Here is a 57,671-nt window from a genome sequence, read left to right as displayed (position 1 = left end):
TTTAAGCGATAATTACGACTTAACGGTATTAGCCGATTATTACACCAACGGTAGTTACGCCATGCGCTTTGAGTCGGCGTATGCCACCAGATACAAATATAGAGGAAATCTTAATATTCGTTTTGAGAACCTGATCAATAGCGAGCGAGGTTATCCTGACTATAGTAAAGAAAATATTTACAACATTCAGTGGTCTCATTCAAAAGACTCAAAATCGAACCCAAATTCAAGCTTTTCTGCTTCGGTAAATATGGGTAGTAGTAAATACTTTAAGCGATCAATCAACCAGGCCAACGTAGGTTCGAATTTAAATAATACTTTAAATTCATCTATTTCATATAACAGAACCTTTAATACGATACCACAAGCGCGTTTTTCATTAACAGCAACGCATTCGCAAAATACGCAGACAGAGCAAATTCAGATGACTTTACCGACTTTGCAAGCCAGTGTCGACCGTGTGTATCCGTTTGTTGGAAAAGACGGAGTTAAAAAAGGTTTTATCAAGAACATCAACCTGCAATATAACCTGAGCGGTAAAAATAATATTACCACTACAGATTCATTGTTCTTTAAACCGCAAATGTTTAGAGATGCTCAAATAGGAATGCAGCACAGTATCCCTATTAGTACCAATTTTAAAGTATTTAAATATTTTAGCGCAGGAGCCTCTACCAACTACCAGGAAACTTGGGTTACTAAAACTATTGATAAAAATTATGATCCAGATAAGGGCCAGATTGTAAATACAACCGTTAATGGTTTCGATGCTTTTAGAACATATAATTTCAGTACGAATTTAGGAACTACAATTTACGGTACCTTTAATTTTGGAAGCGATAAAAGAATTCAATCCATTCGTCACGTAATGCGTCCAACTGTTACGTATTCCTATACACCTAGTTTTGACCAATATTATAATAATTACACTGTTGATGCTACAGGAAGAATTTCGACTTACTCAAGATTTGACGGTGGTATTTTTGGAGCTCCTGGTAAAAGCAATTCTAACATTGTATCATTTGCTTTAAGCAATACTTTTGAAGCTAAAGTAAGAGACAGAGACAGCACAAAAACAGAACCTAAAAAGATCATGCTGTTAAACAATTTAAACTTCAGCACGAGTTATAATTTTAATGCTGACGGAAAAGAAAGTTTAGCATGGCAACCGGTTCTTGTAAGTGGTGGAACACAACTTTTTGACAATAAAATGAATGTGAATTTTGGTGCTACATTAGATCCGTATGCGATCGATAATGGCGGAGCCAGAATTAATACTTATAATATTGACAATGGCGGGAGTTTGTTTAGAATGACCAGTGCTAACATAACTTTAAACTATTCGTTTTCTAATAAAGGAACCGGAAAAGAAGAGGAAAACAAGCAAAGTGAACGGAACGGAGGTCGTAAAGATGATTTATTTGGAACCAATACTGATTTGAATGACAGCCGAAACAGCCAGTTTGCCAATAAAAAAGATGACGAAGATGATGTGATCACCGAATTCTTTAAAGCAAAAATACCATGGGATATGACAATGGCTTATTCATTGACATATTCGAATGTAAATCGCGAAAATAAGATCACAGGAAACTCTATCATGATATCTGCCAATATGGATATTACCCCAAAATGGAAAGGCGGAGTTTCTACCGGTTATGATTTTGTACAAAAAGGTGTTACTTTTACTCAATTCCGTTTTGAAAGGGATTTATTGAGCTGGAGAATGGCCTTTAACTGGAGTCCGCTGGGTGTAAACTCAAACTGGAACTTCTTTATCGGGATCAAATCCGGAATGCTTAGCGACATTAAGTGGAACAAACGAAGCACTTCTAACCGATAAGTGTCCATTAACTTAAAGCTGAAAACTTTTTAGTGATTATGAAACTGGATTTTTTAAGATTTAAATCTTACTTTGATAATCTCTAATTACATTATAATTCTTCCTTTTAGTATTTAAAAACTTTTATCATGAAAAAAATCATCTTTACTGACAAAGCACCGGCTCCAATTGGCCCCTACAACCAGGCTATATTATCAGACAATACACTTTATGCCTCCGGTCAGATTGCTATAAATCCAGCTACGGGAGATCTTGTTACCGAAAATATAAATGATGAAACAACACAAGTAATGCAAAATATTGCTGCCATTCTTCAGGCTGCAGACATGACTTTTGAAAACGTAGTTAAAGCAACAATCTTTATTATGGATATGAATAACTTTGCTGCTATAAACGCTATTTACGGGTCTTATTTTGATGAAAAAACGGCGCCTGCCCGCGAAACAGTTCAGGTCGCTTGTTTGCCAAAAAATGTAAACGTAGAGATTTCTATAATCGCCGTACAATAGCATTTAAAAATAATTGTGCCGTTGCCTCCCTTGTAGCCAGCGGCACATTATACACGTCACATATCCTGACCAGCATCTTAATATCTACTTTATGAGCATTGGTCACTAATGATCGGTAAACATAAAGACGACATTAATTTTACCCGCAGCTACTTTAGATGCGATTTGAGCATCGCCTCCCATTAAGCACGCAAGCATCTTTTTTACTTTAAATCCTGATTTCTCAGCATTTCTTTCTAATATCCCTGTTGCAATAAGTTGTACTTTATCATGCTCAAGCGCAATTCTGTTTTTAATTAAAAACTGAATCATGTCTGCTTTTTTATTATCATGAGCAATAATTGCAATTGAAGTTTGTTTTTTCAAGATTAGTAATACATATAGATCAAATTTACGTTAAAAAAAGGAGTAAAATTACTACAAATACGTGAATTTCAAATTTTTAAGCATACAGCAAAAAACATTAGCAATTATTTTAATATCATCAATTTTAAGGCAATAAAAAACCGTTTCAGTAAATGAAACGGTTTTGAGAATATATTTAATGATGTGAAATTCTATAATTGCAATGCCACAGCATTTAACAACAGCTGAGCAGAAGCTTCATTTGTTGCCAAAGGTACATTGTGTACATCACAAACACGAATAAGCATATTAATATCGACCTCATGAGCATGGCTCGCTAAGGGATCTTTAAAAAAGAAAACCATTTGCGTTTTACCTTCAGCTACACGCGCAGCAATTTGCGCATCGCCTCCCATTGGTCCTGAAAGCATTCTTTTTACCTTAAAACCTGCATTTACAGCCTTGCTTCCGGTAGTTCCTGTTGCGATCAGTTTAATATTTTCCTGAAGAAGAAGTGTTTTGTTTTTATTTAAAAACTGAACCATATCTGCCTTCTTACCATCGTGAGCTATTATAGCAATTTCCATACTTCTTTTTTAATTATTGATTAGCAACGTGATAAGCAATCAATCCGTCAATAGGCCTTCTTAAAACATTACCTAACTGAAGTTCGTACTTATCAAAAGTCTCTTGTAATTCATCTTTTAGATAAAAAGCAATAGAACCTACAAAATGAACCGGAACTTCTTTGCAGTTATCAAATTGTTTGATGTAATTTTTCACGAAAGATTTCATCCCTTTAAAGATGATTTTTCTGCAAAACTCAGTGTCTTTATGCTTGATTAAAAACTTAGCAAAAGTCGCTAAATAAGCATTTGGATTGGGTTCTTTGTATAATTTATTTTTGATAAAATCTGGATCTAAATCATATTCTTTTTCAAATTCTACTGCCAGTTCTTTAGGCATTTTATTGAAATAATATTTTCTGATTAATTCTTTTCCAAAAACATTTCCGCTACAATCATCCATGACAATATATCCTAACGATTGTACTTTTTGATGCAATACTTTTCCATCAAAATAACTGCAGTTAGAACCTGTTCCCAAGATACTCACAATTGCTTCTTCTCCTTTTGGAGTAGTTGCATAAACTGCTGCGTAGGTATCTTCATGAACCTCTACAATAGCATTTACAAAATATTCCTGGAATATTTGCGAAAGCGCTGTTTTCATTCTCTCAGTTCCACAACCTGCTCCGTAAAAGAACAAATGTGTAGCATTTTTTTTATTTTGTAAAATATCAAAACGGTCATTTAATCTTTCGATAATTTCAGGACCTTCAAGAATTTCAGGATTTAACCCTAAGGTTTGTGTGGTGAATAATACTTTTCCATTATCATCAATTGCAATCCAATCGGCTTTAGTAGATCCACTATCAACTATTAATTTCATTTTATTTAGTTTTTGGATTAGTTTTTCTTTAACTAAATAAAAAGTGTATTTTTTACATTAATTAAAGACCTAACAGAATACGAAAATCCCGTTATTTTTAGGTAACGGGATTTTGAGTATAAATATAGTATTATTTTAAACCTGCGATGTGCACAGACAAATCAATTAATTTGCTTGAATATCCGTACTCGTTATCGTACCAAGATACTAATTTGAAGAAAGTTGAATTTAAACCAATTCCTGCAGTAGCATCAACGATTGAAGTTCTTTTGTCAGAAATAAAATCCTGAGAAACAACTGCATCTTCAGTATATCCTAAAATACCTTTTAATTCATTTTCTGAAGCTTTCTTTAAGACAGCCATAATTTCTTCGTAAGAAGTTTCTTTAGCTACTTTTACAGTTAAATCTACTACAGAAACGTCAGCAGTAGGAACACGGAAAGACATTCCAGTTAATTTTCCATTCAAAGCAGGAATTACTTTTCCAACAGCCTTAGCAGCTCCTGTTGAAGATGGGATGATGTTGATACTTGCAGCACGTCCACCTCTCCAGTCTTTTCTTGAAGGACCATCAGCAGTCATTTGAGTTGAAGTTGTAGCGTGAACAGTTGTCATTAAACCTTCTACAATTTCGAAATTATCGTGAATAACTTTAGCTAAAGGAGCTAAACAGTTTGTAGTACAAGAAGCATTAGAAACTACTAAATCAGTAGCTTTTGCAGTCTCGTGATTTACTCCCATTACAAACATTGGAGCATCTGCAGACGGAGCAGAAATAATTACTTTTTTAGCACCACCTTTAATGTGCTCGTTTGCAGTTTCAATAGTAGTGAAGATACCAGTACATTCAGCAACTACGTCAACATCAACTTCGTTCCATTTTAAGTCAGCTGGATTTCTTTCAGCAGTAATACGGATATTTCTTCCGTTTACGTAAAGTTTTCCCTCTTTTACCTCTACAGTTCCGTTGAAACGACCGTGAACTGAATCATATTTTAATAAATAAGCTAAGTGATCAACATCTAATAAATCGTTGATTGCTACAACCTCTACATTATCTCTATTGAAAGTTTCTCTAAAAACGATTCTTCCGATACGTCCGAATCCGTTTATTCCTAATTTTACTTTTGACATTTTACTTAATTTTTGCTTTTGTTTTTATTACACTAATTTAAAGTCTAATTTCCTCACAATAAACTTCTTTCCTTTTTAAACTTTTATTTTATGTTGACATGATATCAGATACTCTCAACAATTCTCTATCAATTTCAGATTTACCCTTAATTGCTTGTTCAAGAGGTGTCAGAGCAACTTTATCTGCCTGAAGACCTACCATGTAATTTGATTTACCTTCGATTAGGGATTCTACTGCTTTTACACCTAAACGGCTTGCCAAAACACGGTCGAAACAAGATGGTGAACCGCCACGCTGCATATGTCCTAAAACAGATACTCTTACATCATACTCAGGCAAATTAGCTTCGACGTAATCTTTTAATTCAAATACGTTTTTACCAATTTTATCTCCTTCAGCAATAACTACTATACTTGATGATTTTCCTGAAGCTTTACTTTTTTGAAGAGAGTCTAGTAGCCTGTCTAAACCTAAATCTTCTTCAGGAATAAGAATTTCTTCGGCACCAGCGCCAATTCCTGCATTAAGAGCAATGTGACCTGCATCTCTACCCATAACCTCTACAAAAAACAGACGGTTATGAGAACTTGCCGTATCTCTAATTTTATCAATACAATCTACAACCGTATTTAAGGCAGTATCATAACCTAAGGTATGGCTTGTACCAAAAATATCATTATCAATTGTACCTGGAATCCCCATTACAGGAAAACCATATTCTGAATTAAAAATTAATCCTCCGGTAAAACTTCCGTCACCTCCTATTACAACAAGAGCATCAACTCCTGCTTTCAATAGATTTTCGTGGGCTTTTTTTCTACCTTCCGGTGTTCTAAACTCAACTGAACGAGCTGATTTCAGGATCGTTCCGCCTTTGTTTACAATATTATTTACACTACGAGGTCCCATTTCTTTGAAATCTCCTTCGATCATTCCCTGATACCCTCTATAAATTCCTATGCATTCTATATTATGATAAGCACATGTTCGAACAACTGATCGTATTGCAGCATTCATTCCTGGTGAGTCTCCTCCCGAAGTAAGAACACCAACTTTTTTTATTGTTTTTGGCATTATTTAAGTATTAAAGTGTAAAATTAGCAAACATTCAGCACTTTTCAGGTGATGTTTATCATTAATTAATAAAATCTGTTAAATTCAAACGTTTTCGTTAATAAGTTTTTCGATAGTAAAAATTTCATTTAAAATAATAAAACGTGCTTATTTTAATTAAATCTTTAAAATTAACAATACATAAATGAAGTGTTATAAAAATTCGTCATCATTTTATATTTGTAAGAAAATAAATCAGCCCCTAATTTAGCACAAAAAAAACCATTCAACGAAGCGAATGGTTTCTTTTAAGATTATTTTTAACAATTAATTAAAAATCGTTGTCAGGAATGAGTCCTTCATTATTATTTTTAGGTTGTGGCTGTTTCTCTTCTTCCTTTTTATCGGACTTCTTTTTGTCTTTTTCGGCATCTTTTTTATTGGAGAATTTTACAAAATCCGGATTCAGATACGAATCCTGCAAATCATCAGACGAGCTTTTGATGGCTCTTTCTAATTTATGATTCTTAAATAATTTATTGACCAGCTCGCTAAAAGTATCAAAATCGACTTCATATGAAATACCAACTCCTTGCGTATATCCAATTCCCTGTCCTATATAATTGATATCATTCTCTTTATTGAATAAACGAAGATTCATCGATCCGTCGTCATTTACCCTGTATAATATTTCGATATCTCCTACAATGGCCGACTCGTTTACACCGCCAATAGGAACTCCTAATTTTCCGTTTATGGTTATTCTTTCGTTTACCTGGGAGGTTATATTGGCTACAAACTGACCATCGGCTTCCTGACCTATTCGTTTATCTGCCGATATAAAATTCAAATCGATATTGATCTTATCATTGTCTGATTTAATAATTCCGCCTAATAAACTTGCTGCGGTTTCAGCAAAGGTTCCTGATAAATCACTTTGATTGAATCCGTCCGGACTCATAAACGAACCTGTCGAAAGTAAATACAAAGCCTGGGTCTGACGAACGTCTTTATCATCTAACTTATACTGTATCTCGGATTTCAGAACATTACTCACCGATGGAAACTGAATATCAAAATTAGGTTCTGGACTCGTTAAATCCCCTCTTAAACCAATGACAACTTCTACCGGGACTTTTTTATTGAAAGAAGAATTATCCAGTAATACGGCAGGGTTAGCAGATGTTTTATAAACCGCTTCAAGATTCAGCTGGGCTTTCATAGGGTTTCCTTCCCAGATAATAGAACCACCTTTTTTAACGGCGAATTTTTTATCTATTAAACCTCCGTACTTAAAATTATAGGTTCCTTCGTATGCCTGGAAATCTCCCCACATATTAAATTTACCCAGTGTATTGATCTTAAATAATAAAGATCCGTATCCTTTTCCTTTCATACCGTGCCCGGAATTTCTATCCAGAATTACTTCAACCTCGGCATCGGGCGTAATATCAAAATCAAATTCTAATTCGAGTCCATTGTAATTTCTTGTTTTCTCGACAATACCATTGGCTAGGTTGTATTTTTCCTTCGGCGTTACAAAATGTATCCAGCTGCTTTCCCCAACACTTTGCGCGTTGTTAATAGGGATTTTCACTTCAGTTCCTTTCTCGGACTTAGCATCAACCTTTATAAATAGATTTTCTGTTGGACCTTTGATACTTGCAGTACCATTTATAAAAGCCGTACCAAAATAAGCGGCATCTTCACTATCTTTTGTATCAAGGGCCAGTAATCGTTTTGAGGTTATAGTCAGATCCAGTTTCCAGTCGCCAAAATTATGATGTTCGATACTTCCGTTCAGCAATCCTTTGGTGCCGTACTTGGTATCTGTTAGCTGATTGTTTCTGAATAAGAATTTTTCATCTGTTAAATCGATAACCGTTCGGTCGCTCAATTCATAATCGGTATTAAGGTACGGAACTGTCATTCCGGCTTTTTCCACATAAAGCCTTCCGTTTATCTCCGGTTTTTTAAGATTACCAACAACTGCCGCATTTCCGGAAACAGATCCTCTTACATTTGATAAAACATCTCCTCCTACTGTACCTAAAGTAGCCAGATTAAATCCTTCGAGTTTTAAATTCAGATCCAGAAAAGTCTCTTTGTTTTCGATTGCAAAAGTTCCGTTGGCCCTAAACGATTCTGTAAATCCATTTTGAATAGAGGAATTGATCGTAAACTTCTTGAAACTTTCGTCTCCCGAAATATCGAATTTTAAAGTCCCTAAATCAACCTTATTCAAATTAAGATGATCTATAGAAATGGCCGCCGTGGGCTGATAGACATTCTTATTCTGCTTATAATTGATGTTACCATTCAAATTACCATTAAATACAAATTTAGAATTTAATGGCGTAATTTTATTGATATCCACGTCTTCAAAATTCAGGACAAGATCCTTATAATCGTTTCCTTTGATGACTCCGTTTAAATCAATTTTCTGATTTTCGTGCGATAAAATAATATTATCAATGGTAAAGTTTTTAAAAAACTGATCAAATACAATCTGATTGTCCTCTCCGTCATTTTCATTTAAATACCATAAATAGTCTTTAAACTTCATCTCGGATTTCTTGATCCCTACTATGTTATTTTTGTTCTTATCGATCGTGTGATATAAATCCAGATTGAAATAATCTTCTCCTTTTGATCCCCCTTTAAACTCAGATCGAACAAACAGAGTATCTTTTGCAGTAACATTGATTAAATTAAAATCACGTATTTTATAATAAGGCGTTTTGATACTATCTAGCTCTACATAAGCATTATAAAGTGCATTTTTATTATCGATATTAATACGGATATTATCGAATGTATTTTTTGCCGCAGTAATTTTCTGAGACTTAAACCTAAATTTGAATTCTTGTAAATCAGAATCTATTTTACCACGCACCACAGTGCTTGAATCTATATTAATTTCCGGATACAGCATTTCGACTACTTTATCATACACATGAAAGTTGAACCGCAAAAACTGACCTTTTTTTACTTTATAAGGTTTGTAATTGGTATACAGGCTACCTACCGAATTCATAACCAGTTTATCTAATTGACCAAACTGAAATTTACCAACGATCTCCCCTTTTACTACATCATCTGAACTGATGGTTATGGTACGCAATTTATCAGCATCGAAATTGGAACTAACCGTTACTTCATCAAAAGTATAAGTTGCTTTAGGATTTTGATAAACAGCATCTCTAAGTGAAACGGTTCCCTGAAGGTTTTCTATTGAATTTCCGGTTACTTCAACTACGGCATCTCCGCGGAAATTAGAAATAGAATCGTTTATGAATTTTAGTTTTCGAAGATCGGCGTTCTCTACATTAATATGAAAATCATATTTACTCTCGCGCTTGCTTAAATCTACCAATCCATCAAATGTTAAACTCAAATTTGGATCATTTACAGATAATTCTCCTTTATAATAAGGCAATTTGAAATTACCATTTACAACGATATTATTATAGGTATACTTATTATAATCTAATTTGGATATGTCTCCTTTTACAATAGTGTTCAGGTATTTCTCTGTAAAACCAACTCCGTCAACATCTAGATTTAAAGTTGTTTTGCCAATATCTTTTCTGTTCAGTAAAGCACCCACATTAAAATTATCCAAAATAATATTTCCAGAATAAGATGCTTTATCAATAAAATCGATATTATTCATATGCAAATCTGCCTGACCATTACCCAGATCAGTAATCATTTTAAAGTCGGCTTCTAATGCTGTTGTCGAAACTTTTGCTTTACCAACAATATTGAATTTCCCAACTCTTTTAAGTTCTTTAGGAAGCTTTTTACCCAAAATGCCCGGCAGTATCACCACTAAATTATCATAACTTGAAACCAGCTTGTCGAATTTACCATCCATGGCAAACTTTTGAGCTTTGGTACCCAAAAGGTTTTTAAAATTAATGGTTCCGTTAATTTTAGAACCATTGGTATCACTTAGATTAAGATGTCTTAAATTAAGATCATTTAAAGTTCCTTTGATCTTGGTTTTAATTTTAAAATGCTGATTTTTACCCAATCCGTCAAAAAAATAACGAATATCATTTGAAGCAATCGAGGCGGAATCTAATGCGACATCGAATTTTACTTTATCTGTAAAATGCAGAAAATCTTCTACTTTATAATTTAAAGTAGCTTGCCCGTAAATCCAGGTTCTTTTGGTTTTTATAGCCAGGTTCTCAACCTTAATCTGCTTTTTTGTATAACTGAATTTACCTGCAAAGTTCGATACATATAAACCACGATGATCTAAAAAAGAAAAACGATGAATGTTAGTATTTACATCAGGACCGTATAATTTAAAATCACTGATATAGGCGTTTAGTTTTTTAAAATCAAGAAATACGGGTGTCGTTTTATTTTCATCCACAACAGAAAAAGCACCTTTTGAGATATACGCATTTCTTGCTGTCAGCAAAAAGTGTTTACTCGATTTAGTTCTTTCGGGACTTGTTTCAAACAATTTAATAAACTTGTTAATATTGTTTTCGTCCTCGTTTTTATAGGTTTTTAGATTAAAAATCAATCCTGTTAAGCGCAGATCGCCAAAAATTAAATCACCATCTAACAATCTTTTGATACTTAAAATATCAGTTGTGATAATATCTGAATAGATTAAAGTTTTCTTATGATGGTCACGAATCAAGACATTTTTGAGTTTTACTCCTCCAAAAATATTGATAGCAACTCTGTCTACCGTAATATCGGTTTTAAAATCTTTGTTTAGAGATTCTGTAACGTATTTGGCTATTTTTGTCTGAACGATAGGTAAAGCCAAGGTGATAGCAAGTACTAACAAAAGTAAAATTAACCCAATTAGGGTTCGTGATATTATTTTCTTTACTTTTTTGATAGCTGCTTTTATTTTAGTTTTCTTTTAAATTTATTTTGAACAGACAAAGTACGACTGTTTTTGATAAAAATTCTTTAATTTTGGCTTCTCCTTATAATAAAAGAAAATCAAATATTTGATTTGTCAAATATAATTCAAAATTCGTGCCTTTATATGCAAAATTCAGAGGTTTTTATTCTTGCCATCGAAAGTTCATGCGATGATACTGCTGCCGCGGTTTTACATAACGACAAAGTACTCTCAAATGTTGTGGCCAATCAGTTAATTCACAATCAATATGGTGGTGTTGTTCCCGAATTGGCTTCCAGAGCACATCAGCAAAATATTGTTCCGGTAATTGATGCAGCGCTTCGCAAAGCAAATGTACAAAAAGATCAACTAACTGCCATTGCCTTTACACAAGGTCCGGGATTAATGGGCTCTTTGCTTGTAGGGAGTTCTTTTAGCAAATCGTTGTCATTGGCCTTAAAGATTCCGTTGATTGCTGTAAATCATATGCATGCGCATATTTTAGCCCATTTTATAGATGAAGAAGGCTATGATAAACCTGAATTTCCGTTTTTGGCTTTAACTATTAGTGGAGGCCATACTCAGATCGTGAAAGTAAATGGCTTTTTTGACATGGAAATCATCGGAGAAACCACTGATGATGCGGTTGGTGAAGCTTTTGACAAGAGTGCCAAAATTCTTGGACTTCCCTACCCTGGCGGACCTTTGATTGATAAATATGCCAAAGAAGGAAACCCAAAAGCATTTGCTTTTACCAAACCCAAAGTTCCGGGATTAGATTTTAGTTTCTCCGGATTAAAAACGGCGATTTTATATTTTATCCAGAAGGAAAAACTTAAAAACCCCAATTTCATCGAAGAAAACCTGAATGATATTTGTGCCTCTATACAATATACGATCATCGAAATTTTGATGGATAAATTGAAATTGGCGGTAAAAGAAACCGGAATTACACAAATTGCCATTGGCGGAGGAGTTTCGGCAAATTCAGGCATTAGAACCAGATTAAAAGAAAGTGAAGGAAAATACGGTTGGAAAACCTTTGTTCCTAAATTTGAATATACTACCGATAACGCTGCAATGATAGGAATTGTAGGATATCAAAAATATTTATCAAGTCGTTTCGAAACTTCAGCAGTAGTTTCAAAAGCGCGAATTCAATTTTAATTATGCAATTATTTTACAATCCGGATATTGACAAAACCACTGAAAGTTTTTCTTTTGATAAGGAAGAAAGCCGACATATAATAAAGGTTTTACGCAAGAAAGATTCCGATATTTTACACGTTACAAATGGTGCAGGTTTATTGTTTGAAACCGAAATTACATTGGCTTCTGACAATAAATGTATCGTTCAGGTACTTTCTATAAAAAAAACCGAAGAACCTCAATTCCGTTTGCATCTTGCCGTTGCCCCAACCAAAATGAACGATCGTTTTGAATGGTTTCTGGAAAAAGCAACCGAAATTGGGATTCAGGAAATTACGCCTATTATTTGTGATCGCTCTGAACGTAAAGTGATTAATTTAGAGCGTTTTGAAAAGATTATTTTATCAGCGATGAAACAATCTAACGAAACGTATTTGCCTAAATTGAATGAAGCGATTTCGTTTAAGGAATTCATAAAACAAAAAAATGAAGGTTTGCAATTAATCGCGCATTGCGAGCAAACTGATAAAAAATCATTAAAAGATATTTTAAAACCAAATGAAAGCGTTACGATGCTTATTGGTCCTGAAGGTGATTTTTCTGAAAAAGAAATTGCATTGGCTTTAGAAAATGATTATCAACCGGTTACTTTAGGAAATACGCGTTTAAGAACGGAAACAGCTGCTATTGTAGCGTGTCATAGTGTTGTTTTTTTTAATGAAACACCTGATTAAAGTCTCTGTCGTCATCAATAACAATGGTTTTGTCAATTTCAATAGAACTGTGCTCGACAAGGATTAAACACAATCTTGTCATTTCGATGAAGCAGAAATCTCCCCAAGAAACTCCGCCAACAATTGTCAATTTTTGTCGATTTTTGTCGATTTTACAACGGAGATTTCTGCTTCATCGAAATGACAAAAATGCTGCAAATTACTCGATAATTTATAATTATATGAAAAGAATACTTTACTTCTTATTATTGGTTTCTATTTCTTCGTTTTCGCAGGAAATTGCTCTGCTAAAATACAGCGGTGGTGGCGATTGGTACGGAAATCCAACGTCATTACCTAACTTAATTAAGTTTTGTAATGCTAATATTAATACGAGAATAAAAGCGAAACCTTCAACTGTAGAACCTGGTAATCCTGACTTGCTTTCGTACCCTTTTGTACATATGACGGGTCACGGAAATGTAGTTTTTAGCGATGCTGATGTTAGTAATTTAAGAAAATATCTAAATGGTGGCGGTTTTCTTCATATTGATGACAATTACGGAATGGATCAATACATTCGAAAAGAAATAAAAAAAATATTCCCAAATAATAATTTAATCGAAATTCCGGCGAATCATCCTATATTTCAAAAACCATATCCTTTCCCGAACGGATTACCAAAAATTCATGAGCATGACGGAACCCGCGCGCAGGCTTTTGGAATTTTCGTAGAAAATAAATTAGTATTACTATATACGTACCAATGTGATTTGGGCGACGGCTGGGAAGATGCCGAAGTGCATAATGACCCAATCGCTGTTAGAGAAAAGGCTTTAAAAATGGGTGCCAACATTATCAATTATATTTTTACCAACTAAAATTTAACTAGTGCAGCTTACTCACCAAGAAAATCAATTTGAAAGAAAAACATTTCCGATAACATTAGTTTGTGATCATATTTACTTTCAGCAAAATATAGGTTCTCTTTTTAGAATCAGCGAAGCTTTTGGGGTCGAGAATATTATCTTTTTAGGAAAAGATATTCCGCTAACACCCAGAAAAATCAATAAAACTTCCCGAAGCACGCATCTTCATGTGCCACATACTATAATTGAAGGGAGCACAGAACTTGTTGACTTTTTACTTCAAAACAACTTTGAAATTATTGCTTTGGAAATTGCCAGCAATAGTAAACCTCTAAAAGAAATTGTGGTTCCTGATAATAAAAAAATTGCTCTTTTGCTAGGAAGTGAAATTGACGGAATCTCAGATGAACTTTTAAAAATTTCGAACCAAATTGTGCACATCAATATGTTCGGAAAAAACTCCAGTATGAATGTTGTGCAGGCTGCCAGTATTGCTTTGTACGAGATCACTACTCTCTAATTTTTCGCCTCAAATAGTGTTAAATTTGAATCGATTTGAAAATAGTCTTAAAAAAAACTATCTAAAATCTCGATTAAAGGTAAATAAATGCGTTAAAACGCATTTTAAAAAACAATAAGTAAGAAAAAACACATTAAAAATAATTTTAATATTTTTGTAAGAACTAGATTATACAAGGGTTTATAAATTTCTCATAAATAAATCATTATAAAAGTTTGGCTACAAAATGATTTTGTTATAAAATTGCGGAACAAACAACCAAATGTAATTTTTTATAACAAAAACCCAAGTTATTATGAAAAAAGTTCTTATTTCCGCGGTAACAGCCCTATTGCTGTTTTCATGTCAAAATGACCAATCAGAATCAACAGATTCAGAAGCAACAACTGCATCGACGCGCCGCGCATGTGCATCACAACAAGTTTTAGATGATCAACTGAGAGCTGATCCTAGTTTAGCCATCAGAATGAATGAAATTGAGGCTTTTACCAACAAGGCTCTAATTACTGGAAAACTTGTCAATGGAAAAATTCAGATTCCCGTTGTAGTTAATGTTTTATACAGAACAGCTGCACAAAACATTTCTGATGCACAAATTCAAAGTCAGATTGATGTCCTTAACAAAGATTTCAATGCATTAAATTCAGATTACAATAGTGTACCTACCCTATTTGCAGGCGTAAAAGCGAATGTAGGAATTTCATTTGTTCTAGATCAGATCATTAGAAAATCCACTACAAAGACTTCATGGGGAACAAATGATGCCATGAAAAAAGTAGCTCAAGGTGGTTTAGCACCTACCTCGCCAACAACAAAACTTAATTTATGGTCATGTGCCATTGGTGGCGGAATATTAGGTTATGCGCAATTTCCCGGAGGAGCAGCTGCTACAGACGGTGTTGTAATTGACTCTAAATACTTTGGTTTATCTGGTGCTGCAAATGCTCCTTTTAATTTAGGACGAACTGGTACTCACGAAGTGGGTCACTGGATGAATTTACGCCATATTTGGGGAGACGCTAATTGCGGAAGTGATTTAGTATCTGATACTCCTACTCATAACGAAGAAAATTATGGTGTACCTGCATATCCTCATTATAGTACTTGTTCAGGAACTCCTGTAGAAATGACGATGAACTATATGGATTATGTTGATGATAATGCAATGTATATGTTCTCTACCGGACAAAAAAACAGAATGGCTGCTATATTTGTTACAGGCGGACCTAGAGCTGCATTTGGAATCTAAAAAAACAGAATAAAATAAGCAAATGAAAAGCGGGATGAAATCATCTCGCTTTTTTTTGTTTATCCCTTAATTTTAAAAGCTTTTTCCTATATTTATAATCTAAAATCAAAACATGATAACATCAAAAATTATATCTAACGGAATCTTAAGAGCTTTAGCCACTATATTAATTATTACTGTTGCTTTATATTTTCTCTACACGATACAAACTGTAATTGTTTACTTGTGCATTTCTTTACTATTGTGTTTAATTGCAAATCCGTTAATACAATTTTTAAAAAATAAATTAAAGTTTGGCAATTCACTGGCCGCCACGATAGCATTAGTCCTGTTTATTTTGGCAATCGTTGGTTTTATCTTTTTATTTGTGCCCTTGATTATTTCTCAGGCCAATAATCTTTCTTTACTCGATACGCAAAGTCTGCAGCGACAGTTTATGGAAACAGAACGAAGTATCGAAGCGTATTTTAATATTCAACATGTTGATTTAAATAAGGTTTTAAAAGATTCTAAAATCACTTCACTTATTGATTTTAGCTATTTTACCGTTTTTCTAAATTCAATATTGGGATTTTTAGCCGATATGGGAATGGGATTGGTTTCTGTTTTCTTTATTACTTTTTTCTTTCTTAAGGATCAGGATTCATTCAAAGAAACTGCGCGTAAAATTCTACCGGATAATAATGAAGATAAAATCATTAACTCTATTACAAAAATCAACCACTTTTTGACCCGATATTTTATTGGATTATTATTGCAATTAACCGTTGTATTTATTTTGTATTTAATTGTTTTAATGATTTTTGGAAATAAAAATGCTTTTGTAATTGCTTTTTTATGTGCTATTCTGAATATCATTCCTTATATAGGTCCGATAATAGGAACCACACTGGCCGGAATATTAACGATGATTAGTATGATTGGCAGCGACTTTCAGAGCGAAATTTTACCCAAAACAATATATGTAATTATAGGATTTTTATTGGTTCAGGCGATTGATAATAATATTAGCCAGCCTATAATTTCGTCAAAAAGTGTAAATTCGCACCCGCTGGAAATATTCCTGATTACTATAATTAGCGGAATTACTTTTGGGATTGTCGGGATGATTATTGCCATTCCGGTTTTTACAATGGTAAAGGTAATTTTAAAAGAATTTTTTCCTGATAACAAAATCGTATCTGTATTAACCGAAAGAATTTAGCATTGAACACTTCTATTTTAGACAAAAATATTCAGGAATTTATAACTCAAAATAGTGGTGCCCCGACTATAAAATTAGCGCTTCAAAAAAATCCGTTTCCTGAAATCGACTGGATATTGGTTTTAAATCAGATTGAAGCAAAATCTAAGGCAAAAGACAAATTACCCACTTGGTTTTCAACGGAAAATATCATTTACCCAAGTAAGGTTTCTGTTGAACAAACCTCATCTGAAAAAACAGCTGCTTATAAAGCTTCACTAATCTCAGGCGAAAGTTTGATAGATCTTACGGGAGGTTTTGGCGTAGATGATTATTACTTTGCTAAAAAATTCAAGAGCATTACCCATTGCGAAATCAACGAAGATTTATCGGGAATTGTACAGCATAATTTCGAACAATTAAAAGTTGACAATTGTACCTTTTATGCCAATGATTCTACAAATGCACTAAACGAACTGAATCAAAAATGGGACTGGATTTATATTGATCCTTCCCGCAGAAGTGATGCAAAAGGCAAGGTTTTTATGCTAAAGGATTGTTTACCCAATGTGCCTGAATTATTGGATTTTTATTTTGAAAAAAGTGATTCTATTTTAATAAAAACCGCTCCCTTACTGGATATTTCAGCAGGCTTATCTGAATTAAAATTCGTTAAAAACATTCATATTATTGCACTTGAAAATGAAGTAAAAGAATTGCTTTTTGAAATTCACAATCATTACAAAGGCGAAATTCGCATAAAAACAGCCAACATTCTAAAGGATAAAACGGAGACTTTTGAGTTTGTTCTGGGCGATCATACTGTTTTTCCTTCGTATCATTTGCCTCAAAAATATCTTTATGAAGCCAATTCGGCTATAATGAAATCCGGTGGTTTTGATGAAGTAAGTGCTTTTTTCGACATCAATAAACTGCATAAACACTCACATTTATACACATCAGAGAGTTTAATCGATTTTCCGGGACGAACTTTTACAATCGAAAAAGTGATTGGGTATGGTAAAAACGAAATGAAAGCGGAGCTTGCCAATAAGCAGGCCAATATTACCACACGAAATTTTCCAGACACGGTAGAAAACATTCGAAAAAAGTGGAAAATAAAAAGTGGAGGAAATTTGTATTGTTTTTTTACAACTGATAAAAATGATAACAAAATAGTTTTAATTTGCAGAAAAATAACTAAAAAATGAAACAACTAATTACTCTAACCTTTTTTTTATTAACGCTTACCGCATTCGCTCAAAAACCATGTGAATATAGCACAAATGTAAACGACTCTATTGGTAGCTATAAAGTAACCAATGATTACCTGATGAGCGAAAAATATTTTGGCGGAACATTTGATTATATTTTCTTTGCCTTAGCGCAAACAGATGGTTTACCTACATTAAACTTGCAATATATTCAGAAAAGCAAGGATTTTATAAAAGCAAATTGCTTTGATAAGAATTCGAAAATCTTTTTGCAATTAGAAAACGGAAAAATTGTAACCTTAATTCATATCGACAGAGAGAATTGTGGTACACTTATTCATGATGATAAAGGTTTTGACAATCGTATTAATACCGGTATTTTCATGTTTATGAAAGATAATTATGAGGAATTAAAAAAATCTCCTATCTCTATAATGCGTATTAAATACCTCACGGTAACGGAAGATTATATCGTAAAGAGAGAATTAACATCGGAACTGAATGGTAAGGTTTACAAACCCAATACCTATTTTATGGAGAATATGAGATGTGTTGAATAATTAATCGCATTTCCAGGTTTGGTCAGCAACTTTATCTTTTAAACCGGTTTTTAAATTATAATGCCACCATTCTGAATCGAACGAATTGAAGCCGTTTTTGATCATTATACTTTTAAGATATTTTCTATTTGCGATTACGGGATCGGGTAGTTTTTTATAATTATGACTGGCCTGAATTCCGAAAAAATCAAATTTAGTTCCCATTTCAAGTTCAATACCATCGGCATTTACTAACGAAATATCTACGGCTCCTCCTCTATTATGGATGGAGCCTTTTTTTGGATCTGCAACATACTGGGGATTGGATACTATTTCCCACATTTTTTTTTGTATCGATAAGGGCCTGTAGCAGTCGTATATTTTTATTTTGCATCCATTCTTCATAAATTCTTTATTGGCGGCTATAAGGGCCTGAACGGTCTTGTAACGCAACAAACATTCGGCACAATCATATACTTTTGCTTTTAGAAAATTATCCTCGGTCGCATACTTCATATCGTAAACAAAATCCTTACTATAGTCTTTTAAATTCACAAAAGTTGTATCGGTAATTTCCTGTTGTTGTGGTTCTGAATACGATTCGTTTTGGGCTTTTACCGCAGGCACAAACAAAATGATACTGAAGAAGAATAAAAAACGAAATTTTGAAGAAGTATTTATTTTCATAGTAAAGAGGTATTGTATCCTGTAAATATAGAAATAAAAGTGTTGTGCAGAAAATGTTGTTTTGTACGATACTTTATTAATCTTTATAGTTTAAACTATGATCTTTAATTATTTTCTGGCTTTTGAGCTTAATCGCTTTGGGTAATTGTTTCCAATTTTCATCATATTCAATTTTATAAACATCATCTTCATTTCCCGAAGGATAATAAGCTGTTGCTTTTGACTTTACCAGGCTCTGGTTCGCTGATTTTTCAGGAATTGTATAAATAATTTGCTTGAAGGGTTTTGCATCCAGTCCATCGCTGTCTCCCATATAGGACAAATAAAATTCAGGTTTACCGTCTTTATCCTCATCGCTAATAGTACATTTTTGATAATCAAATTCAGGCCAATAGACTACATTTCCAAAATCCTGAAATTTAGCTTTTTCGATTAATCCTCCGTGATCTTGTAATAGTACAAAAGCATATAAATTATCTTCGCTAAAAATTATAGTATCCATAGGTTTGCCCTTCATATCGCTATGTTTCCACGATTCTTCTTCATGAACCCATTTTTTAGTTTTAAAATTATAAACTTCACCAACAGCTCCATCTTTGTAATCGATCATACGGCTGAGTTTGTTGATTTTCTTTTTAAAAACAAATTCAAAATGACCATACTGACTTTCGCAATGAATAATCATCGTTGTTTTACCATATAATTTACTCTCGTAATTAAACTCAGCATCCGCAACGGCTTTGCTGTATTTTAGGGAGTCTTTAGGATAATAGCGTTGTATTGTCAAAGGTTTTATCTGGGCTGTAATTGAATTTACAAAGACTAAAAAAAGCAGTAGAAAAAGGTAATTTGGTCTTAATTTCATTTTTTTAATTTTTAATGTAAAGCAGTACTAATGTAATAATCAAGTATCACTCATAATTTTACTGGACTTTTTTTACTACATTTCCTTCCTTGTCAGTTACATTTGGCTTATGGATTTCACGCCATCTTTTTACAAAGAAATCAATGTTTGCCATGTCTTTTTTTACCAAATCCCTTAATTTATTCAGCTGTTTTTCAAAGCTGCTTTGGGTTTTATATGTTCCTATTTTATACTCGGGTAAAAAAAGCATATAAAATAAAGGCGGACCTTTATAATCATCGCTTCTTAATTGCATAGTAGTTGAATCATTAGGCGGCATCTTAAAATTTATTCCGTCACACTCTTTCAAATCTGAAATTGAATTTATCTTTTCATTAAGTTCGAAAATATTCAAGTCTATTTTTATCCGTTTCTCCCCTCTAAAAACAGTCAAAGTAATAATATGCAAGTGATTCTCATTTGTAACCTTGCATAATTCATAGGAGTATCCGTGAATATTAGAATCGTATTCGCCAAACCAAGATGTTTTGAACGGAGATCTGATATATCCGTTTTTTTCAAGTTCGGGAATACCATACTCTTTGAGAATAGTATTTCGTGCTGTGAGAAGTTCTTTGTCTGATATTTTAAAGTTATCTTTCATTTTCTCTAGAAATCAAAACGATTAGAAAATTACATTGTTGAATAGTGATTGTTTAATTCTTTTCTGTAGGTCCAAAAACCAAAATTACTTTTGTATTATATCCCAGTTTTCAAGTATGTAAGTATTACAAATACCTTTTTTTACTTCTGCTGCAAAATAATAGTTTTTGAATTTGCCATTATCTTTAATATTTTCCATTATTGGCTTAAAACCATTTATAACATTAGTTTTTCCTTTAAACTTATAAAATACAGATCTATTTTTAGAATAAGTAGAAATACCTGTTATTTCACATTTCTCTGAAATTAAAGCATTTTCTTTCGAATTGTAAATAGTATAATAATTAAATGGAATTAAAATTACTCCGGAAACAAAATAAGCAATTACTGCTATTTTAAGCCCATTTATTACTACGAACAAAGGCTTATCGTCTTTTTCAGTCTTACTGTACTCTTTTTGCATTTCTCGATATTGTAAAATAGCAACAATAACCAGTACAATTGCAAAAGCAGTAAATAATAGCCAATATGGATAATTTATAATAACATCTTTTGACTTGATAAAGAAAAAATAAACCAATAAAAATCCTAGTAACTTAATCCAATCGACAGTAGTTAGTTTATTATTTTCTTTCACTTTTTTACTTTTTAAATGCATCTTCATATATTCTGAAAATTATCAAATCATATCCTTATCTAAAAAGATACTTATACTGTAGACAATCTTTCCTTAAATATCTATCTTTATTTGACTCAAAGTTGCTATAACAATATTTATCACATTTAAAGTCAAACTTAGCAATACCAATTAATTCATTATTTTTATAAAAAAGCAAAACATCTTGATAACAATTTAAACATTTATAATCAGGATAATATCTCCCAGGATTTTGATCTGTAAAAAAGTTATCTATCTTCTCAGAGAACTCATTGTTAATTTCACTTTTTATAAATCCAAATTCAGATAAGTCTTTATAATGAATTTTACTGTTTTTTTCTACAAAGTCAGAATAATAAACATCAAATCTATTTATTCCATCTGGTGGCCCAGCAATTCTATAATAATCACTATGATAATACTCTACTTTGTCATAAAAAGAGTTTGTTTTTTTATCCTTAGTACAACTAAAGAAGATAATACTTATCAGTACAGCAAAAATTTTTCTTTTTAATAATAAATTATTTTCCATCAATTGCAACTTTTACGTCTTTACTATTTGGTTTCCAATTCCATGGAAATGATTTAATAATTTTACCATTTTGATAAACATCCCATGATCCTTTATTTTAAGTACCATTTGATGCAGTCCCATGTACTCTCCTTTTTCATTATATAGTACATTTCCTGTTGCTCCCACAGTAACTAATCCTGTATTTTTATTTTCCCCAGAAAGTGTTTTTGCTATTGAATTCTCTCCATAAGCACTTCTACAACCATGAAGTATTAATATGTGATCTTTTTTAGATAAAAAATCGCTTTTTACATTGTTATTTGCTAGCCAATTTTTTAAATCTTGGCTGTTACTAATAGCAAAATGCCTCTTTTCTTTTTCATAATAAATGGATAAAGTAAGAGTATGCTCCAATACTTGGGTATTTCTCAGCCATTTTATCAACATTTAGTCACAACGGAGTCTTCATATCGAAATACCTAGCCCCATAATAACTCAAATTAGTCTCTCTATCTAATTCCTTCCCATTAAACAAATAAGGGCTGGAAAAAGAACTGGAATGCTCCTCAAACAAAACTTCTCCAAAAGCAATGTACTTTACATGCTATGAAATATTTTCGTTTCGGATTATAAATCAGAAAAAATGATAAACTTTTTTTTTACATATTTCCCATTAATCTTTTAAAATAAGATATTTGACCCAAAATTATGGGACTTAAAAATATGCATATAGAAGTTATCCAAAACATTACTCCCTGTGGAGGCAGTGGAACATTTTTGCCCCAAATAACTATTGACAGAACAGATAACAAAATATAAACCAGTAAATTAAAAAGAGAAAATAATAGTGGCTTGTATAACTTTAAGTTTTTAACGTACGTAAAAAACAGAAAATATAGTATCATAAAAGTCAAACCATAAAATAATACCCGCCATAAATTCCACAATGCTACTGCAGCTAGACAGCCTTGATAATCATAATTAGACGAATCAAACATAAGAAATAAATAACTACCAATAAGCTCAGTTAAGAAAAGGCTTAAATATAGTATTAAGAAATATGCTAACTTATTCATTATGTTCTTTTTTAATTAATTCTTGCCCTAGTTTTACTTTATCATCATAACTTTTAAAATTAAATGACTTACCTCCATTGAAACTCTCTCTCATAACATCATTCACAGCACCTGGACCAATCGTTTTGACTACTGTCCCAGTAAACAGTTCATTAATGTTAGTTATTATTGGATTAAGATCATTCCGTCTATAACTGTTGATGTAGTCTTGAACTTTCGACTGTTCAAATTCTACCATTTTATTATCTAAATCTATTCCTGTCAAGCCTGCAAATGATTGTTTCCCCCCTTTTGCATCAGTAAACTCCTGCGGTATCTAAAAAAAAAACTTGCTTTCCCGAAATAAAATTATCAGTCAATAATTTCAGTTTCTTAATTGGAATTTTCTTGTATTTATAGACTCTTCTAAAAACATTGCCTCTTTAGAAAAATATATTATTCAGTTCAAAAAAAAGATGCCTTCGTCAATTGAAAAACATGTTTTTCCTATTTTTTAATTACCCCATATTCCTGCACAATATAAGTATTCAAAATAGATTTTTTGTATTCAACTCTTAATAAAAAGTTAGCCATAATTTTTTTCTCTCTAAAGGGTTAGAATTTTGAAACCCTACACTATAAACTTTATCATCAAAATAAAAGAGCAATCTATCTGATCGACCTGAAATATAATTTGATATTTTACATTTTTTTACCAAAATTTCGTTCTGACTTTTATATATTATATATTCATTTATTGGAATTTTTAAAATTAATGCCATATAAATAGAAAAAAAAGAGACCGTTATTATAACAAAAAAATAATCCAAAATACTTTTTTTTATTTTGATTTTATCCCTAATCTCTAATACAAATAATATAATAAAGGATATAGAAAACAATACCCAAAATATATATTTAGGAGAGTTTAATATTAATTGATTCTCTCTTAGATATAAAACTATACCTATTAGCAGTAAAAAATAAATCCATTTACTCTTTAAAATTTTATTGATCATTTGCTTTTTGTTTTCCTCTTCTAATTTGATTTGCTTCTTTTGAAATAACTCCTTTTGCAACAGCATCTTTTCCCTTTTGCTGTAAAAGATTGTTTGTGTTTTTTAATGCTTTATTTCACTGTTGTTGTACCTTTTTAAAATTAGTCTCCCTATCCAATTCCTTCCCATTAAACAAATAAGGCGAACTAAACGAACTCGAATGTTCCTCAAACAATAGCTCTCCAAAGGCAATGTATTCCACATGCTGCGAAATAGATCCGTGTCGAGATGGAATATACGAAGTACTTCCCAAATGATCAGGATGAAAATAAAAAATATCATTCTCCGGGAGACCAATTCCTGTAAATCCTTCTCCGGGTTTAACTGTTGTAGGTTCTATAGGTGGACCAAATTGTACCGGTGGTCCGGGAACATCGCCTGGCGCGTTAAAAATAGGATTTCTTGGCCAGCCTTCCGGTGGTTCTTGATTTTCTTCTACAGGTTTTATTACTGCTGTTGGATATGGATCTCCTAAACTCGGGTGTTCCATAAATTCCTTGTTGTGTTGGGAGCATTCTACAAAAAAATGCAGTTGCAATTTGGATTTTAGAATTCTTAAAACATAAAAAACCTCGCCAATTTTGCGAGGTTTAATTTTTCTATTCTTTGTCGATTCTCGTTGCGCCACACGAAAGGATTCGTGCGGGAGCGGGGGGCAGCTTTTTATAAGAACTCTTTGCAGAGCAGTGAACCATTATTTTGACCATTCTTCAGGTGTTCCTTCATTATCAATACATTCAGGGTGTGTAGTTTTATAGACTATACCTCTTTTATCTGTCCAAATTTTAATGACATGTGGATTTAATCCATTCCCTGACTTTTTCACTATATATCTACAATTAGGTTTTAATTTTATTTTAGATTTATATAAAATACCTCCTTTAGTACAACGATATTCTTTAGGTATATTATTGAATGAAAAATCAGAAGGAATTAACTCAGTATCACCTTGCCATACGAATAAGAACCCTCCTTCATAAGGAAAACCATCTGCTTTAATCGAATCGTTATCCACCTCTAATGAATTAATTGGTAAATTATTACAACTAACTACTTTTTGAATTTTTGTATCAAAATAAATTTTGTGTTTTTGACATGAAGTCAGTATAAAAAATATGATAATTATATATTTTGTATTATTCATCTTTACTTTTTTGTTTTTGATAATTATTCCACCATTGATCTAATCTTTCAATAATATCTTTTTGTGTATTGTTTTTATTATTGAATAACTTAGATAATTTATTTTTTCCGTAATTGTTATTTATGAATTCGTTAAAATTTGTAAATTCTATAGACCCTTTCTCTGCTGCATTTTCTTTATGAGCATATGTGCTATCATGTGAATCATTTAAATGAAGCCAATTATTTATATATTCTCCCAAGGAACCTGCTAAATGACTTATATTACCCCCTGCTTCGTCTATTTGTGGTATATGACCAACTTCATGTGCCATTAAGCCTAAAAATCCATCCATCCATTTGGTATTTGTATTGTATATGCTTCCTTTGGGAGCTTCATTCCAAAATATATTTATGGTAGCATTATTAGAACTTGGTCCTTCTGTTAGTGCTCCTCCTCCGACTGGAGTATGTTGAAAATTCAATTTAGTATTACTAATATTTTTTTCACTAACATTACTCACTAAACTTAATAAATGAGCTGTTCCTTCTGTAAATTTATATCCATATTGATGTTTAATAGGTAGACCTGATCGTGTATAAATAGTTTTAAAGTTTGCTTTCAACAAAACACTAGAGTTGGCTTGTTTTCCATTTGGATCTATATATTTAATTGGATTTTGGTAGCAATAACTGTAGGGACTTAAGTTTCCACTATAATAAATTCCTCCATTATGTTGACCATCAAAATAAAATTCGTTTTCAAATATTGGATTATAAAGAGCTAATGGATCGACATTTAACCAAAGCGAAGTCTTCATATCTAAATACCTCGCCCCATAATAACTCAAATTAGTTTCCCTATCCAACTCTTTCCTATTAAACAAATAAGGACTAGAAAAACTAGAACTATGCTCCTCAAACAAAACTTCCCCAAAAGCAATATATTCTACATGCTGTGAAATAGAACCGTTTTTGGTGGTAATATACGAAGTACTTCCCAAATGATCAGGATGAAAGTAAAAAATATCATTCTCCAGCAAACCAATTCCTGTAAATCCTTCTCCGGGCTTAACTGTTGTAGGTTCAACAGGCGGCCCAAATTGTACTGGTGGTCCCGGTACATCACCTGGGCCATTGAAAATAGGGTTTCTGGGCCAGCCTTCCGGTGGTTCCTGATTTTCTTCAACAGGTTTTATTACTGCTGTTGGATATGGATCTCCAGTAAATTCAGGTGTAGCGTAAATACCCTGTTGTGTTGGAGGTCCCGGAGGTACCCCTAAACTTTTTACATAGTTATGTAATGCTTTTTGCTGTTCGGCTGTTAACTTGGTGTAGTTTATGCCTCCGGCTGTAATACCTAGAGGCTGAGTGCAATACTTTTATTTCGTATTCTCATTTTTAAACATAAAAAAACTTCGCATTTCTGCAAAGTTAAATTTTTCTATTCTTTGTCGATTTTCTTTGACGGTTCGAAGTCGGGAGACTTCGAACAGCGGGCTATACTACCAACATTTATAATTTGACCCTTTGTGAAGAATCCATTTACTTTTAATATTCGAGTATTTATAAATAATTTTAGTATTTGTAATCGTTAACGGTTTTAAATCATTTACATTTCTATCAACGTTAACTTTACAATAATTTTTTATTTCACCTATAAACTCTATTTGATCAGTACTAGACATGCTACAAGTAAATCTATTAGGAATATATTCTAAACATTCATCATTTCTATAATATCCTACCTTAATTCCATAATCACAATCTTTACTTGTATCCATTACTAATTTTAAAGTCTTATTTTTTAATGCGTAAATCTGATAGAATTCGTATTCTCTAGATTCTTTGTATCCTCCAATCATTAATTCTTTATTACATCGAAATAATCTATTGAACTCAAATGGCACAAGAAAACTAGTGTTTAATTTCCTGTTATATATGATAGAATATTTTTTATTCAAACTAGTTGGAGAATCATATGAAAGACTTATTTCATAAACAACAACCGAGTAAATATCATTTTTTATTTCTTTGATTGACAATTTCTGTGCACTTTTTAAATAATTTTTTAAAAACCATTCTTTTAAAAACTGTTTCTTATTTTTAACTTTATTTAAGTCAATATTTAATTTTTCAATATTCTCAATATTTGCAATTAAATTTTTCTGACTATTAGGCATGTAATTAATATGTGATTCACTCCATAAATTACTTGTCAAGAAAAAAAACACTACTATAGCTATATCTCTAATTTTCATTTGATTGAATTATATATTTTAAAAACTGTATCTTTATAATCTGGCTCTTTTGCACCTGGTCCATACTTTTGAATGGCATAATCCCATCCTTGGAAATTTTTAGTCTTACCGTCACTTGACATAAATGCTTTATAATATAACCATTTAGATCCCCACTGTGTACTTAAAGAAGCACCACTTCCATTTTTCACATCCTCTTTTGTCATTCCCATTTTTCCCTTATCTCCATAATCTCCCATATTAAACATACTAAATATATCACTGGCTTTTGTAGATTCAGAAGTTCCCTGCCCTAACCTAGACTCTTTATAAGACAGTGCTTTAACTAAATTAACATCTAACGGCGTAGCTTCTTTGCCAACAGTATAATTTCCAACAGATAGACTTCCTTCTTTAATCCCTTCATTTATGATAAACGTTGCTGCTGCTATTTCATAATCGTATTTATTATATTTATCATCTGATGGGTCAGTATTTTTATCTAGAGAATATGTTATCTTTCCTGGCATTGGAGCCTCTACAAAAGTCCCCAGTGGAGTGTTTAATGTATTAGAAGGTGCCCCAAATAGAGAAGGCTCGGGTTTATTTGTCGTAGCTACATATGTTTTAAAAACCGTCTTAGATTTAACACGAGAAATTTCCTGACCTTGCTGATTAAAGAAAACAATATCCAATGGCCTTTTACCATCAGGATCAATAAATCGTATCGGATTATTAAAACTAAAAACATACGCACCATAATTTGGCATCTTATCTGCCATTGGATCTACATTTAACCACACACTCGTCTTCATATCCAAATATCTTGCTCCATAATAGCTCAAATTCGTTTCACGATCTAATTCTTTCCCATTAAACAAATAAGGCGAAGAAAAAGATGATGAATGCTCCTCAAACAAAACCTCCCCAAAAGCGATATATTCTACATGCTGTGATATAGAACCATTTTTGGTTGTAATATACGAAGTACTTCCCAAATGATCAGGATGAAAGTAAAAAATATCATTCTCCGGCAAACCAATTCCTGTAAACCCTTCTCCTGGTTTCACCGTTGTAGGTTCTATAGGCGGCCCAAATTGTACTGGTGGTCCAGGCACATCTCCTGGTCCATTGAAAATTGGGTTTCTTGGCCAGCCTTCCGGTGGTTCCTGATTTTCTTCCACAGGTTTTATTACTGCTGTTGGATACGGATCTCCGGTAAATTCAGGTGTGGCGTAAATACCCTGTTGTGTTGGAGGTCCTGGAGGCACTCCTAAACTTCTTACATAGGTATCTAGTGCTTTTTGTTGTTCTGCTGTTAGTTTGGTATAATTTACGCCTCCGGCTGTAATACCTAAAGGCTGAGCAAAAGTTCCGTTTCCTAACTTACTTACAATACGTCCTGCACCTTCAAAATAATGTTTAGTAAATTTACCCTTGCTAATTACGAAATAAGGAGAAACATATCCTGTATAATCATCGGTATGCACAATTGTTGCTGCCGTTTCTCCGTTAATGGCTACGTTTTGTGAATCTCCTGAGCTTTTTATTACTCGTTCCCCTGACGCATCATAAGTAAATTGGTGAATTCTTCCGTTATCGTTAATCCCTGATAAACGGTTTTCTTCATCCCAGGTCATTTTTCTAAAACTTTTTTCTTCCGTATAACTCGTTGGGTTTCCGTTACCATCGTACACATATTGCCTTGGCTCTGATTTTCCTGACTCAGCAATTTTATTTGGCGCGTTCGGATGCAGTTCGTTATCGTAGTTGTAATCTAAAACATAGCCTTTTTGTTCATTGTTTACCGTATGTACTAAATCCTTTTTTGTGATGTTGTGCATCTTGTTATAACTCATATTCAGCTCATAACTTGCCTTGGTAAACTCACCCTGATAGGTTGCTTTTGCCGATTTTAACCTGTAAAAATCATCGTATTGGTACTCATGGTTTGAAGTTCCGCCCAAAGTATTGTTTACTACAGGAGCGGTATTTTTAATACCTAGGACATTCCCCATCAAATCATAACTATACGAATTGTTCATGACTTGTCTTGTACCGCTTTTTACCTGTAATTGCTGTAACCTTCGCATTACATCATCGTAAGTATAGTTGGTCTCGGTATCATTACCGTACTTTAAGTATTTACGTTGCTCGAACTCATCATAACTTAATTGTTTGATGTAATCGTAGGTATGACTTTCTTTTTTACCCTGCATGCTTTGCAGGTTTCCTGCACGGTTATACGTATACTCCACCACTTCGCCGTCAGGATAGGTCATTTTCTGGATACGGTTCCAGGTATCGTATTCGTATTGCGAAATATAAGTCTGCACATCCGTAGGTGTAATACGGAGTGTACGAATTTCCTTTTCGACTTCGCCTAATTTACCGTAGAAAAATTCCTGTCCACCACTGGCATCCTGTACAAACCATAATCTTCCTCTGCGCGATGCTGTTCCATCGGCCTTACCATAATTGTATTGTACATTATTTTGCGGGTTTTTAGGATACTTAATCGTTTCTAAACGGTTGTAATTGTATATATATTCTATTGCTCCACCATTTGGAACGGTATTTTTTATATCCTGCGTAATACGAGAAGTTAAATTACCCGCTAAATCATACTGCATAGTGGTCGTTCCTGCATCAGGATGCGTAAATTCAATACGTCTTCCTAACCAGTCGTAACTGCTTTTTGTAATATGATCCATGGCATCGGTTACTTTTATGGTTTCACCCAATGCATTGGTTTCAAATTTGGTCAGCAAATCATTTTGCATACTGGCCAAATTCTGGCCTTTAGCATCAGTATAGGTTTCACTTGTTTTATTTAGAGCATCTGTTTGTGTGGTGTGCAATACCGGAACTCCATCATAATTATCTAAAACAAAAGCAACCGTATTAGTGCTTCCGTCCGGCAATTCTACTTTTACAGCACGTCCTACTTCATCATATTCTGTTTTGGTTGGAGCAACGCTTGATACTGCTGTACTAAAATTGTTATCTACGGTAGTTGTCGTCGTTGGGTAATAACTGGTTATTGGTCTGCCTAATCCGTCGTAAATAATTTGTCCGGAAACAATCTGTGCTTCCTGATCTGCACTGCCAGCCGCTGTAAATAAACTAGCTGTTTTCTTCACCTGCAAGGCTCTGCCTAATCCATCAGTATAGGTATAAGTTTCAATATCCTTATCCAGTTCCGGATCGTAATTTTTGGTTTTCGCATACGGAACTTTGGCTTCAGGAAAGTATTCGTACGCTATGGTGTATGGTTTGCCTGAGGCAATTTCGTAAGGTGCTCTTATCGTCGCCATACGCCCTTTTGCATCTAATGTATATGTGTTACTCTGATCGTTACGGTCTGTCGTTTTTACAGGTATTCCAAAACGATAATCGTATTCCATCTTGTTCTGGTATCCAAAAGCATCTTTGATTTCGGTCATGAACTGATGATTGTCTTCATCATAAGTATAATCCAATGTCATACGCTGCCCTTTATGATTCGTCGGACCTGTTATTTTTTGCAGGTTTCCGTAAGTATCGTAAGCAATATCTGTAAGTGCAATTTTATCAGCGGCACTATAATTTTTTATTTGGGTAACTTCGGCTGTTTTGGTGTCGATTGTGGTCGCTCTTTTACGACGTAAACCTTCAGTAGTAACTACTTCGAGTTGTTTTGGTATTCCACCATAATAAGGCGTTGTACTCTCATAATAACTTATTTTTGCCGTTACTTTATCACTTGCCGTTCCGTTGCCTAAATCTTCATATTGTGTGATATTTCCGTTGGCATCATAAGTATTAAAAGTATTAGTTTCCAGATAATCACTTCCTCCTTCGTATACTTTTTGATTGGCATGAATCATTCCCACAAAAATACGTTTATCATCACATGATGGTAAATTTAGTTCCGATACTGGTACACTAGCCTGCGTCGTAACATCTGTAAAACTGTATTCGTTTTCAGCTTCCTGACGCATTTTATTGTTTTTATCTAATGTATAACTACGTTTTAAAAGATTTTTACGGAAATAATCCTGATTGTAAAATTCCTGAACTGTCGTTGAAAAAACTGAGTCATCCGCTGCATCAATTTGTTCCTGAATTATTTTTCCAAAACCATAAAAATCTCTTTCACGACGATCGTAGTATCCGTCTTCGTACCTGAATTTTGCAATAGAATGATCGATACCATCGCCTATATATCCGTCAAAAACATCTATGGATTGTAACACCCATTTGGCTGATGGATTTTCGTAACTTGATTTGGTTAATTCATAATCTACCACATAACTATTTCCAGCACCATTGGTAACGCTTTTAAGTTTGTTGGTTCTTTTAATGTTGGAAAGACGCACTACCAGATGGTCTTCATCATCAGAAAGTACATAATCCAGATTTCCATCACCATCCATATCATTAAAAGTAGCTTCGGTACGAGAGGTACTAAAGCCTGTAGAACCTCCAAGACTAGGGGTAATTCTAATCAGGAAAATAGGAATATCATAACTAAAACCAGTACTAAGTCCATAATTAGTACTGTTATTTTCGTTCATTCTCGAAAATTTAGGATACTCAATAGGTGTCATAAAACTATCTCCCATATTTAAAGCAACCATCATTTTACTGCCAATGTATTCCACTTTATCAAGCAGCCCGTCTGAATTAACATCAAGCATTAAAGTCTTAGAATTGTCGGTTCCTTTTCCGAAATTGAATCCACCTGTAAATGAACCCGATTTGTAAGACATTCCACTAGAAGGACTTATCGCCCAATTTTCAGAATAACCCGTCGCAAGTCCATCCAGATTCCATTTTTCTTCTGTTAAAAATCCATAACCTGAATTTAAAGCTACTTCACCGGTTTTCTTAACTCTGTCAGCAAGTCCATCTCCATTAATATCAATATGCATGTATTGCGATTCATCTTCATTGGTTCCCATATTACCGGATATGGACATAGTGGCCGAAATATCTATTGATTCCTTTACAGATCTTAGCTCATTTACCATTGAACAGTTACTATCTGAAACGGCTACCAATTTCTGCACCGTTTTTGTAAAACCATGCGAATAACTTCCATCAGAACTAATTCCATCTGATTTGCTTTCTCCGTGACTGTAATTGTAAATTTCAGTTTTTTGACTACTTATTCCTCCTATCGGAGAAGTAAACTGTACTTCCTTTCCACGGATATAATCAGGAAAACGGTCACCGTTTAAATCGGCCATAGTCTGGGTAACATAACTTTTTCCTTCTCCTTTACTTCCTCCCGGGCCAAGCGGTCCTACTTTTAGTCCGGCTGAATAACTGGTACTTTCGTTCTCGCTTAAGATTTCCAGTGCCATAGTTCCTCCACCGTCGAGACTTGGCAGACTTGCATCAAAATAAGAGGCAATATCATCTTCACCAAGACGCGAAGTTCCCATAAATCTGCTGTCGATAAAAGTGGTTTCTTCCAGTCCCACCGTATTATTTTTAGCATACATACTCTGCATGGCTATAAAATATACCTTGGCAATATCATAACCCTGCTGCTCTGTTTCTGACTGGTTATCAGGATCTAAGTTTGGTTCTGCGTTGTAAGTATCAGATGTTTTTAATTGCGACACTGCTATAACATCAGAAGCAAAAGCTCCTGTATTATTAATAACAAATCCACCCCATTCTCTGTGCCCTAATCCTAACTGTAATTCTTCAGCAAAAAATGGCGAATAAACAGCATATTTATTTGTATCTGCAGACCAGGTTGCTGCCAAATCACCCAATACATTCAGATATACAGGCATTTGAAAAAGAGAAATACAATATTGAGTTATGGCATTACTTTCCAACTCTGGAACGCTAATTTCCAAATCAATTGGTAATCCGTTTATAACTTTTGAAAAATCTGTTACCGGCTCTAAAACAGTCAGATCTTCCTGTAAAACGGCATTAACCATTTTATAATGTTTTCTGGCTACTAATTGGTTATTTTGCTTTGCAGTAATGGTTACATTGCCATTTAATTTTGTTTTAAGAGGATTAAATCCCGGAATTAGATTAAGATCAGTAGCTGCTAAATTAATGGACAAAATTCCATCAATAGTCGAACTTTTTTTCTCAATAAGATAATTTCCCAGTCGTTTTTTATAACGCTGTAAATACACATCTATTTTCTTATTCTCAGATACAGCCGGTGCCACAGCAGGCATATTTATCGAAGGATTAAAAGTAATGGTGTTCCAATTTACATTTGTCTTGCTGTCTAAAACAAAACGAATCTGCGAAGTTGCATTATTATTTAATACTCCAATACTGCTCATATCAAAACTAACGGCTTGATTTGCCTTAAACTGCTTTTCATAGAGTACCGTTTCAACTGCTCCTGCATCCAGATTTTTTCTAAATATTCGAAGCGTAACATGATCTGAGGTAATGGGTTTTACAAAAGTTCCTGCAAAAGAAATTGTACCGGCTGAAACTAATAAGCCCGAATTTGTGCTGCTTAAAAAGTCTTTTTCGGCATCATAATTTTTCAGTGAGTATAAGTTGGCATCTACAGCATCATCAGCTATGGGCAATAAACTGCCCGTATCATCATTTACTGTTATATATGAAATTTTTGGACTCCATAATACCTGATCAAAACTTCCATCCATAACAGAACTTACCCTGAAAAATAGCTTTTCTCCTTTTGTTACGGTAATTACATCCTCTTTGGTTTTACTATTATAATCGTCTGCGGCAATGGCTTGTTTCCATACTAAACTATTTCCTTGCTGGAAAAACAATTGCACACCATCTGCTTTATCTTTTCCGTCATTGGTTAAATATTCTGTTCTTTCTTTTGACAGATCTTTTTGTAATTCATAGGTATGGGATACTTTAATCTGCCCGGTTACAGGTGCTTCCCACATACGAACCACATCATGCAACGGGTTTTTGACCTGCATTTCTTCAAAAGTCATTGCCGGAGCCGGAAAACTCAAAGTAAGTTCTCCATCTCCTGAAACCGGCGAAGGTGTTCCTGTACTGCCTGGTTTAAAAGTTGGAACTCCATTAACTAAACGGTTGTAATAAACCTGCCCGTTATTGGCAAAGTCAACTAGTCCGTCACCGTTAAAGTCCATAAAATAACTTTTTGTTTTGCTGTTGGTATATTGTTTATCAAAACCAACACTAGCACTAACTTTTGAATATCCTATAACTAAATCTACTCCCCAATTGAAAGTTTTACTGGATGAGTTTCCTATATTATTTAATGATATTTCCTGAATTTCTCCAAAACCATTCGTTCCCTGATTAGAAAGATTTTTTCGATAATACACATTATCTCCTTTTCTAAATACTTTGTCCGGAAGCTGATCGCCATCTAAATCTTCCAGGGTTACAATAGTTTCAGAGGATCCCCAACTATTTCCACCATGCGCCCCTACAGTATTTTGCTTAAAATTTCCAGAATCGGCAGATAACCCAACTCCAATTCGATAATTTATTCCCGCCGATTTACCATTCGAACTATTTCCCAGCGTATGTTTTCCTGATACATCAACATTCGGTAAAATGTTATTTTTTAAATGATCATCAGGCACACTCCAATTCTGCTCGGGCCCAAACGGAATATATTTCCCTGAAGCATCACGAACATCATCAAAATAATCCAGCGTATTGGTGTAAAATAATTTTGATTCAGAATCATATTCAGAAATTGATTCAAGCAATGTTTTCTTAAAAGCGCCCTCTTTGTATTTCAGCTCATAACTGCGAATCATATCGTCTTTGTAGCGTACTTCTATTTTGCGTAATAATTGATTGTTCAGCTGTTTGAAACCTAATCTTGCCGAAACCTCTACATCTGCACGGTTAGCTTCTCCTAAATCAGCATTTTTTACAAAAGTAACGCTGTAGTTTCCTTTTTGGGAATCAAAACCGGTATAATAAACTTTTTTAAGATATAGTTCTCCGTCTTTTTTATCGTATTCGTATTCAACTGTATTTCCTTTTAGATCGACCTGAAGACATAGCGCCCAATGCCCAATATTTCCGGACCCATCCTGCAAAATGGCATCGGTTGAAAGTCCTGATGCGTTTCCTCCATAGTAACTGGCCACTCCGCTTTTGTCCTTTACGACCCAATAATAATTTTTAGGAGAGGATCCTTTACGAATAATTTGCTGGAATGCGCCTTCACGTCTTGGATAAAACTGTTTGTCGGTTGTTCTTCCTACCCATTCAGCTCTGTGCGAATTGGGGATTAATTGTTCTCCTGCAATTGCATAAGTTTCAGTTTCTTTTGATGCATCGTATCGTGGTGCTCCCCAACGGGTTTCGATACTTACTGCAGGTGCTGAAATATCCCAGCCCATACCTGCCCAGCTATGACCGCCATCACTATCATATTGCAGGTTAAAAGAAGGCTGCATACCGCCTCTTCCGTTTGGAATCACGATCGAAAATCCAGTGCTTGCTGTTCCTCTTCCGTTGGCCGAAGGCGGCGCAATAGACTGAATCCCTACGAGTGGACTCGCCGCTTTTAAATCTTTGATGCTTGTTGGGGTATAACCTGAAGTTTCTGGAGATTCGGGCATTTTTATAATTCCGGCAATAAAATCGGTAAAATGAGTGGTTTTCGCCTTTATAATTCCTTGTTTGATATCCAGTGAATCTTTGGTTACTTCCTGCCACAATCTTTTATTTTCATCAAAATAAAATACGTTGATGTCTTTCTCTGTATAACCTTCCGGGATTGTTTTTTTATCGTAAGGTAATGACAAGGTTACGGCTTTCTCGAAAATGGTTCCGTGTGGCAATAACCTGAAACCTGCATTGGTTCCCGTAACATTTACCATAGCAGAATTTAGCGGGGCAATGTCTATTTTTCGAAGTCCCCTTACTGATACTTTTACATTACTTTTTAAAGCTCCAACAGGAAAAACTGCCGAAAACGCTTTGTAATCTAATGTATTTACTGTTTCAAAGTTGATGGTTTTAGCAATACGTTCTTTAGCATTTTCCAGCGGTCTGTAACCCGTAACTTTCAAAAATTGACTGAACTCTAATTTCTCATTTACGATAACGCCGGTTGTCGTTTCTTTGGTTACCAAAATTGATTTTCCTGTAGTTGCCGCGTCTAAAACCAATTCGAATTCCGGCTGATTGACATCAATCGAAATTCCGCCAATAGTCATTCTTCTGATTTGAGAAGGAAAATTAGTTCCTTTGATATAGAGTTTGTTATCTGATTTTAATAAAGTAAAGTCAGTCGGAGCCAGAGCAGTTTTATAAACAATACGAACATTTTTTATTCTATAAGAATTTGAAATTCCTTCAGGGGCTGTAAACAATACAACGTTGTCACCTTCACGCAATGATTTTTCTGAAAGCAACTCCGATTGTTTGCTCCAGTGGTTATTTTGCGATACAAATTGTCCTCCAATACTGGGTTGGTTGTTTAAACTTCTCGAAATAGAAGCTGCCTGATTGTATCCGTACAATTCATATTGCAGATACACATTTTCTCCGTTAGAAGGCAAAGCATCCACTTTAAGATGAAAGACATTATCGTAGGCATCATCAATATCAGATTCATCCCTGATCCCGATAATTCCCTCAGCAATATCTGCACTAAATGATTTTGTATCTTTAGTTTCGTTTTTAAGAATTGCGATCGAATCTGCTTTTGCTTTTTCAATAACCAATTCGTTCTCAGCATTACCTTGAGTAAATAAAGAGGCTATTTTGTAGGGGCCAAAATTGGCGGCAAACAAAAAAGAACCTATTAAAAATACCAGTATTATAATTTTATTTTTCATAAAGTAGGGTAATCAATTATGGGGCAATCTGTCTATTTTTTCCAAGTCTAATTCGTATTATCTTTTGATGAGATACGTTTGAATTACTTCACAATCACTTTGAAAGTTTTGGTTCCGAAATCTGAACTTACGCTTATTAAATACATTCCTGAAGCACTTTTTATAACATCTTGATACAAATAAGTTTCGATTTGGCTGAATTGTTTTTGTTTTAAAAGTGAACCGCTTGGCGTATAAATACTAATGTTGGCATTTGTCTTTTTTGGGAATTGCATTGCAAGAGAAAAATGACCGTCTGTAGTTGGGTTGGGGTACAAAATAAGTACGCTTGCATCTGTTATTTCTTTTCCATCTGTAGCAACGGCAATTTTGGTAGCCGTTTTACATTCCTGATCGTTTATCAATCTAAGTTCATATTCTCCGGGCTGATCGATGAGTATTTTTGGATTATCGTCTATAAAATCTCCTTCGTAAAACCATTGGTATTGATAATTACCCGCAGGAAGATCTTTGCTTGCATCTAGCGTTATGGCCTTACCGTCTTTTAATAAATAATCTGATTTCAGGTTTGGGAATGTTCCCTCTTTATCGGCAACAAAAACAGTTTCTGAGTACAAATTTCCTTTTGCATCCCTTACAATATAATCATAAGTTCCTGATGAAAGCTGCACGCCTGTTGCGCTTTTTGCGGCCTGATTCCATTGTTTTACCGCAACTTCACTGCCTTCTTTTTTTACCGTAACGGTAAATGGCGCTTCACCGCCTTCTATAGAATAATTTAATTGTCCTGATCCTAAAACACCACAGGTTGCCTCTGTAATCCAGACACGGCTGAACATTTCAGGGGCGACTTTCAGGGTAAATTTGGCTTTGCCAGATTTTTGTTTGTCCCAGTTAAAATCATTCAACACCAGTTTTTCCTGACTCGAAGTACTGGCCAATCGAATGTATTCTGAATCTTTCTCGTCATAAGTTCCTTTGCCGGAATAGTCTACTAGCAACCAGAAGTAAGTATCTTTGGGCAAAGTGCCTTTTATGAATTTTGGATTCAGTGTCCAGTCAAGACTTAAATCAGTTGGGTTGGTAAAATCCAGCTGCCATTCTTTGGCGATTCCAATTGGTTCTCCTTGTTCTTGTTTTTTTACCAGAAGATTTTTTCCGTTATCACTCCAAAAAGCAAAATAATTATCCGGAATGGTATTCGATTTACTTTTAAGTCCAATAGTCAGGAGTCCTTCATCGACCATATTACTGCTTTTTGGTTGCAATAATCCGCTGGCATTATCACGACCCACTGCAGTAATTGAATTTTCAAATCCTTTATGTTGATTGATATCCCAAATGGTTTGCCCTTTACTATTGAGATAATTTTTGATATCAAACTGCGAGAGTGAAATACCATATTTCACCGCAAGATAACTTGCTACTTTTTGAGTTTCCATACCTGACAAAACCCTGTTATAGACTAAAATCTCGCTGATATTTCCTTTGAATTCTTCGGGTGGTAATTTTTCAAATCTTGACTTTTGACCAATAGTAAGCAACGATAACTTTGCAACACTATCCGTTACATTTTGCTGAAAGAAATGAATATTGGCTTTGTTGGGTTTAATTTTCTCCTGATAGGTTTGATAGGAGTATTTTTTTAAATCGACCAAACGTTTATTGGTCGCTACAGAAAGTGTTTTTTTAGTATCGTTTATCGTCCATAAAAATTGTTCTTTCAAACTGTCTTTTACTTTGTAGACCATAAACAGGGTTTGTTTTCTTTTGCTTTCTATTCCCAGAGGTAAAATCAGTGAATCTTGTGTGCTGTCAAAAACAATACTGGGATTAAAATTAAAAACTGCTCCATTATGTTTTCGGCCTGATATTTTGGCTTCCTTCTTTGTCAGACTTTCCCAATAATACGCCTCACCATTATTTTGGGATTTAATCCAAAATTGTGGTTCTTCAACTAATCCGGGTACTGCTTTTTGCTGAGAAAAAATTAAATTACTCGTCAATAAGGTTACAAAAGCGGATATTAAAAAAATCTTTCTGTACATAATTTTATGTTTTTAAAATGATGAGCGACTATTTAGAAATTGGCTAAATCATCAAAATCAAAAGAGTAACCAATAATGAGCGACATACTATTGATCTTGTTTTTATTCTCGCTGTAACGATGTCCGTTTTCCTCGGTAGTCAAAGCATCTGTAAGTCCTAAAGTGTAACGCGCTCCTACAGAAAGTCTCGAATTGAACTCATATCCGGCAGAAAGCATACCGTAGAAATAGTTTTTCCCAGTTAGAGATTCTTTCAAAACTTTTTGCACATTGGCATCCGGCTCAAAATAAGTACCTGAATCAGCAAATATTTCCTGGGCATTCGAACTGTATTTTATATTATCGCTGGCAATATTAAATCCTACGTAAGGTCCCGCACCAATATAAAATCCTTCAACAGGATAATATTTAAATTGTGCACCGACATTCAGATAACTGTATCCAAATGTCATTTTATATTTTAATCCTTTGATATCTTCATATTTCAAATCGGTACTCTGTCCTGAATACGACAATTCGGTCTGGATACTCACTTTAGCATACGGATATTTCCAGTTGATCATAATACCTGCAGTACCGCCAAACTTACCTTCTTCTTTTAGAGTATATCCTTCGTAAATTCCTTTTGGTACAATTACATCTGGAAGATTAGACATGGTAGAATAAATTCCTCCTGCAAAAAGACCATAAGTTATCTCTCTGTCACCTTGTGCAAACAGCGATTTTGTGCTTACTAATAAAAGAAGCAAAATAATTTTTTTCATGTTTTTTATTGAAATTACCATTGATGAAAACTATAACCTAAAGAGAAGCAAATGACACTGCTTTTATTTTGATTTTCGATAAACTGAAAGGAGGAAGAATTACTTTTTACGACATCTTTTACGCCTAAATAGTAACGTAAATCGAAGTGGATACTCTGATGCAATTCATACCCCAGGGCAAAACACAAGGAGAAATCATCTGTACCGTCAAGACCATCTTTATAAAATTGTCTGGTCGCAACATCGTACATTCCTCCGGCTTCGTTGGATTTGTAAGTAAGATTATTAGAAGATAAACTGATGCCATAAAATGCACCAAAACCTAAATTTAGCCCTTCGTAAGGATATACCTTGTACAAAGCACCAATTTGCAGATAAGAATAGTGAAGTCCTAACTCAAACTCTTTTCCTGTAGCATCGTGATAATTGACCGTTTCTCCCGATTGTCTGAATAAAATTTCAGGCTGGATTGCCACACGGGTATCATAAAGTTTGCAATTTAAAAAAAAGCCGCCTTCAAGTCCGTATCCGCCTTTACTTTCCATCACACTATTGTCGAAAGTATTGTCACGGCCTTTAATACTTTCCGGCAGATTGCTAATTTGAGAGAATAGCCCGCCAAGCTTGAGCCCATAAGTGATATTGGTCTCGTTTTGTCCGTAAAGTGCAACGTTAAAAAAACAACCCAATATTAATACGTGTAATATTACTTTCATTCGCGAAAATTTTTGCGAATATATGTATTAATTCTGAATTAAAATTGCCTGAAATATCGACGAAAAACAAAATTGTCCGATGAATTACTCATTTCTTAAAAATAAGCGGAATAAGCCGTACAATTATTACAATTAAGGGTTACTTATTACAAAGCTGATTATTTTTTCACAACTGTTTATCAAAAACTCACAAAAAAGAAGAAAAGAGGTCTTAAAAATCAACAATATAAGATAAATCCAAAATCAAATATCAGATCTCACCGGTCATCATAATATTTTCCTTTGTGCCTTTGCTTTTAAGCATTCGAAAGTGCGAGCGAACGGCATGATAAAAGGGATATGAGGTATAAGGAAGATTATACTCCCTGGCATAACGTTTTATAATTGGTGTAATATAAGGGTAATAAGTATGTCCAACGCCAGGGAATAGATGATGTGCAACATGATGTGTAAAACCTCCGTACAAAAAATTGGCTAATTTACTATTGGTACTAAAATCTTTTGTTACAATCATTTGATGCATTGCCCAGGTAGCCGAAAGATTTCCTTCATGATCAGTAACAGGAAAATGAGCATCTTCATCTACATGTGTCGAAACAAGAGCTACAACTCCCAACATGCTTCCGCACAAATGCATGGCCAACCAGGCTGCTAAAATAATATGCCACGGCTGATTTAGGACGAATATTGGAATAAAGAGCAAATAAGCAAGGTTGATGATTTTCGCTGCAAACAACCTCAGCACTTCTCTTTGAGGAATTTTATCTACTACTTTTTTTACGTAATTATCCTTATTTCCAAAGAAGTCTTTAAAATCCCTTACATAAATCCAGTTCAAACTATAAAAAGGATAAATAAGCCACATATAAATATGCTGGTACTTGTGATAATGAAACAACGGACTACTGGGAAAAATCCTGATGATATCACTTTGTTTAATATCAATATCCCAATCGGGAACATTAGGATAAGCATGATGAAGATTAATGTGGCGGCGTGTCCAGAGCCAATGATTACCGCCAAATAATTCCAGTACATACATAAACCATTCGTTATGCTTTGATTTCTTAAACAATGCCCCATGTGCCGCATCATGAAATGCATTGATAAAAAGCACAATCATGGTAATCCCGCACAAAATATAAAAAAGAAATAATAAAGAAATACTGTTTCCAAACAGCAAAATACAGGAATAAAATAGGAAAAAGAGAACTAAAAGTCCTATTGACTTAACGATATTTAATAGGTACAAGGATGAATTTTGTAAAATAGTTTCGTTCACTTCTGTGCGCATCTTTTTAAAAAAATCATCAGTACCCGCTTTGACATAAACCGGGCGTTTTAATTTTTCCATAACAGGTATTGCTAGAAATTGTCATATCAAATTTAATAAAAAAAGTTAAACCCTACAATTTCAGTATTTTATAAATATACAAACCTACTTTCTTAAAATTCTTTATAAGAAAATAAATAAGGTTCAATAAGTTCTTTAATAAATTATTTAACTTTACTCTTTCCTCGGAATTAAGATCTTCTCAAGATCTTATGCATCTTTCCTTAACACTGCAATACCGCAAAATTTTAACCCTTGTTGAGAATGAAAAAAAGAGAAAAACTAGAAATTATTAGAAAATACTATCCTGATGCATTGACTACCATTGATTTTATGAACAAAATCATTGATTATGTAGAAGAAAAACTAGATCTGGAACCTGCGCAAATCATGTTTGCAGACAGTATTTGCAGTGATGATGTAAATAGTATTCAATATCCTGTACGAACAAATGAATTTCTGGGCCCTTTTAAAATGGGAGGTTTAGACGGATTTCCTTTTACGGGATTAACTGGAATGCAGGCATTTGCGAGTCATGTTCCTGATGACGGAGCCGTTTTTATCTATTACGGACCACATATTGGTATTTCGAAAGAAGGAATTATTGGTGAGATTAATCGCTTTGGACAAAATAAACCTTCGGGTTGTTGTGGTGCAGCCAATGGTGCTTTGCATAAACTAATCAATAATACTATCAAACCAGGCCATATTACAGAAATAGATTATCAGATGAATAGTATTGAACAAATCCTGTTCAAACAGAAAGAAAGAATCCTAAAAGCCGAAATACCGCTTTATGAAGCCACAGAAATAATCTACGATTCGATCGATAAACGCATTGAGGAATTAGTTGCTGCTACTACATACAATTGCAAATACGTTATTCTAGTTGGTGGCATTTTAATCAATAGTGATACCGATATAGGTTCTTTTTCTTCTACCAAAAAATTTGAAGTCATTGATTTAAAAACAGGTCGTAGAGAAAATGTAATAGCGACTATCAATGAGTAAAATAGCAATTTGATAATTCAATGAAAAATTCGATACTAGTAATCTGTTTGGTAATATTCTGCTTCTTTTTTCAGACCAATTGTACTGCCCAGAAGTCAAAAAAATCAAAATTCAAAGTTTTGGTTTTATACGAAAATGGCGGACATCATCTGGCTTTTACCAAGGCTGCAAAGCCCTGGCTAAACAAACTCGCTGTCGATAGCAGTTGTACTATTGATTATGTCGAAAGTACTAAAACAATAAACGAAGCTCTTCTAAAAAAATATCAGGTTTTTATAAAACTGGATTATCCTCCTTATACCTGGAGCAAAGAATCTATGAAAGCTTTTGAGAAATATATGAATAATGGCAAAGGCGGCTGGGTAGGATTACATCATGCTACTTTATTGGGCGAATTCGACGGATACCCAATCTGGCAATGGTTTTCTGATTTTATGGGCGGTATAAAGTTTTTAGATTATATTCCCACTTTCGCCAGAGCCAAAGTAAACATTGAAGATTCATTGCATCCTATAACAAAAGGAGTTCCTTCAAACTTTTTTGTGAATACCGAAGAATGGTATACGTATAATAAAAGCCCTCGGTCAAATGTACAGGTCATAGGCTCAGTAGATGAATCTACTTATGAGCCTGATTCAAAAATAAAAATGGGCGATCATCCCGTAATTTGGACAAACAACCATTTTAAATCCCGTAATGTTTACATCTTTATGGGGCATTCGCCTGAATTGTTTCAAAATGAAGCTTACACTACCCTTTTAAGAAATTCTATATTTTGGGCAGCAAATAAAAATTGATGTGAATTTAGAAAATACCCATATTTTCAGGTTTGATCGTAAATCCTATACGCACCATGCTTTTGTGTTCCTGATAATCGATCAAACTTTCTGTATACCCCACAAACCATTGTAGCGTGAGATAATAATTCTCGCTTTTGTATGGCCTCCAGTTTACTTGTGTCTGTAAGGATCCGTAATTAATAAGACCGCTTCCTTTCCTGAAAAGAATGTCCGCGCTCCATCGTCCGGGTTGTATCTGATACGTGGCACTCGCTTCGCCATAACCTACATATTTGGTAAGTCCGGGATTATCCTCTTTATCCACAAGCGGAATCCATCCTCTTAAACCAACAATCCATCGTGGAGAAATCTGAGATTTTAAAGAAAAAGCAAGCATGTTCCAGGTTCTTGAGTAAATAGAATCCCTTCCATTTGATTCATGTTCGAATGAGACGCTTCCATACGTAAGCCTTCCTCCTTTTAGATAAAACGGACGAACAATCGCTACACCGGGATTAAAATTAATTTCTGAGAATGGTTTTGAACTTGCATAAATATCCCAAAACGCCTTTTGGGTATACATTAAATAGGGAAAAAATCCACCCCACAAAGGCTTTGAATTCAATCGTAATTTAAAACTTACCTGATATTTTACATCAGCAGTATTTCTTGTAATATCGGTATTGACAGGCACTCCCGTTAAAAAATAATTGTCTTTGTGAACAGAAAAACTGGGCTCTTTTAAAAGCGAATCTGCTGCCCGGAAATTTTTTTTCTCTTCTACAATCTGAGAAATTTGCGAGTTTGATTTAATTGAAAATAAAACAAAAAAAATCAGTAGGTATTTGAAATGCATTATAAATAGTAATTGTAATTATTTTTAAAATAAATGTACTTGAATTTAAGGCATCACATTAACTCAATAAAAATAAGGTTAACTCAATAACTTTAAGCCAATTTTTTTTTAAAACAATAATAGATTTTTACAAAAGCTGCTCATCATCCATAAAAAAGAAACATAGTCACTTATTACAGAATCATCTGCATGTGTTTTATATGTATCTTCTAATGTTTAATACTCCAATTTTTTTCAGCCAAAAGTAAAACCAGTTAAATCTTAATGAGCCAAAAACAGGCTTTTTCCTAATTATTTTAGTACCTTGTAGTACCTAAGTTTCTTTTGCACTCGTAAAAGTGTGCATTTTTATTTCCACAAAATGTAATCCATAAGACCTGTTTTATGAAAAAAATCCCTCTATTATTGATCCTTACATTCCTTTTTATTTCATGTGAAAACAAAAAAGAACTTGAACTGCAAGAAAGAGAACAAGCTTTGAATGTAAGAGAAGAAAAAATAGCCGAAAAGGAATCAGACTATCAATCCCTGCTCCAGTTTCGCGACAGTATTTACGCTTTAAAAGATACCGTAAAAGACATTACCTTCTCTATAAAAGAATGGCCGGAAAACATTCAGGGAATCTGGAACAGTAAAATGTTGTGTCGTGAATCTAACTGTAGTAAATATGTAATTGGAGATCAGCGCAACGAAACCTGGCAATTTTTATCAGATTCAACCGGAATTTATACGAATGTTTTAAACAACAAAAAGCTCATTCGTGTGTTTCAGGCAAAATATATTGAGGATAAAATATTGCTTGAATTTAAAACCGACACTATCTCTAAAAATGGTGTAAAAATGAATGTAGTTCTTGATGATATCAAAAACAATGTTATAAAAGGTACTCAGACCATAACAGGACAGGATAATTGTACAGCAAGATTTTCTGTTGAACTTACTCTTCCTCAAAAAAAATAAAATATGTTACTAAGTATACAACACGTAAGCCTCCCCATAGAAGATCCGCTGTTAAAATTCCTGATTGAGCTTGTCATAATATTATGTATTCCGCTTTTGCTCAATAAAATAAAAGTACCGCATCTTTTAGGTCTTATTATAGCCGGAGCTGTCATAGGCCCAAACGGATTTAATGTGCTTGCCAGGGACAGCAGCGTTGTGGTAACGGGTACAACCGGACTTCTTTATATCATGTTTTTAGCAGGACTTGAAATTGACATGGGTGATTTTAAAAAGAACAAATGGAAGAGTATCACCTTTTCGATTTATACTTTTATAGTGCCTTTTGTACTGGGACTTATTGGCGGTTACTATGTCTTGCATTTTTCAGTTTTAACTACCGTACTTTTTGCCAGCCTTTTTTCGTCGCATACTCTTATTGTATATCCAATGATAAGCAAACTTGGCATCGCCAAAAAACTGGCTGTAAACATAACTGTTGGCGGAACAATGATTACCGATGTATTGTCACTGGTCGTTTTAGCCGTCGTCGTAGGTATGTCGCAGGGAGAAGTAGGAACTTCATTCTGGGTAAAATTATCCGTTTCTATGCTGGTATTTGCTTTGATTGTTTTACTTGTGTTTCCTATTATAGCGCGCTGGTTTTTTAAGAATGTCGAGGATAAAATTTCGCAGTATATATTTGTCATTGTCATGATATACCTTGCTGCTTTACTGGCCGAATTAGCCGGAATTGAAGCCATCATTGGAGCTTTCTTTGCCGGACTTGCCCTTAACCGACTTATACCGCATACCTCATCGCTTATGAACCGTGTAGAATTTGTTGGAAACGCGATTTTCATTCCCTTCTTTCTTATAAGTGTTGGTATGCTTATCGATTTTAACGCTTTTATTCAGAGTTGGGAAACGCTGGGTGTAGCTTCAGTAATGCTGATAGCTTCTATTGGGGGGAAATATGCAGCCGCTATTTTGACCAAAAAAACATTCAGCCTTACCAATGACGAGGGTACGCTTATTTTCGGGATGAGCGCCGCCTCTGCAGCTGCAACACTGGCTTCTGTAATGGTAGGATACAATATTATTTTGTTCGAAAATGAAGCAGGAGAACCTGTCCGACTTTTGAATGAACACGTGCTAAACGGAAGTATTTTACTTATCCTGGTTTCCTGTACAATTTCATCATTTGTTTCGATGGCAAGTGCACAAAGAATTGCAGATTCAGATAAAGAAGAAACGGTTGCAGGAACAAGTCATGAAAATGAAAAAATCCTTTTGGCATTAAACCATGAAAATACCGTTGAAAAAATAGTAAATCTTGGTTTGCTCATCAAAACACAAACCAATAAAGACAGCCTGTTTGCCGTAAATATTATCAATGAAGATAAAAGTGAATCTTCGTCTAAAAATGCAGAAAAATTGCTTGGCGAAGCTGTAAATATGGCTGCCGGAGCAGATGTAAAACTAAATCCTATTACCCGATATGATAATGATGTCGTATTAGGGATAAGCAATGTTGCCAAGGAACAAAATATTACAGATCTCATCATTGGACTGGAGGAAGAAAAAGGCTTTTCATCTTCATTCACCTATAATCTTTATAACGGTTACCTGCGCAACAAGGAAATAAATGTTATTATATATCATGCCGTTCAACCCGTTGCTACTATAAAAAAATACGCTGTACTAATTCCTGCAAATGCAGAACGTGAGCCCGGTTTTTTTCATTCCTTGTTAAGGGTTTGGAATATAGGTAAAAACTCAGGGGCCAAAATGAGTTTTTATGCCAATGATAAAACAACCGAAATTTTAAAGAGTATTATTAAAAAAGCCAATATTGAAGCCATTTTTAATACTGTAACAACATGGCAGGAAGCCCAGGAAGCTGCCTGTACTTTAGAACAGGACGAAGGTTTGATTATACTAATGGCAGACAGAGGAATGCATTCCTATATTCCGCAAATGCAAAATGTCCCGGAAATTTTAAATAAAAACCTCAACAACAATAATTATATTCTAATTTATCCTTTTTCGAAAATGGACAAAACGGTTACCGAAAAAAGAGCCGTAAGCAATCTGGATGATTTTGCTGATATTGGAAAAATCATTGGACGAATTTTTAAATAAATTAAATATAAATAAATAAACCTGTTGGGTGTCACGCATAAAAAAATAAATTAAACACATAGAAACATAGATTTTATATTTTTGAAAAGATTATTGAAAGAAACTTGTTTCTAACACATATTCCCGATAGCTATCGGGATGTGTTAATGCAAGTAAAACGTCTTTCTTAAGTTCAGTAATTCTATGTTTCTATGTGTTAAAAATAATTTCACCCAATGGGTCAATAAATATTCAAATACAAACAATCAATTCAATTTAAAATGCAGGAAATTAACACAACAGGCAATGGAATTCAACTTTACAGAAATTCAAAGAAAACAAAAAAACTATTATTCACCTCTTTGGGAGTCTGTCTTATTCTGCTTCTTGTTATAATCTATAGTGCCGGAATATTTGATAACGAGCTCAAAATAAAACCACTTGTATTTTCAGGGGCAGCATTTTTAATCATGTTTATTCTTTTATTAAAAAGTGTACTGAGCTTAAAAGACAAAAGCCCTTTAATTGAACTCAATAAACACAACTTTTATGGCAAAACTACGCCTATGTCAAAATCATTTGGCATTGTAAACTGGGAAGATGTAGCCGATATTCAATCAGAAAAAAACGGAGGAGATACTTTGGTTGTGGTTACTATCAATAATCCTGAAAAATACAAAGGAAGACTTTCTAAAATGCTTTGGAATATGGCTCTTAACAAAGAAACGAATCAATTAACATTAATGTATTCTGCTTCTGAAATTGATGTTGATTCTAATGAGCTTTTTAATCTGTTTCATAAATCATGGAAAGAAATTGCTCTTGTAAGCAGATAAACGTTCCAGATATATAACAAAAACCAGCTTTTTTTATACAAGTATTTAAAATAGCGAACTAACGAATAATAATATTGCACTATTGTTTAAATTTGCAAAATTATTATTCGTTTTAGTTTCCCTAAATAAAATATCTCAATAACAAAATCCAGTCAATATCACACAACTTAAAAAAGCTGTTTGGTATTAGAAATATATCTAATGAACATAAAAAGGTCCGAGCTTAAAAAAAATCTTCAAAAAACAGAAGATAAAAATTTATCATTTCGTGTTTTTGATTTAGAAAAGGAACATTTAAAAAGCTATCAGCAACCGCACAAAAATGATCACTTTTTTATTATCGTTGTAGCAAAAGGAAAAGTTGAAATACAGATCGAAGACAAAATTCATTTTCTCAAAACAGGGAAAATTTCTATTATCTTTCCGGAACAAATTTGCTTTTTATCTAATTTTAGCGATGACTTAACCGGTAAAATAATTTTATTTGAAGAAGTACTATTTTGTTCCGATATATTAAAAAACGAGTTAAGTCCTTATAACGTAAATCTTTCTGCCAATCTTAATTGTACAGCACTTCCCAATCAGGAATTCGAAGAAGCAATTGCCCTTGTAAAAAACATTCAGAATATTTACAATAAACCAAGCCTTGTCAAAAAAGAACAAGCCCGCTTTTACATCAAAGTGTTTTTATTGGGACTTATAGAATCTGTACATGGTCAACATCCTGTATTACATCAAAAAACAAATCAGCATATTTATATTGGTTTTAAAAAATTATTAAATCAACAATATAAAAGTGAACGCACAGTGCAATACTACGCGTCACAACTTTCTATTAGTCCTAAAAAACTCAATGAAATAACCAAAAAGCATTGTGGTGAAACTGCAATAAATGCGATTCATAATAGGATCCTGACAGAAATCAAACGTCAATTATTGTTTTCTGATCTCTCACACAAAGAAATTGCTTTTGAGCTGGGATTTAGTTCTCCGTCAGCACTTAATAAATTTGTACGGGCAAAACTCAAAGAAACACCTACCGAACTTCAGCAGGAATTGGCGCAAATTTATACCGCATAGTCTTGTTTGTATAACATACTGCCCTGCCCTCGCATTTAACTTTGCATCAATAATTAAATACTATTTAAAGATGAGCAAACTATTTGTTGCAGGAGAAGTTTTCCATGGTCCCGGAAGTCTTGAAGAATTAAAAAATATAAAAGGTAAAAAAGCTTTTATCGTAACTGGCGGAAGTTCGATGAAAAAAAGCGGAACGCTGGATAAAGCTTTGGCATTTTTGAACGAAGCAGGAATAGCAACTTTTGTATTTGATGGTGTCGAAGAAGATCCGTCATCAGCAACCAGTTTTAAAGGTGCGGAAGCTATGCGTGAGTTTCAGCCGGACTGGATCGTAGGTATTGGTGGATGTTCTGCAATTGATGCTGCTAAAACAATGTGGATTTTTTACGAACACCCAAATATCGAATTTGATTCACTTATTAAACCGTTTAGCGTACCGGTACTTAGAAACAAAGCCAGATTTATAGCCATTCCGTCTACTAGCGGAACAGGAACTGAAACAACAGGTTTGGCGGTAATCACAGATCGTGAAAAAGGAGTAAAATATCCAATTGTTTCATATGAATTAACTCCGGATATTGCCATAATCGATGGAGAAATTTGTGCCTCGATGCCAGCTCATGTAACATCAAATACAGGTTTAGATGCGTTAACACATTGTGTTGAAGCCTATGTTTCTAATATTGATGATAATTTTGCTGATGTTTTAGCAAAAGGCGGATTAGAAATTGTTTTTGATAATCTGGAAGAAGCTGTAAAAAATCCTTCAAATATTACTGCACGTCAAAATATGCACGATGCTTCATTTATGGGAGGTTTAGCTTTTAATAATGCATGGTTAGGAATTGTTCACTCGTTGTCTCATCAGGTAGGTGCTTTATATGGTATTCCGCACGGATGTGCAAATGCGATCTTCTTACCTAACGTTATTCGATATAATAATTCGGCTACTACTAAATTTCCATCACTGGCAAAAGTAATTGGACTTGAAACTGCTGAAGAACTGGCACAGTCTATTGAAGGATTAAGAAAAAGAGTCAACAATATTTCTTCTCTAAAAGAATTTGGAATTTCAAAAGAAGACTGGGACAAAAATCTGGATTACATTGCCAATAATGCATTAATTGATCCATGTACCGGTTTTAATCCAAGAGTAACAAACCTGGAAGATTTGAAAGACATTTATAATGCTTGCTACGAAGGTGTTGTTTATCCTAATGATGCGGTAGTTACAAACTAGTTTTAACAAAAACAAAAAGCCACTCGATTTGAGTGGCTTTTTAACTAACTAACTTAATCTCTGCAAACTTTTTAATGTTATTGCAATATTGTAATTACTAAAGTTCAGACTTTAAATTTATCTTCCCTTTCTGAAGTCCTTTACCTGTTACTTCCAATTGTATTGCTCCAGCAGTTTTGACTGCTTTAACCAAAACGACGAGTTTTCCGCTGAAAAGCTTCATTTTATTTTCATGAAATATTTCTAATGATGTGGCATCGCCATTACAAGCAGCTCTGTAAGTTGCAGCGCCAGTTACTTTAAAGTTTAGTTCATTGATTGCTGTAGGACACGGAATTCCGTTTTTATCCACAACCGAAACCGTTACAAAAGAAATATCTTCTCCGTCAGCCTTAATAGTTTCGCGATCTGCTTCGAGAACAATTTTATAGGCATCTGTGGCTGTTTTAACCTCGCTTTCGGCAGCTATTTTACCATTCGAATCAAATGCTACCACTTTTACCGTTCCAGGTTCGTATTTCACATCATTCCACATTAAACGATAGCGGTTTTGCGGAGTTGAATTGTTTTTTTTCTGAACGCCCATGCTTTTTCCATTTACAAAAAGCTCTGCGCTGTCATAGTTTGTGTAAACAAAAACAGGAGTAATCTCGCCTTCTCTTCCTTTCCAGTTCCAATGTGGCAATATATGAAGCGTTTTATCCTGCTTATTCCATCTGCTTCTGTACAAATAAAAACGGTCTTTAGGAAGTCCTGCTAAATCTGAAATACCGAAATAAGAACTTCTTGATGGCCATTTTTCATCATAAGGCGTTGGCTCTCCTAAATAATCAAAACCTGTCCAGACAAATTCGCCTATAACCCAAGGTTTATCATCCTGCAATACAAAATCTTCATCAGGAACATTCGACCAGCTGCAAGCTTCAAGATCATAAGATGAAGATTGAAGATCATTGTATTGCTTCTCTTTTTGCTGCACAACAGGAAATTTATAAATTCCTCTTGAACTCACTGTTGAAGCTGTTTCTGAACCCAAAATAAATCCTTGCGGAAATGATTTGTACGCTTCTTCATAAAGATGCACTCTGTAATTCAAACCAGGTACATCTAATAAAGCCCCAAAACCGGATTCCATAGTTTGTTTTACCTGATCCATTCCCACCGTTACCGGGCGCGTAGGATCTTCTCTATGAAAAACATCCTGTAAAAACTTAGCTCTTTTTAAACCTTCGGCTCCATATTGATCCGGAACTTCATTTCCTGAACTCCACATTACAATACAAGGATGATTTCGTGTGGCTCTTACCAGATTTACAATATCTTTCTCTGCATATTCTTCAAAAAAACGATGATATCCGTTTTTTACCTTTGGCTTTGCCCATTCATCAAAACTTTCAGCCAGAAACATAAATCCCATTTCGTCAGCCAATTCAAGCTGTTCAAAAGACGGCATATTATGAGAACTTCTAATGGCGTTACAGCCCATATCTTTCAGAATCGTAAGCTGTCTTCTAAGCGCCGCTTTATTTACTGCAACACCAAGAGGTCCAAGGTCATGATGAAGACAAACCCCTTTAAATTTTGTTACTTTTCCGTTAAGACTAAAGCCAATATGCGGTTCGTATTTAATCGATCTGATACCAAATTTTATACTTTGTTCGTCTTTTAAAGTTCCGTCAGCTGCGTATAATTTAGTAATCGCGGTATACAAATAGGGCGTTTCAGGGCTCCATAAATGAGGTTTGGCAACAGCAATACTTTGATGAAATTTTCCGTCTTTCATTTCTGTCTCTTTCTGTGTCACTACTACATTATTATCTGCATCTTTTATTTGCGTTAGCATTGACAGATTATCGCCATTAACTTCTGCTTTAAGATCCACAACAGCGGTATTTTCATTGATGTCAGGAGTGGTAATAAAAGTTCCCCATTGCGTAAAACTTTCCTGCTCTTTTACCACGATACTCACTTTTCTGTATAAACCGGCTCCGGGATACCATCTTGACGAAAATGGTTCATTGGTCAATTTTACTGCCAGCAGGTTTTCTGCTCCCGGAATAAGATCTTTGCTAATGTCAATATAAAAATAGCTATAACCGTAACCCCATTCTCCTACCTTTTTTCCGTTTAAATAAACCTGAGGTTCACTCATAGCGCCTTCGAAAATAAGAAGTGCTTTTTTTCCTTTTTTAAATTCCGGAATAGAAAATGTATTACGATACCAGCCTGTACCAATATGCGGCAATGCTCCGGTACGGCCCGTTTTTTCGGTAGGCACTTTTTCTCCATTTTGCTCAATTGCCGAAACTTGTTTGTCCCATTCTTTATCAAAAGGTCCATAAATCGCCCAATCGTGCGGAATGCTGACTTTTTCCCATTTCGAAGCATTAAAACCTACAGAAAAAGCATCTCCTTTTACGTCTTTAGAAAAGCGCCAGTTGTCTTTTAAAACAGTAGTAGATTGTGACATCATTTTTCCAGACGAAAAAATCAGAAGAAAAAACGATAGTATTGATCTAAAAATTAATTTCATTTTATTTTTTATTTTTTCACCATTAAGATACTAAGAGCATTTGGCTTAAATCTTAATCCGTTGAATGAAATGGACAAAAATTTAATTAAACACATAGAAACATAGATTTTCTGATTTTGAAAAAAGTAAATCAAAAAGAACTCGTTTCTCACACATAGTCCCGATAGCTATCGGGATGTGTTAATACAAGTGAAACGCCTTTTTTTGAGTTCAGTAATGCTATGTTTCTATGTGTTAAAAATAATTACAACCAATGGTTTAACTTAGTTTGTTAATAGTAAATTTAATTTTTTATTTAATTTTTGAAAGCATCCAATGCCGGTGACGGTTTTCCATCAGAAAGCCAGGCATTCAATTGATAACCACTCCAGCTCTTTTCGCCTTGTGGTTCCCAATAAATCACGCCTAAACCTTTATTATTAGGTACACTTTTTACTGCCTTTATAGTTGCTTCAAGCATTTCTTTGGTATTTTGTACTTGTTCAAAATCACCACCAACTTCAACCACCATTACTTCTTTATTATAGCGGGTTGCCATATCTTTTAGATTATTTTCTAAATCTAAAATAGTACTTTGATAATCGGTTTTGATCCAATACGGATAATACGATAAACCAATTACATCATATTTCACCTTATTTTCAGTCGCTTTGTCAAAAAACCATCTGAATTTTTCGCTTTTATTTCCTTCGTCCAAATGAACAATTACTTTAATTTTTGGGTCGATGCCTTTTGTAGCTTCATATCCTTTATCAAGCAATTGTGCCAATTGACTAAAGTTGTCTGTACTGCCTTCCGGCCAAAGCATACCGCCTGGAATTTCGTTTCCAACCTGAACCCATTCCGGAGTTACTCCTGCTTTTTTTAGCATTTTCAAAACATCATAAGTATGCTGATACACATCGGTTAACAATTCCGGAAAAGAATGTTTTACCCATGCTGCAGGCTTATTTTGTTTGCCGGGATCTGCCCACGAATCGCTGTAATGAAAATCGATCATGATACGCATTCCCATTTTTTGTGCGCGAACAGCCATAACAACCGTTTCTAGGGGACTGCAGTGTCCGCTTGCTTTATCATCATTTGGATTTACCCAAACACGCAAACGAATAGTATTTATTCCACGGTCTTTTAATAATTGCAGACAGTCTTTTTGAGAACCGTCTGCATCATAAAATTTATAGCCTGTTGCTTCCATTTGTGGCAGCCAGCCTACATCTGCCCCATTTGAAAAGGAGTTTTTTTCGCTAATCATTTTTGGTTTACACGAAGTAAACGCAAGGCCCATTAGCATTAAAAAAGATACAATTTTAAGTGATTTTTTCATGTTTTATTCTTTACTGAAAGCTTGCATTACTGACAAGGCATTATTATCAAAACTATACAAAGCCTGATTTTCGAATGTAGAACCGCTTGTCGATTGTGGTCCTTTAAAAGCAACCCATTCGCCTCCCCAATATGCAAATCCTTGTCCAAATTCGGATGTCTTTACTATGTTTTTAATATCCATCACAAAAGTTCTTTGTCCCGCCGGAGTTGCCGGATATCCAGGTACTAGCTGATCGTTTGTTCCTACAATATTATTCGTCTGGTCATTATGTAATAAAGTAAAAGGATATGCGGTTTCTGCAATAAGGACTTTTTTACTGAATTTTTTTCCTACAGCATCAATGGTATTTTTTACTACTGTTAAGTCTTTACCGTGCCAAACCGGATAATAAGATAATCCGATATAATCGTAATCGATACTTTTCATTTTAGTAAAAAACCAATCTGTAGCACCGCCATCTACACCCGCATAATGAATCATTATTTTTGTGTTGGGCGCTTTACTGCGAACTGTTGCGCTCGCTGCAGTTAATAGCGCTATACATTGTTGCTCATTACTGATTAGATTTCCTTGCGGCCATAATAACCCACTATTTATTTCATTACCTATCTGAATAATATCAGGATTGATTTCTGTCATTATGGTTGATGTATAATTGATAACGGCCGTTTTTAAATCTGCAAAATTTAGATTTTTCCATTCTTCCGGAGTGGTTTGAACGCCTGGATCAGCCCAATTGTCAGAATAGTGAACGGTAAGCCAGACTCTTAATCCAGCTTGTCTTGCTTTCTGAGCTAATTGTTTTACTTCGTTTAAACCCGAACGACCGTTTACAGGATTTTTCCATAAACGAATTCTCACGGTATTACAGCCAGCATTTTTTAGTGTGGTAAGCATTGCTTCGGCTTTGCCGTTGCTGTAAAATTTAGTTCCCAAAGATTCCATTTGAGGAAGAAAAGAAACATCTGATGCTCTGATAAAAGTATCAGTTGCATCTGGTGGGTTCACCGGTTCTGTATCCGCAGCATCATTACTCGAGCACGAAAACTGAAGTGCAGTTATAGCCAGTAACCCAAGAATTTTTATATAATTTTTCATGATAATTAGTGAAATTTTAAATTTAAAAATAAGTTTCCTTTAATGTAAAGAGGAAGCCTCAAAATAAGATTGAGGCTTCTCTTATTTTTTAATTCAATTATGGAGTTGGTATAAACATATAACGACCATCTAAGTCATTGAACCAGATTTCATATTTTCCTGCCTCAACAATAATGTCTCCGCCATTATCTCCCCAGCTTACATCCCATTTGCCATTAGCTTTGAATTTCATTTTTCCGGCTTTTAAGGTTTGAGTAACTTTCCAGATATGCGCATCGAACGTTGATGCAACCAAGGCAACATCTGTATCCCATCCGGTATCATCACCTGTTAATACAGATCCAGACAAAGTCATTGTTGCATAAGTGGTCATTGGCCCTGTGTAAGGTGTGATTTTGTATGTTAGTTCTTCAAGATTAACTTCAAAACTATAATAACCTGAAGCTGTCGTTGGGAAAACTCCCGGATCAGTATCGCTTTCTGTTGCTCTGTATTGTACTTTGGCACCATTTGTTCCGTAAGCCGGAGCCCAGAAACCTATTTGCTCTATTAATTTAAAACCATCTTTATTAAAAAATCCAGTATAATAGAACTTTGCATTTTCCTTTGTATCTCTGTAAATTGGCATATTGTTGCTCGTTACGCTCCATCCTGCAGCAGTACCAGGTCCTACTAAAAACAAATCGATTTTAGGGAATACACCTCTGTAAGGAGTCAGTGCAATTGTAATTGGTGTAGAAAGTTTTGGCTCAGAAAGCGTTGTTCCTACCGTAGATTTAATTCTAACATCGATTGTTCCTTCAACATCAGCCGTAAGACCAAGTTCAAGTGCTTTTGCATTAAGCTCTGCCACCGAAATAGCGGCGTGAGTAGAAGTAGAAGTCGTAATATCGACCGGAGCTGCAAACTCTGTATTACTGGCTGCAAACTGTACAGTATAGGTAACAATTGTTGGTGTTCCGTAACTTACTTTTTCCCAGGTTAAAGTCAGGGCGGTATTGTTGGGTGTATCTTTATTTAAAATAGTCGAAGAACCATTTTCAGGTGTAATGATTGAAAAAGCAGCTTCCTGAGGCTCTAAGATCATTAAATCTGTTTCATTTTCACAAGACCAAAGTCCTGTAATTAAGGCAATAGCTATAAAAATTTTATATATGTGTTTCATTTTTCGTATCGTTTATGTTTAAAAAAAAGTTTTAGTAACCCGCGTTTTGAGTCAAATTTCTATTGGCTCCCAATGAACCTTCCGGAATAGGAAAAACGCTCATGTAAGAAGGAATAGAAACTCCTTTTGAAGAATTTCCTTTCCATGCCCAATTGTAAGATCCTCCGGTATATTTTCCAAAACGAATTAAATCTTGTCTTCGGTGTGCCTCCCAGTGTAACTCGCGAGCTCTTTCATCAATAAGAAAATCAAGCGTTAAGTCACTTAAAGTAATGTTTCCAACAGTCGAACCACTATTGGCTCTTTCTCTTAAAGCATTTACATAAGTTAATGACTGAGCACTTGTCCCGTTTCCGCCTCTTAAAGTCGCTTCTGCATACATTAAATACACATCGGCTAATCTGAATAATGGAAAATCAGTATCAGCATAAGTAGAGCTTATACCACTAACTCCCGTCGAAGTTTTATTCGAAAATTTAGATAAAATATAGCCTTGTGTTTTTACGCCAATATCATCAATATCAA

General features: G+C 34.3%; 48 protein-coding genes (2 of these 48 running past the window's edge). 17 read left to right on the top strand and 31 right to left on the bottom strand.

Annotated features, from left to right (window positions below; translation table 11 throughout):
* Positions 1-1,843, top strand: partial view of a putative LPS assembly protein LptD gene (locus GIY83_RS03035; protein ID WP_370514235.1) — the 3' portion only. 881 nt of this gene lie to the left of the window's left edge; 1,843 of the gene's 2,724 nt are visible here — the last part of the coding sequence; its start codon lies beyond the left edge, outside the window; it ends in the stop codon at positions 1,841-1,843.
* A 128-nt stretch (positions 1,844-1,971) separates the two neighbouring features.
* Complete coding sequence (locus GIY83_RS03030) at positions 1,972-2,352, top strand: RidA family protein (RefSeq protein ID WP_208684649.1); 381 nt, start codon at positions 1,972-1,974, stop codon at positions 2,350-2,352.
* A gap of 105 nt (positions 2,353-2,457) precedes the next feature.
* Here the strand turns inward: GIY83_RS03030 and GIY83_RS25140 are convergent, their stop codons facing one another.
* The 6 genes from GIY83_RS25140 to GIY83_RS03000 form a co-directional block, all read right to left on the bottom strand.
* Positions 2,458-2,718: a hypothetical protein gene (locus GIY83_RS25140; protein WP_370514234.1), complete on the bottom strand. Its 261-nt coding sequence runs from the start codon at positions 2,716-2,718 to the stop codon at positions 2,458-2,460.
* A 191-nt stretch (positions 2,719-2,909) separates the two neighbouring features.
* The gene (locus GIY83_RS03020) at positions 2,910-3,284 is read right to left on the bottom strand and encodes a methylglyoxal synthase (RefSeq protein WP_072959961.1); all 375 of its coding nucleotides are present in this window, start codon (positions 3,282-3,284) and stop codon (positions 2,910-2,912) included.
* Positions 3,285-3,297: 13 nt separating this feature from the next.
* A complete protein-coding gene (locus tag GIY83_RS03015; RefSeq protein WP_194618933.1) occupies positions 3,298-4,149 on the bottom strand; it encodes an N-acetylglucosamine kinase in 852 nt (283 codons plus the stop codon).
* Between the two features lie 130 nt (positions 4,150-4,279).
* A complete protein-coding gene (gene gap / locus GIY83_RS03010) occupies positions 4,280-5,284 on the bottom strand; it encodes a type I glyceraldehyde-3-phosphate dehydrogenase (protein WP_173972168.1) in 1,005 nt (334 codons plus the stop codon).
* Between the two features lie 88 nt (positions 5,285-5,372).
* A complete protein-coding gene (gene pfkA, locus GIY83_RS03005; RefSeq protein ID WP_055096466.1) occupies positions 5,373-6,359 on the bottom strand; it encodes a 6-phosphofructokinase in 987 nt (328 codons plus the stop codon).
* A gap of 310 nt (positions 6,360-6,669) precedes the next feature.
* Positions 6,670-11,157, bottom strand: a complete 4,488-nt coding sequence (locus GIY83_RS03000) for a translocation/assembly module TamB domain-containing protein (protein ID WP_229029198.1) — start codon at positions 11,155-11,157, stop codon at positions 6,670-6,672.
* 207 nt (positions 11,158-11,364) lie between these two features.
* Here GIY83_RS03000 and tsaD point away from each other — a divergent pair, with 207 nt between their 5' ends.
* The gene (gene tsaD / locus GIY83_RS02995; protein WP_194618942.1) at positions 11,365-12,387 is read left to right on the top strand and encodes a tRNA (adenosine(37)-N6)-threonylcarbamoyltransferase complex transferase subunit TsaD; all 1,023 of its coding nucleotides are present in this window, start codon (positions 11,365-11,367) and stop codon (positions 12,385-12,387) included.
* 2 nt (positions 12,388-12,389) lie between these two features.
* Positions 12,390-13,103 (top strand): 16S rRNA (uracil(1498)-N(3))-methyltransferase, encoded by a 714-nt coding sequence (locus tag GIY83_RS02990; RefSeq protein ID WP_208684647.1) that lies wholly within the window; start codon positions 12,390-12,392, stop codon positions 13,101-13,103.
* On the opposite strand, the gene GIY83_RS02985 is transcribed toward GIY83_RS02990, so the two are convergent.
* Positions 13,084-13,233 (bottom strand): hypothetical protein, encoded by a 150-nt coding sequence (locus tag GIY83_RS02985; RefSeq protein ID WP_208684644.1) that lies wholly within the window; start codon positions 13,231-13,233, stop codon positions 13,084-13,086. The two genes, GIY83_RS02990 and GIY83_RS02985, sit on opposite strands and share 20 nt — an antisense overlap.
* A 91-nt stretch (positions 13,234-13,324) precedes the next feature.
* Here GIY83_RS02985 and GIY83_RS02980 point away from each other — a divergent pair, with 91 nt between their 5' ends.
* The 6 genes from GIY83_RS02980 to GIY83_RS02955 all read left to right on the top strand — a co-directional run bounded on the left by GIY83_RS02980 (position 13,325) and on the right by GIY83_RS02955 (position 18,677).
* Positions 13,325-13,963, top strand: coding sequence for a DUF4159 domain-containing protein (locus GIY83_RS02980; protein ID WP_208684642.1), 639 nt, complete (start codon positions 13,325-13,327; stop codon positions 13,961-13,963).
* 10 nt (positions 13,964-13,973) lie between these two features.
* Positions 13,974-14,471, top strand: a complete 498-nt coding sequence (locus GIY83_RS02975) for a TrmH family RNA methyltransferase (protein WP_208684640.1) — start codon at positions 13,974-13,976, stop codon at positions 14,469-14,471.
* Between the two features lie 295 nt (positions 14,472-14,766).
* A complete protein-coding gene (locus GIY83_RS02970; RefSeq protein ID WP_208684638.1) occupies positions 14,767-15,720 on the top strand; it encodes a zinc metalloprotease in 954 nt (317 codons plus the stop codon).
* A gap of 112 nt (positions 15,721-15,832) precedes the next feature.
* A complete protein-coding gene (locus tag GIY83_RS02965) occupies positions 15,833-16,924 on the top strand; it encodes an AI-2E family transporter (protein WP_194618955.1) in 1,092 nt (363 codons plus the stop codon).
* A gap of 2 nt (positions 16,925-16,926) precedes the next feature.
* On the top strand, positions 16,927-18,114 hold the full coding sequence (locus GIY83_RS02960) for a class I SAM-dependent methyltransferase (protein ID WP_208684636.1): 1,188 nt from the start codon (positions 16,927-16,929) through the stop codon (positions 18,112-18,114).
* Positions 18,111-18,677 (top strand): hypothetical protein, encoded by a 567-nt coding sequence (locus GIY83_RS02955; protein ID WP_194618959.1) that lies wholly within the window; start codon positions 18,111-18,113, stop codon positions 18,675-18,677. Before GIY83_RS02960 ends, GIY83_RS02955 begins: the two co-directional genes overlap by 4 nt.
* Here GIY83_RS02955 and GIY83_RS02950 read toward each other — a convergent pair whose 3' ends face one another.
* The 18 genes from GIY83_RS02950 to GIY83_RS02865 form a co-directional block, all read right to left on the bottom strand.
* Positions 18,678-19,343 carry a M15 family metallopeptidase gene (locus GIY83_RS02950; protein ID WP_208684634.1) on the bottom strand — a complete coding sequence of 222 codons (666 nt, stop codon included), beginning with the start codon at positions 19,341-19,343 and terminating at the stop codon, positions 18,678-18,680. It abuts the gene before it with no gap.
* Positions 19,344-19,419: 76 nt separating this feature from the next.
* Positions 19,420-20,208, bottom strand: coding sequence for a hypothetical protein (locus GIY83_RS02945; RefSeq protein WP_208684631.1), 789 nt, complete (start codon positions 20,206-20,208; stop codon positions 19,420-19,422).
* A gap of 58 nt (positions 20,209-20,266) precedes the next feature.
* Positions 20,267-20,851, bottom strand: coding sequence for a hypothetical protein (locus GIY83_RS02940; RefSeq protein ID WP_208684629.1), 585 nt, complete (start codon positions 20,849-20,851; stop codon positions 20,267-20,269).
* A gap of 84 nt (positions 20,852-20,935) precedes the next feature.
* Complete coding sequence (locus GIY83_RS02935) at positions 20,936-21,487, bottom strand: hypothetical protein (protein ID WP_208684627.1); 552 nt, start codon at positions 21,485-21,487, stop codon at positions 20,936-20,938.
* A 55-nt stretch (positions 21,488-21,542) separates the two neighbouring features.
* Positions 21,543-22,040 carry a hypothetical protein gene (locus tag GIY83_RS02930; protein WP_208684625.1) on the bottom strand — a complete coding sequence of 166 codons (498 nt, stop codon included), beginning with the start codon at positions 22,038-22,040 and terminating at the stop codon, positions 21,543-21,545.
* A gap of 12 nt (positions 22,041-22,052) precedes the next feature.
* Complete coding sequence (locus GIY83_RS02925) at positions 22,053-22,436, bottom strand: hypothetical protein (RefSeq protein ID WP_208684624.1); 384 nt, start codon at positions 22,434-22,436, stop codon at positions 22,053-22,055.
* 37 nt (positions 22,437-22,473) lie between these two features.
* Positions 22,474-22,596 carry a hypothetical protein gene (locus tag GIY83_RS02920; protein WP_229029197.1) on the bottom strand — a complete coding sequence of 41 codons (123 nt, stop codon included), beginning with the start codon at positions 22,594-22,596 and terminating at the stop codon, positions 22,474-22,476.
* 494 nt (positions 22,597-23,090) lie between these two features.
* Positions 23,091-23,363 (bottom strand): hypothetical protein, encoded by a 273-nt coding sequence (locus tag GIY83_RS02915; protein WP_208684621.1) that lies wholly within the window; start codon positions 23,361-23,363, stop codon positions 23,091-23,093.
* Between the two features lie 289 nt (positions 23,364-23,652).
* Positions 23,653-24,162 (bottom strand): hypothetical protein, encoded by a 510-nt coding sequence (locus GIY83_RS02910; protein ID WP_208684619.1) that lies wholly within the window; start codon positions 24,160-24,162, stop codon positions 23,653-23,655.
* Between the two features lie 49 nt (positions 24,163-24,211).
* A complete protein-coding gene (locus tag GIY83_RS02905; RefSeq protein WP_208684617.1) occupies positions 24,212-24,625 on the bottom strand; it encodes a hypothetical protein in 414 nt (137 codons plus the stop codon).
* 204 nt (positions 24,626-24,829) lie between these two features.
* On the bottom strand, positions 24,830-25,279 hold the full coding sequence (locus GIY83_RS02900; RefSeq protein WP_194618973.1) for a hypothetical protein: 450 nt from the start codon (positions 25,277-25,279) through the stop codon (positions 24,830-24,832).
* Complete coding sequence (locus tag GIY83_RS02895) at positions 25,272-26,300, bottom strand: RHS repeat domain-containing protein (RefSeq protein ID WP_208684615.1); 1,029 nt, start codon at positions 26,298-26,300, stop codon at positions 25,272-25,274. Before GIY83_RS02895 ends, GIY83_RS02900 begins: the two co-directional genes overlap by 8 nt.
* A gap of 462 nt (positions 26,301-26,762) precedes the next feature.
* Positions 26,763-27,518 carry a hypothetical protein gene (locus GIY83_RS02890; protein WP_208684613.1) on the bottom strand — a complete coding sequence of 252 codons (756 nt, stop codon included), beginning with the start codon at positions 27,516-27,518 and terminating at the stop codon, positions 26,763-26,765.
* A complete protein-coding gene (locus GIY83_RS02885; protein WP_208684610.1) occupies positions 27,515-37,294 on the bottom strand; it encodes a SpvB/TcaC N-terminal domain-containing protein in 9,780 nt (3,259 codons plus the stop codon). The genes GIY83_RS02890 and GIY83_RS02885 overlap by 4 nt, the downstream gene beginning before the upstream one ends.
* An 83-nt stretch (positions 37,295-37,377) precedes the next feature.
* The gene (locus GIY83_RS02880; protein WP_208684608.1) at positions 37,378-39,342 is read right to left on the bottom strand and encodes a T9SS type A sorting domain-containing protein; all 1,965 of its coding nucleotides are present in this window, start codon (positions 39,340-39,342) and stop codon (positions 37,378-37,380) included.
* 32 nt (positions 39,343-39,374) lie between these two features.
* Positions 39,375-40,106, bottom strand: a complete 732-nt coding sequence (locus GIY83_RS02875) for an outer membrane beta-barrel protein (RefSeq protein ID WP_194618984.1) — start codon at positions 40,104-40,106, stop codon at positions 39,375-39,377.
* Positions 40,107-40,120: 14 nt separating this feature from the next.
* Positions 40,121-40,822 carry an outer membrane beta-barrel protein gene (locus tag GIY83_RS02870; protein ID WP_194618986.1) on the bottom strand — a complete coding sequence of 234 codons (702 nt, stop codon included), beginning with the start codon at positions 40,820-40,822 and terminating at the stop codon, positions 40,121-40,123.
* 250 nt (positions 40,823-41,072) lie between these two features.
* Positions 41,073-42,176, bottom strand: a complete 1,104-nt coding sequence (locus tag GIY83_RS02865; RefSeq protein ID WP_208684607.1) for a fatty acid desaturase — start codon at positions 42,174-42,176, stop codon at positions 41,073-41,075.
* A 243-nt stretch (positions 42,177-42,419) separates the two neighbouring features.
* Between GIY83_RS02865 and GIY83_RS02860 the strand changes: the two genes are divergently transcribed.
* Positions 42,420-43,166 carry a hypothetical protein gene (locus tag GIY83_RS02860; protein WP_208684605.1) on the top strand — a complete coding sequence of 249 codons (747 nt, stop codon included), beginning with the start codon at positions 42,420-42,422 and terminating at the stop codon, positions 43,164-43,166.
* A gap of 119 nt (positions 43,167-43,285) precedes the next feature.
* On the top strand, positions 43,286-43,963 hold the full coding sequence (locus GIY83_RS02855; protein WP_229029196.1) for a ThuA domain-containing protein: 678 nt from the start codon (positions 43,286-43,288) through the stop codon (positions 43,961-43,963).
* 7 nt (positions 43,964-43,970) lie between these two features.
* Here GIY83_RS02855 and GIY83_RS02850 read toward each other — a convergent pair whose 3' ends face one another.
* On the bottom strand, positions 43,971-44,639 hold the full coding sequence (locus GIY83_RS02850) for a phospholipase A (RefSeq protein ID WP_229029195.1): 669 nt from the start codon (positions 44,637-44,639) through the stop codon (positions 43,971-43,973).
* A gap of 546 nt (positions 44,640-45,185) precedes the next feature.
* Between GIY83_RS02850 and GIY83_RS02845 the strand changes: the two genes are divergently transcribed.
* The 5 genes from GIY83_RS02845 to GIY83_RS02825 all read left to right on the top strand — a co-directional run bounded on the left by GIY83_RS02845 (position 45,186) and on the right by GIY83_RS02825 (position 51,020).
* A complete protein-coding gene (locus tag GIY83_RS02845; protein WP_194618996.1) occupies positions 45,186-45,761 on the top strand; it encodes a hypothetical protein in 576 nt (191 codons plus the stop codon).
* A gap of 3 nt (positions 45,762-45,764) precedes the next feature.
* Positions 45,765-47,885 (top strand): cation:proton antiporter, encoded by a 2,121-nt coding sequence (locus GIY83_RS02840; RefSeq protein ID WP_194618998.1) that lies wholly within the window; start codon positions 45,765-45,767, stop codon positions 47,883-47,885.
* 260 nt (positions 47,886-48,145) lie between these two features.
* Positions 48,146-48,700 carry an STM3941 family protein gene (locus tag GIY83_RS02835; RefSeq protein ID WP_194619000.1) on the top strand — a complete coding sequence of 185 codons (555 nt, stop codon included), beginning with the start codon at positions 48,146-48,148 and terminating at the stop codon, positions 48,698-48,700.
* Between the two features lie 201 nt (positions 48,701-48,901).
* Positions 48,902-49,780, top strand: coding sequence for a helix-turn-helix transcriptional regulator (locus GIY83_RS02830; protein ID WP_194619002.1), 879 nt, complete (start codon positions 48,902-48,904; stop codon positions 49,778-49,780).
* 70 nt (positions 49,781-49,850) lie between these two features.
* On the top strand, positions 49,851-51,020 hold the full coding sequence (locus GIY83_RS02825; RefSeq protein ID WP_208684601.1) for an iron-containing alcohol dehydrogenase: 1,170 nt from the start codon (positions 49,851-49,853) through the stop codon (positions 51,018-51,020).
* A 97-nt stretch (positions 51,021-51,117) separates the two neighbouring features.
* Here GIY83_RS02825 and GIY83_RS02820 read toward each other — a convergent pair whose 3' ends face one another.
* The 5 genes from GIY83_RS02820 to GIY83_RS02800 all read right to left on the bottom strand — a co-directional run.
* The gene (locus tag GIY83_RS02820) at positions 51,118-53,493 is read right to left on the bottom strand and encodes a DUF4982 domain-containing protein (protein WP_229029194.1); all 2,376 of its coding nucleotides are present in this window, start codon (positions 53,491-53,493) and stop codon (positions 51,118-51,120) included.
* Between the two features lie 355 nt (positions 53,494-53,848).
* A complete protein-coding gene (locus tag GIY83_RS02815; RefSeq protein ID WP_229029193.1) occupies positions 53,849-54,808 on the bottom strand; it encodes a glycosyl hydrolase 53 family protein in 960 nt (319 codons plus the stop codon).
* Positions 54,809-54,883: 75 nt separating this feature from the next.
* The gene (locus GIY83_RS02810; protein ID WP_208684598.1) at positions 54,884-55,981 is read right to left on the bottom strand and encodes a glycosyl hydrolase 53 family protein; all 1,098 of its coding nucleotides are present in this window, start codon (positions 55,979-55,981) and stop codon (positions 54,884-54,886) included.
* A 97-nt stretch (positions 55,982-56,078) separates the two neighbouring features.
* On the bottom strand, positions 56,079-57,146 hold the full coding sequence (locus GIY83_RS02805; RefSeq protein WP_208684596.1) for a SusE domain-containing protein: 1,068 nt from the start codon (positions 57,144-57,146) through the stop codon (positions 56,079-56,081).
* 31 nt (positions 57,147-57,177) lie between these two features.
* Positions 57,178-57,671, bottom strand: partial view of a RagB/SusD family nutrient uptake outer membrane protein gene (locus tag GIY83_RS02800; RefSeq protein ID WP_208684594.1) — the end only. 1,114 nt of this gene lie beyond the right edge of the window; the window shows 494 of its 1,608 coding nt (coding positions 1,115-1,608); the start codon falls outside the window, past its right edge; it ends in the stop codon at positions 57,178-57,180.

This window comes from Flavobacterium sp. SLB02, from assembly GCF_009664855.1.
GTDB lineage: Bacteria > Bacteroidota > Bacteroidia > Flavobacteriales > Flavobacteriaceae > Flavobacterium.
The sequence above is the reverse complement of the archived record's forward strand: the minus strand, read 5'-3'. Positions and strand labels throughout refer to the sequence as shown.

What these genes read in the sequence shown, in the direction of transcription:
- GIY83_RS03030 (WP_208684649.1), top strand. Translation starts at nt 1,972, where the DNA reads ATGAAAAAAATCATCTTTACTGACAAAGCACCGGCTCCAATTGGCCCC.
- GIY83_RS03020 (WP_072959961.1), bottom strand. Translation starts at nt 3,284, where the DNA reads ATGGAAATTGCTATAATAGCTCACGATGGTAAGAAGGCAGATATGGTT.
- GIY83_RS03015 (WP_194618933.1), bottom strand. Translation starts at nt 4,149, where the DNA reads ATGAAATTAATAGTTGATAGTGGATCTACTAAAGCCGATTGGATTGCA.
- gap (WP_173972168.1), bottom strand. Translation starts at nt 5,284, where the DNA reads ATGTCAAAAGTAAAATTAGGAATAAACGGATTCGGACGTATCGGAAGA.
- pfkA (WP_055096466.1), bottom strand. Translation starts at nt 6,359, where the DNA reads ATGCCAAAAACAATAAAAAAAGTTGGTGTTCTTACTTCGGGAGGAGAC.
- tsaD (WP_194618942.1), top strand. Translation starts at nt 11,365, where the DNA reads ATGCAAAATTCAGAGGTTTTTATTCTTGCCATCGAAAGTTCATGCGAT.
- GIY83_RS02990 (WP_208684647.1), top strand. Translation starts at nt 12,390, where the DNA reads ATGCAATTATTTTACAATCCGGATATTGACAAAACCACTGAAAGTTTT.
- GIY83_RS02980 (WP_208684642.1), top strand. Translation starts at nt 13,325, where the DNA reads ATGAAAAGAATACTTTACTTCTTATTATTGGTTTCTATTTCTTCGTTT.
- GIY83_RS02970 (WP_208684638.1), top strand. Translation starts at nt 14,767, where the DNA reads ATGAAAAAAGTTCTTATTTCCGCGGTAACAGCCCTATTGCTGTTTTCA.
- GIY83_RS02965 (WP_194618955.1), top strand. Translation starts at nt 15,833, where the DNA reads ATGATAACATCAAAAATTATATCTAACGGAATCTTAAGAGCTTTAGCC.
- GIY83_RS02955 (WP_194618959.1), top strand. Translation starts at nt 18,111, where the DNA reads ATGAAACAACTAATTACTCTAACCTTTTTTTTATTAACGCTTACCGCA.
- GIY83_RS02950 (WP_208684634.1), bottom strand. Translation starts at nt 19,343, where the DNA reads ATGAAAATAAATACTTCTTCAAAATTTCGTTTTTTATTCTTCTTCAGT.
- GIY83_RS02945 (WP_208684631.1), bottom strand. Translation starts at nt 20,208, where the DNA reads ATGAAATTAAGACCAAATTACCTTTTTCTACTGCTTTTTTTAGTCTTT.
- GIY83_RS02940 (WP_208684629.1), bottom strand. Translation starts at nt 20,851, where the DNA reads ATGAAAGATAACTTTAAAATATCAGACAAAGAACTTCTCACAGCACGA.
- GIY83_RS02930 (WP_208684625.1), bottom strand. Translation starts at nt 22,040, where the DNA reads ATGGAAAATAATTTATTATTAAAAAGAAAAATTTTTGCTGTACTGATA.
- GIY83_RS02910 (WP_208684619.1), bottom strand. Translation starts at nt 24,162, where the DNA reads ATGCTGTTGCAAAAGGAGTTATTTCAAAAGAAGCAAATCAAATTAGAA.
- GIY83_RS02905 (WP_208684617.1), bottom strand. Translation starts at nt 24,625, where the DNA reads ATGGAACACCCGAGTTTAGGAGATCCATATCCAACAGCAGTAATAAAA.
- GIY83_RS02900 (WP_194618973.1), bottom strand. Translation starts at nt 25,279, where the DNA reads ATGAATAATACAAAATATATAATTATCATATTTTTTATACTGACTTCA.
- GIY83_RS02890 (WP_208684613.1), bottom strand. Translation starts at nt 27,518, where the DNA reads ATGAAAATTAGAGATATAGCTATAGTAGTGTTTTTTTTCTTGACAAGT.
- GIY83_RS02885 (WP_208684610.1), bottom strand. Translation starts at nt 37,294, where the DNA reads ATGAAAAATAAAATTATAATACTGGTATTTTTAATAGGTTCTTTTTTG.
- GIY83_RS02880 (WP_208684608.1), bottom strand. Translation starts at nt 39,342, where the DNA reads ATGTACAGAAAGATTTTTTTAATATCCGCTTTTGTAACCTTATTGACG.
- GIY83_RS02875 (WP_194618984.1), bottom strand. Translation starts at nt 40,106, where the DNA reads ATGAAAAAAATTATTTTGCTTCTTTTATTAGTAAGCACAAAATCGCTG.
- GIY83_RS02870 (WP_194618986.1), bottom strand. Translation starts at nt 40,822, where the DNA reads ATGAAAGTAATATTACACGTATTAATATTGGGTTGTTTTTTTAACGTT.
- GIY83_RS02865 (WP_208684607.1), bottom strand. Translation starts at nt 42,176, where the DNA reads ATGGAAAAATTAAAACGCCCGGTTTATGTCAAAGCGGGTACTGATGAT.
- GIY83_RS02860 (WP_208684605.1), top strand. Translation starts at nt 42,420, where the DNA reads ATGAAAAAAAGAGAAAAACTAGAAATTATTAGAAAATACTATCCTGAT.
- GIY83_RS02845 (WP_194618996.1), top strand. Translation starts at nt 45,186, where the DNA reads ATGAAAAAAATCCCTCTATTATTGATCCTTACATTCCTTTTTATTTCA.
- GIY83_RS02840 (WP_194618998.1), top strand. Translation starts at nt 45,765, where the DNA reads ATGTTACTAAGTATACAACACGTAAGCCTCCCCATAGAAGATCCGCTG.
- GIY83_RS02835 (WP_194619000.1), top strand. Translation starts at nt 48,146, where the DNA reads ATGCAGGAAATTAACACAACAGGCAATGGAATTCAACTTTACAGAAAT.
- GIY83_RS02830 (WP_194619002.1), top strand. Translation starts at nt 48,902, where the DNA reads ATGAACATAAAAAGGTCCGAGCTTAAAAAAAATCTTCAAAAAACAGAA.
- GIY83_RS02825 (WP_208684601.1), top strand. Translation starts at nt 49,851, where the DNA reads ATGAGCAAACTATTTGTTGCAGGAGAAGTTTTCCATGGTCCCGGAAGT.
- GIY83_RS02820 (WP_229029194.1), bottom strand. Translation starts at nt 53,493, where the DNA reads ATGATGTCACAATCTACTACTGTTTTAAAAGACAACTGGCGCTTTTCT.
- GIY83_RS02815 (WP_229029193.1), bottom strand. Translation starts at nt 54,808, where the DNA reads ATGATTAGCGAAAAAAACTCCTTTTCAAATGGGGCAGATGTAGGCTGG.
- GIY83_RS02810 (WP_208684598.1), bottom strand. Translation starts at nt 55,981, where the DNA reads ATGAAAAATTATATAAAAATTCTTGGGTTACTGGCTATAACTGCACTT.
- GIY83_RS02805 (WP_208684596.1), bottom strand. Translation starts at nt 57,146, where the DNA reads ATGAAACACATATATAAAATTTTTATAGCTATTGCCTTAATTACAGGA.